The following is a 56620-nucleotide window of genomic DNA, read 5'->3' as shown; positions in this document are numbered from 1 at the left end:
CTGCTGCATCTGGAGATCGTGCGCGAGCGTCTCGAGCGCGAGTTCGACCTCGACCTCATCTCCACCGCGCCCAACGTGGTCTACGAGGTCACCCGGGAGGACCGTGAGGTCGTCACCGTGACCAACCCCTCCGAGTTCCCCGAGGGCAAGATCCTCGAGGTGCGCGAGCCCATGGCCTCGGCCACGATCATCGTGCCGGCGGAGTTCATCGGCGCCGTCATGGAGCTGTGCCAGGCCAAGCGCGGCAACCTCAAGGGCATGGACTACCTCTCCGAGGAACGCGTGGAGATCCGCTACTGGATCCCCCTGGCCGAGATCGTGTTCGACTTCTTCGACCAGCTCAAGTCCCGCACCAAGGGGTACGCCTCGCTGGACTGGAAGGCCGACGGCGACCAGGTCGCCGACCTCGTCAAGGTGGACATCCTGCTCCAGGGCGAACAGGTGGACGCGTTCTCCTCCATCACCCACAGGGACAACGCCTACGCGTACGGCGTGATGATGACGGGCAAGCTCAAGGAGCTGATCCCGCGCCAGCAGTACGAGGTGCCGATCCAGGCCGCCATCGGCTCGCGCATCATCGCCCGCGAGAACATCCGCGCGATCCGCAAGGACGTGCTCTCCAAGTGCTACGGCGGCGACATCTCCCGCAAGCGCAAGCTGCTCGAGAAGCAGAAGGAGGGCAAGAAGCGCATGAAGATGGTCGGCCGGGTCGAGGTCCCGCAGGAGGCCTTCATCGCCGCCCTGTCCTCGGACGGCGCCGTCGCCGACCAGGCCGCGAGGAAGTAAGTGCCCGCCCTGCCCCTCGGCGAGCCCGTCCCCGACGACGGCCGGCTGCCGGCCGACGTCGGGCAGCGGGTGCGCGCGGCCGCCCGCGACGGCGCGGCGCGCACCTTCAGCCTGTACGTCCACGTGCCGTTCTGCACGGTGCGCTGCGGCTACTGCGACTTCAACACGTACACGGCCGTCGACCTCGGCCCCGGCGCGGGTCGCGGCGACTACTGGGAGTCGGCGGTCGCGGAGCTGGACTTCGCCGCGGACGTGCTCGCGTCCTCGGACGTGCCCGCCCGCCCGCTGCACACGGTGTTCTTCGGCGGCGGCACGCCCACGCTCCTGCCGGCCGCGGACCTCGTGCGCATCCTCCAGGCGGCGGTGGACCGGTTCGGGATCGCGCCCGGCGCGGAGGTGACCACCGAGGCCAACCCGGACACGATCACCCCGGAGTACGCCCGCCAGCTCGCGGCCGGCGGCTTCACCCGTCTCTCCCTGGGCATGCAGTCCGCGATGCCGCACGTGCTCGCCACGCTCGAGCGCACCCATCGGCCCGAGTCCGTCCCCGCCGCCGTCGCCGCGGCCCGCGAGGCCGGCCTGGAGGTGTCCCTGGACCTGATCTACGGGACCGCGGGGGAGTCCCCCGCCGACTGGCGGGCCACGCTCGAGGCCGCCGTCGCCCTGGCCCCGGACCACGTGAGCGCGTACTCGCTGATCGTGGAGGAGGGCACCAAGCTCGGGGCCCAGGTGGCCCGCGGCGAGGTGGCGGACGTGGACCCCGACGACCAGGCGGACAAGTACCTGCTCGCCGAGGAGCTGCTCGGCGCCGCCGGCTACCGCTGGTACGAGGTGTCCAACTGGGCGCGCGACCCGCAGGGCTCCGGCGTCCACCGTGCGCGGCACAACGTGGCGTACTGGGAGGACCAGGACTGGTGGGGGATCGGCCCGGGTGCGCACTCGCACCTCGCCGGGGTCCGGTTCTGGAACGCCAAACACCCCGCCGCCTACGCGCAGCGGCTGGCCACGGGGGTCACCCCCGCCGTCGGCCGCGAGCGGCCCGACGCCGACGCGCGGCGCCTCGAGCGCATCATGCTCGCGGTGCGCACGGTGGGCGGGCTCCCGACCGCGGAGCTCGTCTCGGAGACGCCGGGGGAGGCCGCGCGGATCCGTGGGGCGATCGCCGAACTCATCGCCGCGGGCCTGCTGGACGGGCGCGCCGCCGTCGACGGGCGCATCGTCCCCACGCTCGAGGGGCGGCTGCTCAACGACGCGATCGTCCGGGCGCTGGCCGGCTTCTGACCGGCCGGCCCCGGGTCAGCGCAGGATGCGCAGGTTGAACGGGTACCGGAACGGACGGCCCTTGGACACGTGCGAGGCGCCCATCACGCCGTAGGCCGCCATGGCGGCCCACGTGAGCGCGCCGAGGATCGCGAAGATCGGGCCGACCACCGGCAGCAGGGACAGGAAGAAGAACAGGAGCGTGATGAGCGTGGGCGGCCCGGAGAAGTTCAGGGCCTCGCGCGACTCCTGCGAGGTGAACGGGCCGCGGTCGCGGTAGAGCAGCCACACGACCAGCGGGCCGAGCACGCCGAACGCCAGACTGAGGTGGGCCAGCGCCGCGCGGTCACGGTCCTGCTTCGCCGTGAGCGGGGCGCCGCGGCCGCCGGCCGAGACGAGCCAGGCGGGCGGGCCGTGGCCGGTGCGGCCGGCGTCGGGCTGCGCGCGGGTGTTCACGAGGGGCTCCTCCTGGATCGCGGGACCCGCGCGCCGGGGACCGGGCGCAGGGCATGGGCCAGCATAGCGCGGGCGGGCGGGGGCCGCGCCGAGATCAGTGCTCGGGTGCGGCGGTGAGGAAGTCGATGAGCTCCTCCACGCGGCCCAGCAGGGACGGCTCGAGGTCCGCGTACGTGGTGACGTGGGAGAGCAGCCGCTTCCACCCCAGCCCCGTGGCCTCCTTGCTCCCGTGCGGCCAGCCCAGTCCCCGCAGGATCCCCGTCTTCCAGTCCTGCCCCTTCGGCACGACGGGCCACGCGGGGATGCCGAGGACGGAGGGCTTGATGACCTGCCAGACGTCCACGTAGGGGTGACCGAGGATGAGCACGTTGCCCGCGGCCCCCGGCACCCGCATGGCCTCGGCCGCGAGGCGCTCCTCCTTGGACCCGGTGACGAGATGGTCCACGAGGATCCCGAGCCGGCGCCGCGGACCGGGGGCGAACGCACGGATCGCCCCGGCGAGGTCATCCACGCCGTGCAGGGGCTCCACGACGATGCCCTCGAGGCGCAGGTCCTCGCCCCACACCTTCTCCACCAGCTCGGCGTCGTGCACGCCCTCCACCCAGATGCGAGAGGCGCGGGCGGTGCGGGCCCGCGCCCCCTCGACCCGTCGCGAGCCGGAGGCGGTGCGGGCCGGCGCCGCCGGGGCCGCGGCGGTCGGGGGGACCAGGGTCACGGGCTCGCCGTCGATCCAGAAGCCGCCGCCGAGGGGGAAGCCGCGGCGCACGCCGCGGCGGTCCTCCAGGACCACCACGTGCACGCCGCCGGAGCGCTCGATGCCGATCACGGCCCCGGTGAACCCGGAGGCCACGTCCTCGACCACCGTGCCGGGGGTGGCGGGCACATCGGGGACGGTCCGGGCGGGGCGGCGCGTCAGGTCGTCGTGGCCCGCGGGGCCCCAGCTGCTCCAGTCCATGGGAGAGCACGGTAGCAACGGGGGCGGGCGATCACCGTGAGCGAAGCCGTGCGGGCCGGTCGGGTCGTCCCCCGGGTCGGACGGTAGCATTGGCACTTGACCCGCCGGAGTGCCAGCCAGGGGCACCTCCGGGGTCGCCCCGGATCCCGACGGACCAGAGGAGGACCGAGATGTTGGAGCAGCCCCGCCGCCTGCAGGTGCTCCAGGCGATCGTGGAGGACTACGTGGCGCTGCGCGAGCCCGTGGGCTCCAAGGCGCTCGTGGAACGGCACGCCCTGGGCGTGTCCTCCGCGACCGTGCGCAACGACATGGCTGCGCTCGAGGAGGAGGGCCTCATCGTGGCCCCGCACACCTCCGCCGGGCGCGTCCCCACGGACAAGGGCTACCGCGTGTTCGTCGACCGCCTCTCCGAGGTGAAGCCGCTGTCCCCGGCCGAGCGCCGGGCCGTGCGGACCCTGCTGGACCCGGAGACGGACACCGAGCACATGATGGAGTCCACGGTGCGCCTCCTGGCCCAGCTGACCCAGCAGGTCGCCGTCGCGCAGTTCCCCCACGAGGACGGCTCCACGATCCGCCACCTCGAACTGGTCTCCCTCACACCCACGCGCGTGCTCGTGGTCCTCATCCTGTCCACGGGACGGGTGGACCAGCGGCACGCCGTGCTGGACCGTCCGGTCGAGGAGGCGGAGCTGTCCGTGCTCCGCGGCCTCCTGCTGGACGCCCTGCTGGGGCTCGGTCCGGTGCAGGCGGCCACCGTGGTGGACGACGTCGTCACCCGGGTCCGCCCGGAGCACCGGCAGTCCGCCGCCCTCGTGGCCGCGGCCGTCCACGACCTGCTCGAGGCCGGCCGGCAGGACCGCATCGTGCTGGCCGGCACCGCCAACCTGGCCCGCTCCCCGGGGGACTTCGGCGCGTCCATCGGGCCGATCCTGGAGGCGCTCGAGGAGCAGGTGGTGCTGCTGCGCCTGCTCACGGAGATGGAGCAGGACGCCCACGGGGTGTCCGTGCGGATCGGGTCCGAGAACGCCGGATCGCTCGCGGACACCTCGGTGGTCGCGGCCGCCTACGGCCCCGGCGCCGTGGCGAAGGTCGGCGTCATCGGTCCGACCCGGATGGACTACCCGGGCACCATGGCCGCCGTCCGGGCGATCGCCCGCTATCTCTCCCGCATCCTGACCACCTGACGCGCCTCCGCGCGTCCTGGCGGGCCCCGTCCCGCATCGCCCCACGTCCCGCTCTCCCCGAGAGGAATCCCCACCGTGACCGACCACTACGAGACGCTCGGCGTCAGCCGTGACGCCAGCACCGAGGAGATCCGCCGCGCCTACCGCAAGCTCGCGCGCACCCACCACCCGGACGTCAACCCCGACCCGGAGGCGGCCGAGCAGTTCAAGCGCATCTCCCACGCCTACGAGGTGCTCTCGGACGAGGGACGGCGTCGGGCCTACGACACGACGGGCAATGAGAACGGCCAGGCCGGCTTCCCGGGCGGCTTCGGCGGGGCGGGCGGCTTCGGGGGCTTCGCCGACATCTTCGAGACCTTCATGAACGCCGCCGGCCAGGGCGGCCGCGGCGGCCCCGCCAGCCGCGCCCGCCGCGGTCAGGACGCCCTGGTGACCGCGCGGATCGACCTGCGCGACGCCGTCTTCGGCGGCGAGCAGACGATCGAGCTGGACACGGCCGTGCGCTGCGATCGGTGCGAGGGCTCGTGCTGCGAGCCCGGCACCCAGCCGGAGACCTGCCAGACCTGCCACGGCCACGGCATGATCCAGCGCCCCGTGCGGTCGCTGCTGGGCACCGTCATGGCCACCGAGGCCTGCCCCGCCTGCCAGGGGTTCGGCACCGTCATCCCGACGCCCTGCCACGAGTGCGACGGGCAGGGCCGCGTCCGCACCCGGACGCCGCTGACCCTGCGCATCCCCGCGGGCGTGGACGACGGCACCCGCATCCACCTCGCCGGCCGCGGTGAGGCCGGCCCGGGCGGCGGCCCGAACGGGGACCTCTACGTGGAGATCGCGGTCCGCCCGGACGAGACCTTCCGCCGCGAGGGCGACCACCTGGCCACCACCGTGACCGTCCCCATGGCCGCCGCGGCCCTGGGCACCACCGTCACGCTGGACACCCTGGACGGCAAGCAGTCCGTCAGCCTGGACCCGGGCGTGCAGTCCGGCCACGTCGAGGTCCTCCACGGCCTGGGCGTCGGCCGCCTGCGCGGGCAGGGCCGTGGCGACCTCAAGGTGGACGTGGTGGTCACCACGCCCACCGACCTGGACGACGAGCAGCGCCAGCTCCTGGAGCGCCTGGCCGAGGTGCGCGGCGAGGAGGTCGTGCACGGCGCACCCCAGGCCAAGGGCATGTTCGCCCGGCTGCGGGAGAACCTGAGGAACCTGTGACCGCCCCCCTGTTCCACCTCGAACCGGGCACCCTGGCCGGTGCGAGCGCCGGCGCGGAGGTCGTCTTCGGCGGCCCCGAGGCCCGGCACGCCGCCGCGGCCATGCGCCTGGCCCCCGGGGAGGCCGTGCTCCTGGCCGACGGGTCGGGCACGCTCGGCCACGGCACCGTGCTCGCGGCCGCCCCGGACGCGGTGTCCGTGCGGCTGGACGCGGTGGCGGAGGAGCCGGCGCCCACCCCGGCGCTCGTGCTCGTCCAGGCCCTCGCCAAGGGCGACCGGGACCTCATGGCGGTCCAGGCCGCCGTCGAGCTCGGCGTGGACGCCGTGGTGCCCTGGGAGGCGGAGCGCTCGATCGTCCGCTGGAAGGGCCCCAAGGCCGCCAAGGCCCGCCAGAAGTGGGCGGACACGGCCCGCGCGGCCGCCAAGCAGGCGCGTCGCGCCCGGGTGCCCGCGGTCCGAGACCACGTCTCCGGGACGGCGGTCGCCGGGCTGGTCCGGGACGACGACGGCGGCCGGCTCGTCCTCGTGCTGCACGAGGACGCGGAGCACGGGGTGTCCGCGGTGCCCGTGGAGCGACTCTCCGCGGCCGCCGAGATCGCCGTCGTCGTGGGCCCCGAGGGCGGGATCGGCCCGGCCGAGCTCGAGGCCTGCGTGGCCGCGGGGGCCGTGCCGGTGCGGCTCGGCCCGCACGTGCTGCGCGCCTCCACGGCCGGCCCCGCCGCCCTCGCCGTGCTCCAGCACCGGCTCGGCCGCTGGTGAGCCCCGGCAGGACGACGCGCCGACGCCTAGACTGGACGGGACGTCCCGCCCCCACGACCCCGAGGTGATCCGCCCCATCGTGACCGTGCCCCCCACGACCCCGACCCCGCCCGCCACCGCGCACGAGGGGGTCGCGTTCGAGACCGCCGACCTCATGGTCCGCACGCTCGGACCGCAGGACGCCCTGCTGCGGATCCTCGGCGGCGTGTTCCCCACCGTGGACGTCACGGTCCGCGACCAGCGGCTGGACCTGGCCGGGCCGGTGGCCGACGTGGCCTCGGTGCGGCGCGTCGTCGAGGACCTGCGCTCGATCGCCCGCCGCGACCAGGCCGTCACCCCCGAGGTGATGGGCCAGGTCGTCCACCACGTCCGCGACGCCGCCACCGGGCGCGGCGCGGGTCAGCTGCACCTGGACTCGATCCTCTCGGGCCGGGGCCGCCGCATCCGCGCGAAGACCCTGCACCAGCAGGACTACGTGGAGGCGATCGACCGCTCCACCGTCGTCTTCGGCATCGGCCCGGCCGGCACCGGCAAGACCTACCTGGCCATGGCCAAGGCCGTGCAGGCGCTGCAGGCCAAGGAGGTCAACCGCATCATCCTCACCCGCCCGGCCGTCGAGGCCGGCGAGCGGCTCGGCTTCCTGCCCGGCGGGCTCTCCGAGAAGATCGACCCGTACCTGCGCCCTCTGTACGACGCGCTGCACGACATGATCGAGCCCGAGTCGATCCCGCGGCTGATGGAGGCCGGGACCATCGAGGTCGCCCCGCTGGCGTACATGCGCGGCCGCACCCTGAACGACGCGTTCGTGATCCTCGACGAGGCCCAGAACACCACCGGCGAGCAGATGAAGATGTTCCTGACCCGCCTCGGCTTCGGTGCCCGCATGGTCGTCACGGGCGACACCTCGCAGGTGGACCTGCCGCGCGGCACCCAGTCCGGCCTGGCCCAGGCCGTCGAGGTGCTCGAGGGGATCGAGGGCCTGGAGATGGTCCGCTTCGACTCCTCGGACGTGGTCCGGCACTCGCTGGTGAGCGCCATCGTGGACGCCTACGACGCCGCCCGCGGCCCCGCGGAGCGGTCCCAGAAGCGAGGAGGGGCCCGTCGTGGCCGTTGAGATCCTGAACGAGTCGGGGATCGAGGTCCCCGAGGACGCGCTGCTGCGCATGGCCCGGCACGTGTACGCGCGCCTGCACGTCCACGAGCGCGCCGAGACGGCCGTGACCGTCGTGGACGCCGTACGCATGGCCGAGCTGCACGAGGAGTGGATGGACCTGCCCGGGCCCACCGACGTGATGAGCCTGCCCATGGACGAGCTGACCCCCGGCTCGCCCGAGGCGCCGGCCGAGGGCGTGCTGGGCGACGTCGTGCTCTGCCCCGAGGTCGCCGCCGAGCAGGCGGCGCGCGGCGGGCACTCCCGTGACGACGAGCTGCTCCTGCTGCTCACCCACGGCATGCTCCACCTGCTCGGGTACGACCATCTCGAGGACGCCGAGCGCGAGGAGATGTTCACGCTCCAGGATCGGCTCGTCTCCGAGGTCCTCGGCCGGCCCGCCCCGGCCCCCACCGTCGAGGATTGACGGCACCGCCCATGCTGACGCCCGCCGTCCTCTTCGCCCTCTTCCTGGTCTTCCTCGGTCTGACCTGGACGCTGTCCCTGGCCGAGTCCGCGTTCTCCTACCTCTCCCGGCGGGACGCGGAGGACATCGTCCGCGAGCAGCCCGGCTCCAAGGTCCTGGAGATCGCCCGCGAGCGGGAGAGCCACCTCGGGGCCCTGCGGGTCTGGCGCTTCGTGGCCGAGGCCCTGTCGGCCGTCTGCCTGACCGCGGCCGCCGACGCGGTGGTGGACGACACGTGGCTCGCCGTGGCGATCGCCGCGGTCGTGCTCGTGGGCGTGGCCGCCCTGCTGGGCGTCTGGAGCCCGCGGCCGATCGGCTCCCGCAACGAGGCCGCCGTCGCCCGCCGCCTCGGCGGGCTCGTGTGGGTGCTCCGCCGGGCCCTGGGCCCGCTCGCCGCCCGCCTGGACCGGGACCGGCGCCGTCGCGAGGTCGAGCCGGAGGAGGAGGACGACTTCCAGGAGCGCCACCTGCGTGAGTTCGTCGCCCGCGCCCACGACGCGGACGTGCTCGCGGACTCCGAGGCGGAGCTGATCCAGTCGGTGTTCTCCATGAACGACACCATCGTCCGCTCCGTCATGGTGCCGCGCACCGACGTCGTCACGATCGACGCCGACCACACGCTCGGCCAGGCCATGGCCCTGTTCCTGCGCTCCGGCAACTCCCGCATCCCGGTGATCGGCGAGGACGCCGACGACATCCGGGGCATGCTGCACCTCAAGGATGTCACCCGCGCCCTGCACCACGACGGCGCTGCGACCGACACCCCCGTCACCGAGGTCATGCGCGACGTCCGCTTCGTCCCCGAGTCGAAGTCCGTGGCCACCCTCCTGCAGGAGCTGCAGCGCGAGTCCACCCACGTGGCCGTGGTGGTGGACGAGTACGGCGGCACGGCGGGGCTCGTGACCCTCGAGGACCTCATCGAGGAGATCGTCGGGGAGATCTACGACGAGGACGACCACCCGGACCGCCCCGAGGTGGAGTTCGTCGCGCCCGGCGTCTACTCCGTCGACGCGCGCATGGGCATCCACGACTTCCGGGAGGAGTTCGAGCTGCCGGAGGAGGACGAGGACGACGACGTCGACACGGTCGGCGGCCTCCTCGCCAAGGAGCTCGGCCGCGTCCCGATCCAGGGCTCGCGCGTCGTGGTCCAGGGCATCGAGCTCGTCGCGGACACCCTCGAGCCCCGCCGCAACCGGGTCGCGCGCCTGCGCGTCTCCGAGACCCCCGACCGTCCGGTGCGGCTGCGCCGGCGCGAGGAGCGGGCCCACGGCGCCGCACCCGCCGACCCCGTGGCCTGAGCCGGCCGCCCCACCCCACTCCCTGCCTGACAAGGATGACCCCATGACCGATCTCGTCGATCCGGCCCGCGCCGCGGACGGCTTCCGTTCCGGCTTCGTCTCGCTCGTGGGCCGGCCGAACGCCGGCAAGTCCACGCTCACCAACGCGCTGGTGGGGGAGAAGGTGGCGATCACCTCCTCCAAGCCCCAGACCACGCGCCACACCATCCGCGGAATCGTCCACCGCGAGGACTTCCAGCTCGTGCTCGTGGACACCCCGGGCCTGCACCGGCCCCGCACCCTGCTCGGCGAGCGCCTCAACGACCTCGTGGCGGAGACGCTCAACGAGGTCGACGCCGTGGGCATGTGCCTGCCGGCCGACGAGGCGATCGGTCCCGGCGACCGGTTCATCGCCCAGCAGCTCTCCTACCTGCACCGCACCCCGGTGGTCGCCGTGGTGACGAAGACGGACAAGGTGGGCCCGGAGCAGCTCATGGCGCAGCTCGTGGCCGTGACCGCGCTGGGCGACGAGGTCCTCGGGCCGGAGAACGGCGGGGAGGGCTTCGCGGCCGTCGTGCCGGTCTCGGCGGTGGCCGGCCGCCAGGTCGACGACGTCCTGGGCGTCTTCGCGGGCCTGCTGCCGGCCGGGCCGCCCCTGTACCCCGACGGCGAGCTCACGGACGAGCCTGAGGCGGTCATGGTCGCCGAGCTCATCCGGGAGGCGGCCCTGGAGGGCGTGCGCGACGAGCTGCCGCACTCGGTGGCCGTGGTGGTCGAGGAGATGTCCCTGCGCGAGGACCGCCCCGCGGATCGGCCCCTGATGGACGTGTGGGCGAACGTCTTCGTCGAGCGGGACAGCCAGAAGGGCATCATCATCGGCAAGGGCGGCTCCCGGCTGCGTGAGATCGGCGCGCAGGCGCGGGCGGGCATCGAGCGCATGCTCGGCACCAAGGTGCACCTGGACCTGCGGGTCAAGGTCGCCAAGGAGTGGCAGCGCGACCCCAAGCAGCTCGGCCGACTCGGCTTCTGAGCCCGGGGCCCCGGCCCGGTCGCGCATGCGCCGGACCGGGCCGCCGTCGTCGTGCGTCACACGGGGGCGGCCTCCTGTGGCCCGGCCCACCTCGGTGCTAGGGTCGGGGGCATGTCCCTCCGCCTCGCGACGACAGCGCCGGCCACGGCCCGCCTGCTACTTCCCGGCCGCACGGGGTCCCCGTGCCAGGCCGTGATCCACGCCGCCTGAGCGCACGCGGAGGCAGGACGCCTCCCACCGGACCGGACACCCCGTGCGGAGTCCCTGACCTCCCGGTCCGGTCACCGACCATCCACCTTTCGCGCGGCCGCCGCGCGCACGTCGAGGGAGAACACGCATGAGCGCCCACCTGCAGAAGTCGTCGGGGATGAAGTTCCACAAGTACGTCCCGTTCCAGGACCAGATCGAGGTCGCCCTGCCGGACCGCACCTGGCCGGACAAGGTCATCGAGAAGGCGCCGCTGTGGTGCGCCGTGGACCTGCGCGACGGCAACCAGGCCCTGATCGACCCCATGGGCCCCGAGCGCAAGCTGCGCATGTTCCAGCTGCTCGTCGGCATGGGCTTCAAGGAGATCGAGGTCGGCTTCCCGTCCGCCTCGCAGACCGACTACGACTTCGTCCGCCAGCTCATCGAGGGCGACCACATCCCGGACGACGTCACCATCCAAGTCCTCACGCAGTCCCGTGAGCACCTGATCGAGCGCACCTTCGAGGCGCTCGAGGGCGCCGACCGGGCCATCGTGCACCTGTACAATTCGACGTCGGTGCTGCAGCGCCGCGTGGTGTTCCGGCAGGACGAGGACGGGATCGTGGACATCGCGACCTCCGGCGCGCGCCTGGTGAAGAAGTTCGAGGAGCAGCTCAAGGGCACGCAGATCACCTACGAGTACTCGCCCGAGTCCTACACGGGCACCGAGCTCGAGTTCGCCCGGCGCATCTCGGACGAGGTGGCCACGGTCCTGGAGGCCTCCACCGACCGCAAGATGATCCTGAACCTGCCGGCGACGGTGGAGATGTCCACCCCGAACGTGTACGCCGACTCGATCGAGTGGATGCACCGCAACCTGGAGCACCGCGACTCGCTCATCCTCTCCCTGCACCCGCACAACGACCGCGGCACGGGCGTGGCCGCCGCCGAGCTGGGCTGCCTGGCCGGGGCGGACCGCATCGAGGGATGCCTGTTCGGCAACGGCGAGCGCACCGGCAACGTCGACCTGGTGACGCTGGGCATGAACCTGTACTCGCAGGGCGTCGACCCCATGATCGACTTCTCCGACATGGACCACATCAAGCGCACGGTCGAGTACTGCAACCAGCTGGCCGTGCCCGAGCGCTCGCCGTGGGGCGGCGACCTCGTCTTCACGGCCTTCTCCGGCTCCCACCAGGACGCCATCAAGAAGGGCTTCGAGGCCATGGAGGTCGACGCGAAGGCGGCCGGCACGGACGTGGACGGCATCCCGTGGGCCGTGCCGTACCTGCCCATCGACCCGAAGGACATCGGCCGCTCGTACGAAGCCGTCATCCGCGTGAACTCGCAGTCCGGCAAGGGCGGCGTCGCCTACCTGCTCAAGTCCGAGCACAACCTGGACCTGCCGCGCCGCGCGCAGATCGAGTTCTCCCACGTCATCCAGGATCTGGCCGACGCCCAGGGCGGCGAGGTCTCCGGCGCCGACCTGTGGCGCGTGTTCCAGGACGAGTACCTGCCCGCCGACGCGGCGGAGGCGCAGTGGGGCCGCTACCGGCTCCGCTCGGTCTCCTCGGCCTCCGGCGAGGACGGCGCGTTCCGGATGGAGGCCGAGCTCGAGGTCGACGGCGTCACGCAGACCCGCGCGGCGCAGGGCAACGGCCCGATCGACGCGTTCCTGCGCATCCTCGGCGAGGAGGGCGTGGACGTCCGCGTGCTCGACTACTCCGAGCACGCACTGTCCGAGGGCGGCGCGGCCATGGCCGCCGCCTACGTGGAGGCGGCCGTGGGCGACCGTGTCCTCTGGGGCGTCGGCCTGGACCACAACACCACGACCGCCTCGCTGAAGGCCGTGGTGTCCGCGGTGAACCGCGCCCTGCGCGCGTGAGCGGCTCCGGCTCCTCCCGGCGGGGTGCGCGGCACGGCGGCTACGCGGCGAACTCGTTCCGCACCGAGGCCATCGTGCTGCGCACCCACCGTCTGGGGGAGGCCGATCGCATCGTCGAGGCGCTCACCCCCGAGCACGGCCTGGTCCGGGCCGTGGCCAAGGGGGTGCGCAAGACCTCCTCCCGGCTGGGCTCGGTGGTGGAGCCGTTCATGCACTCCACGCTCCAGCTCGCACGCGGCCGGGGGGAGCTGCACACCGTGAGCCAGGCGCAGCTGCTGCACCCGTACGCAACGATGCTGGCCGCTGACTACGACGCCTACACCGTCGCCGGCGCCCTCGCCGAGGCCGTCGAGCGGGTCCCCTCGGTCGACGACGACGGCCGGCGCGCCCAGTACCGCCTGTTCCACGGCGCGCTGGCCGCGCTGGCCCGCGGCGCGCACGACCCGCGCCTGATCCTGCACTCGTTCCTGCTGCGCGCGCTCGCCCAGGCCGGCTGGGCCCCGACCTTCGACCGGTGCGCCCGCTGCGGCGCCCCCGGCCCGCACACGGCGCTGCACGTGGGCCTCGGCGGGGCCGTCTGCCCCGAGTGCAGGCCACCCGGTGCCGCTCACCCGGCCCCGGAGACCTTCGATCTGCTCTCGGCCCTCGCGGCGGGGGACTGGGCCACCGCGGACGCCTCCGGGGCCCCCGCCCGCCGCGAGGCGGCCGGTATCGTGGCGGCGTACCTGCAGTTCCACGCCGAGCGGCGCCTGGTGTCCCTGTCCGTCCTGGACCAGGACCTCGGCCTCCCCGCCCCGCGCGTCGAGAGGAGACCATGAGCGCCGACCGAGCCCCGCAGTCCCCGCCGCCGCACCCCTCGGGCGCGGTCGCCCCGCGGATCGACCCGCGTTTCGTGCCCCGGCACGTGGCGATCGTGATGGACGGCAACGGACGGTGGGCCAACCAGCGCGGCCTGCCGCGCACCGAGGGCCATCGGGCCGGCGAGGCGGCGCTGCTGGACGTCGTCGCCGGGGCGGTGGAGCTGGGGATCGGCCACGTGTCCGCGTATGCGTTCTCCACGGAGAACTGGCGGCGCTCGGCGGAGGAGGTCCGCTTCCTCATGGGCTTCTCCCGGGACGTGCTGCGCCGGCAGCGGGACACCCTGCACTCGTGGAACGTGCGGATCCGGTGGAACGGGCGGGCCCCGCGCCTCTGGACCCCCGTGATCCGGGAGCTGCAGGAGGCCGAGGAGCTCACGCGCCACAACACCGGCACCACCCTGCACATGTGCGTGAACTACGGCAGCCGCGCCGAGATCCTGGACGGCGTCCAGGCCATCGCCGAGGAGGTCCGGGCCGGCCGGATGCGGCCGGGGGAGATCAGCGAGGACGTCATCACCCGCTACCTCGACCGCGGCTTCCGCACGGGTCAGGACGTCGACGTCGTCCCGGACGTGGACCTGTTCCTGCGGACCTCGGGGGAGCAGCGCCTGTCCAACTACCTGCTGTGGCAGTCCGCCTACGCGGAGCTGCTGTTCCTGGACGTGCTGTGGCCGGACGTCGACCGGCGGACCCTGTGGGCCGCCGTCGAGACCTACGCCCGACGGGACCGCCGCTACGGCGGCGCCGTGGACACCCCTCAGCCGGCGCCGTCGTCCGGCGCGCCGGACTCGGCCTCGGACGCCGACGGCGGCGCGTAGGCCCCCAGCCACGTGAGCGTCGCGGCACCGGCCGCCTCGCGCACCGACGCGGGGGAGGCGAACACGTCGTGCAGCGCGTCGGGGAGCCGGTGGACGGTCACCCGGTCGCCGAGCCGCAGGGAGCGGCGGGCCATGGCGTCGGGGTCCAGGACGATGTCCGAGGTCAGCATCGCCTCGGCGTAGGACGTGCCCCGATGCCCGCGCGCGGAGACGAGCACGAGGATCGGCACGGTGACGTCGAGCCGCCCGGCCACGGCCCGGTGCCCCGAGAGGACCGCGCTCAGCCAGGCGGCCGGCACCTCGAACGCGTGCGGGGGACGCCAGAGCGGGTGCAGGTCCCATTCGCCCTCGGCCTGGTCCGAGAGGGTGCGCCAGTAGTGGTCGATGCGCGGCAGCGTGAGCATGGCGTAGGGCTTCATGGCGGAGACGGGCCCCACGATGGACTTCGCCAGCAGGCGCACCCCCGCGCTGCCCTGCATCTCCAGCCACGGGCTGTTGAGCACGAGCGCGGCGAGGCGGCCGGGATTCCGGTCCGCCCACAGCGCGGCGATCAGCCCGCCGGTGGAGTGTCCCATGAGGATGGGCGGCAGCGGGTGGTCCTGGGCGATGGTCTCGAACGCGGCCTCGAGGTCCGCGTCGTAGCGGGCCAGGTCGTCCGTCCAGCCGGGCGTCTGTCCCGTGCGCAGCGAGCGGCCGTAGTGGCGGAGGTCGACGGCGTGGAAGGCGTAGCCGGCGGCCTCGAACGCGCGGGCGAGCGGGGCGTTGTAGAAGTAGTCACTCCAGCCGTGCACCGAGAGGATGGGTCGCCGGGCCGGGTCACGGGCGGCGTCGGTGCGCGGACGCACCACTGTGACAAGGTTCTGTCCTTGTTCATCGGTGTCGAGGCCGAGCGTGCATCGTTCGAAGCCCGGCAGCCCGTCCGGGACCCAGCCCAGGCCCGGCGGATCGTCGAGGAACGGGCGGGTGTCCTCCTCCGTCGGTCCGCCGGCGGGTGCGCCGTGCGGGGCGGAGGGGTCCGGGGGCGGCGGCTGGAGCGGGTCACGGGCCATCCGACCACTCTAGGAGGACCCCGGACGGGCGGGAGGCCCGTGCGAGGATGGGGGCATGCAGCTGCCTGATCCCAAGTCCGCCGTCGACGGCCTCCTGACCTCCCGTGCGCCTCGCCTGTACCCGCCCTTCTTCCGTGCCGTGTTCGGCGGCATGGACGCGGAGCAGGCGCACCATCGGGGCTTCGACGCGATCCGGCTGGTCGAGCGCACCGGGGCGTCCGCCGCCCTGCGCGCCGCCTTCCGCCCGGACCCGATGCTCGCGCGCACGGTCATGGGCCTGCGGTTCCCGACGCCCTTCGGCCTGGCCGCGGGGTTCGACAAGGACGGCCGGGGGACCGCCGCTCTGGCCGACCTCGGGTTCGGCCACATCGAGGTCGGCACGATCACGGCGCAGCCGCAGCCCGGCAACCCGCAGCCGCGACTGTTCCGTCTCGTGGACGACCGGGCGCTGGTCAACCGCATGGGCTTCAACAACGACGGCGCGGCGGCCGTCGCCCCCCGCCTGGCGCGGACCCGGCAGACACTGGAGCGCCGCTTCGGCCCGGCCCGGCCGGTCCTGGGCGTGAACATCGGCAAGACCAAGGTGGTCCCCCTCGAGGACGCGGCGGACGACTACCGGGCCTCGACCCGCCTGCTCGCGCCCCACGCCGACTACCTGACGGTCAACGTGTCCTCGCCGAACACGCCGGGGCTGCGCCAGCTGCAGGAGATCGACGCGCTGGAGCCGATCCTCACGGCGGTGCGCGAGGAGGCCGACCGTGCGGTCCCGGACCGTCGCGTGCCGCTGACCGTGAAGATCGCCCCGGACCTGGCGGACGACGACGTGCGCGCCGTCGGGGCGCTCGCCGAGCGCCTCGGGCTCGACGGCGTCATCGCGACCAACACGACCGTCTCCCGGGAGGGTCTGCGCACCCCGCGTGCCGACGTGGACGCCCTGGGCGCGGGCGGCCTGTCCGGCGCCCCGCTGCAGGAGCGGTCGATGCGGGTGCTGGAGGTCCTGCGGACGGCGCTGCCGACGGGCACCGCCGTCGTCAGCGTGGGCGGGGTGACGGACGCCGACGACGTCCAGGCCCGGCTCGACGCGGGCGCGGACCTCGTCCAGGGCTACACCGCGTTCCTCTACGAGGGCCCGTTCTGGGCCGGCCGGATCACCGCCGGGCTGGCCCGGTCCCTGCGGGGCTGACGGTCTGCTCGCCGGGGACGCGACGGCCCGGACCCACCGGGGTCCGGGCCGTGGCGCGGTGTCGTGTCAGGCGGGGTACTCGCCCCGCTTGACCTGGGGCTTGGGCAGACGCAGGCGGCGGAACTGCAGGGCCCGCATGATGCCGTAGAAGCCGGTCCCGGACTCCGGCGTGCCGAAGCGCTCCGTGAGGCCCTTCTTGATGTGCCGGCTGACCAGGAAGCTCTCGATGAGCACGAGGGCCACGAGGACGTACAGGCTGATCATCAGGATCAGCTGCGCCTCGCGGCCGGGGATGAACATGAGCAGGACGTAGGCGAAGACGACGGGCATGAGCCACTCGCCGATGCCGGTGCGTGCGTCCACGTAGTCACGGACCCAGCGCTTCTGCGGTCCCTTGTCGCGCGCCGGGAGGCCGCGCTCGTCCCCGGTCTCCAGCGCGGCGCGCTGGCGCATCCGCTCCTGGGCCATCGCCTGACGCTCGGCCTTGCGGGCCGCCTTGCGATCCTCGGGGACCAGAGTGCGACGGCGCGCGGCCTCCTGGTCGCGGCGCCGCGGAGTCGGGCCCTTCTTGCCCTGCGAGCGGTCGCGCGGCCCGGCCTCGGCCACGGCGGCGCCCTCGGCGGGAGCGGCCGAGGAGCCGTGAGTCGAGGGGGCGGGCGCGGTCTCGGGGGTCTTGTCTCGCTTGAACACCCCTCCAGTCTAGTGGTGGGGCGCGTCCGGCCCGCCCGGAGGCGCGGCCCTCGGCTCGGCCGCCGTCTACGCTGGCCGTCATGACTGACATCACCTCCCGTGCGCCGCAGGACGCGGCCCTCGTCTCCGCCGTCCGTGAGGCCGTCGAGGCCCGTTTCCCGACGACCCTCCAGACCCTCACCGACCTCGTGGCGATCCCGGGCATCGCCTGGGACTCCGCGGACCGCACCCAGCTCGAGCGGTCCGCCGAGGCCGTCGCGGGCCTGCTGCGCGAGGCGGGCCTGCAGGAGGTGGAGATCGTGACCGAGACCCGCGACGACGACCGGCCCGGTGGGCCGGCGGTGATCGGCGAGAAGCCCGGCGCCTCTGACAAGCCCACCGTCTTGTTGTATGCCCATCACGACGTGCAGCCGATCGGGGACGAGGACCTCTGGGACACCCCGCCGCTCGTGGCCACCGAGCGCGGCGGGCGGCTGTACGGCCGCGGCGCCGCCGACGACAAGGCCGGCATCATGGTCCACCTCGCCGCCCTCGCCGCCCTGCGGGACGTCCTGCCCGACGCCGGCGTCGGCGTCCGCGTCTTCATCGAGGGCGAGGAGGAGGCCGGCTCGCCCACCTTCCGCACCTTCCTGGAGAAGCACCGGGCGCGCCTCGACGCCGACGCGATCGTGGTCGCGGACTCGTCCAACTGGGCCGTGGGGGAGCCAGCGCTGACCACCTCCCTGCGTGGGCTGGTGGACGGCACGGTGACCGTCCGGGTGCTCGACCACGCCGTGCACTCCGGCATGTTCGGCGGGCCGGTCCTGGACGCCGTCGTCCTGCTCTCGCGGCTGATCGCCACGCTCCACGACGCGGACGGCGCGGTCGCCGTGCCCGGCCTCGAGCCGCGGCAGACCGCGGGCCTGGACTACCCCGAGGACGTCTTCCGTGCGGACGCGGGCGTGCTGGACGGGGTGACCCTGGCCGGCCGCGGCCCGGTCGCGGACCGGCTGTGGAACGCTCCCGCGCTGAGCATCATCGGGATCGACGCGCCCTCGGTCGCGGAGTCCTCGAACACGATCCAGCCCGCCGCGCGCGCGAAGTTCTCGCTGCGCCTGGGCCCCGGCATGGACCCCGCGGAGGCCTTCGAGGCGCTGCGCACCCACCTGGAGGCGCAGTCCGCGGCGGTGCTCGGCGCGGAGATCACGGTCACCGCGGGGGAGTTCGGCCAGCCGTTCACGACGGACACCTCGGCCCCCGCCACGGCCGCGATGATGGCCGCCCTGGAGGACGCCTGGGGCGTCGAGCCCCGGGCGATCGGCATGGGCGGCTCCATCCCGTTCACCGCGGACCTCGCCGAGGTCTTCCCGGAGGCCACCCTCCTCATCACGGGCGTGGAGGACCCGGACACGCGGGCGCACTCGGCCAACGAGTCGCTGCACATCGACGACTTCAAGCGGGCCGTCGTGGCCGAGGCGCTCTGGCTCGCGCGGCTGTCCGCGTGAGTGCCGCCCGGCCCGTCGGTGCGGCGGGCCGGGAATGCTCCGTGGGCGGCTAGTGTTGTCCGGGAGACCACACGCGCGTGACGGCCCCGTCCGCGCCCCATGATCTGAGGAGGTCACGATGGCTCTGTCCGCAGAGGAGACCGGCGTCGAGATCGGCGCGACCCAGGACGCCGAGGGCCTGCCCCCGCACGAGGTCGAGCTGACCGACGTGGCGGCCGGCAAGGTGCGCTCGCTGCTCGAGCAGGAGGGCCGCACGGACCTGCGGCTGCGCGTCGCCGTGCAGCCGGGCGGCTGCTCGGGCCTGATCTACCAGCTCTACTTCGACGAGCGCGTCCTCGACGGCGACACCGTCCGTGACTACGACGGGGTCGAGGTGATCGTCGACAAGATGAGCGTGCCCTACCTCATGGGCGCGACCATCGACTTCGAGGACACCATCTCGAAGCAGGGCTTCACGATCGACAACCCCAACGCAGGCGGCTCGTGCGCCTGCGGCGACTCCTTCCACTGATCTGCGGGCGCCCGGAGCGCCACGGACCGCGAACCGGCGGGTCGGCCTCGGCCGGCCCGCCGTCGTCGTGCCCGGGCACCGCGCCCAGGATGCTCGGACCCGACTCCCAGACACGATCGGCACGTGTCACGGTGCGGAGAATCCGCGTGTTTCGGCTTAGACTGGCTCTGAATCATCAGGGCATACCCGTGCTCCCTGCGAGGACGCTGCGAGAAGCCGCCGAATCGCCGGGGGAGCGGGGACGCCCCTCGCACACGAGATGAAGAGGAAGGCCGTCTGTGAGAGCACAGAATGACGCCGGACGTCGGACCCGCCGCCGCTGGACCGCCGGTGCCGTGGGCACCACGGCGCTCCTGGTGCTGACCGGCTGTTCGGCAGAGGTCCAGCGCGGCTGGTACCCCGGCACCCGGGACACCACCAACCACAACGCCCAGCTCACCGACCTGTGGGTGAACTCCTGGATCGCGGCCATGGTCGTCGGTCTGCTGGCCTGGGGCGCCATGATCTGGTGCATGGTGGCGTACCGCCGCCGCAAGAACGACCAGGGCTTCCCGAAGCAGACGGCCTACAATGTGCCGCTCGAGACCATGTTCACGGCCATCCCGATCCTGATGGTCTTCACTTTCTGGGGCTTCACCGACCGCGTCCAGACCGAGGTCGACCGCCCCGTGGACGACTCGCCGCTGACCGTCACCGTGTACGGCAAGCAGTGGTCCTGGGACTTCAACTACTCCTACGAGCAGGAGAACGGCGAGGTCATCGAGGCCTACTACTCCGGCATCCAGGCCCAGCTGGACGGCACCGAGGGCGTGCGTGACACCCTTCCGGTCCTGTACCTGCCGAATGACGTGCCGGTGCACTTCGAGCTGAAGTCCCGTGACGTGGCCCACTCCTTCTGGATCCCGCAGTTCCTCCAGAAGCGTGACATGGTGCCCGGCAAGACCAACCACCTGTACCTGACCCCCCAGGAGCTGGGCAGCTACGACGGCAAGTGCGCCGAGCTGTGCGGCGAGTCCCACTCCGAGATGCTCTTCAACGTGGAGGTCGTCGACGAGGCGGAGTTCGTCCAGCGCCTCGAGGAGATGGAGCCGGGTCAGGTGGGCGACGAGTACAGCCGCAATCCCAACAACAACCCTGACGGCGCCGGGACGATGGAGCGCGATCTCCAGACCCCCCGCGGTGGAGGTAGCCACTGATGACCACTTACGAGTACGCAACGGATGAGGTGCGCTCACAGGCGCAGCCTCGTGTGGTGCCCCGTTCGCTGGGCAAGATCGTCGTCAGCTGGCTGACGACGACCGACCACAAGGTGCTCGGGTACATGTACCTGATCACGTCCTTCGTCTTCTTCTGCATCGGCGGCGTCATGGCCCTCATGATCCGCGCGGAGCTCTTCGAGCCCGGCATGCAGATCCTGCAGACGAAGGAGCAGTACAACCAGCTGTTCACCATGCACGGCACGCTCATGCTGCTCATGTTCGCGACCCCGCTCTTCACGGGCTTCGCCAACGTGCTGGTGCCGCTGCAGATCGGTGCTCCGGACGTGTCCTTCCCGCGTCTGAACGCCTTGGCGTTCTGGTTCTTCCTGTTCGGCTCGCTCATCGCGACCGCCGGCTTCCTCACCCCGCAGGGTGCGGCCTCGTTCGGCTGGTTCGCCTACGCCCCGCTCTCCAACACCACGTACTCGCCGGGCGTCGGCGGTGACCTCTGGGTGTTCGGTCTGGTCCTCCAGGGCTTCGGCACGATCATGGGCGGCGTCAACTTCATCACCACGATCCTGACGATGCGTGCTCCTGGCATGACGATGTGGCGCATGCCGATCTTCACCTGGAACACGCTCATCACCGGCATCCTGATCATGGTGGCGTTCCCGCCGTTCGCCTCCGCGCTCTTCGCGCTGGGCCTGGACCGTCGCTTCGGCGGCCACATCTTCAACCCGGAGAACGGCGGCGCCATCCTGTGGCAGCACCTCTTCTGGTTCTTCGGCCACCCCGAGGTGTACATCATCGCCCTGCCGTTCTTCGGCGTCGTGTCGGAGATCATCCCGGTGTTCTCCCGCAAGCCGATCTTCGGCTACAAGTCCATCGTGTTCGCGACGACGGCGATCGCCGCGCTCTCCGTGACGGTGTGGGCGCACCACATGTACGTGACCGGCGCCGTGCTCCTGCCGTTCTTCTCCGTGATGACCATGCTCATCGCGGTCCCGACCGGCGTGAAGTTCGTGAACTGGATCGGCACCATGTGGCGCGGTTCGATCACCTTCGAGACCCCGATGCTGTGGACGCTCGGCTTCATGGTCACCTTCCTGTTCGGTGGCCTGACCGGCGTCATCCTGGCGTCGCCGCCCCTGGACTTCCAGGTGTCCGACACGTACTTCGTCGTGGCGCACTTCCACTACGTCGTCTTCGGCACCGTGGTGTTCGCGATGTTCGCCGGCTTCTTCTTCTGGTGGCCGAAGTTCACCGGCAAGATGCTGAACGAGCGTCTCGGCAAGATCCAGTTCTGGATGCTGTTCGTGGGCTTCCACGGCACGTTCCTGATCCAGCACTGGCTCGGTGTCATCGGCATGCCCCGTCGCTACGCGGACTACATGGTGGAGGACAGCTTCCAGGCGATGAACGCGTTCTCCTCGGTGTTCTCCTTCGTTCTCGGCGCGTCGCTGATCCCGTTCTTCTGGAACGTCTACATCACCTCGCGCTATGGCAAGAAGGTCACCGTGGACGACCCGTGGGGCTTCGGCGCCTCGCTCGAGTGGACCACTTCGTGCCCGCCGCCGCGGCACAACTTCCACTCCCTGCCGCGCATCCGCTCCGAGCGTCCGGCGCTGGATCTGCACCACCCGGAGCTCTTCCCGCACTCGCCTCAGAACACGTCTGAGGCCTTCGGAGAGAAGGTCGCCCAGTGAAGGTCGCAGCCAACATCTTCTGGATCATCGGCCTGTTCTTCATCGCAGCCGCCACCCTCTACGGGTTCTGGGTCGAGTGGACCGAGTGGGCAGGCATCCCGGCCATCTACGCCGTGGGCGGGATGTCCTGGATGATCGCCTGGTACCTGCGGGCCGCCGAGCACAAATACGGCGTCGGCCCTGCAGATGACGAGGACGGTCAGATCGTCGAGTACGCCGGCACCTACGGCACCTTCGCTCCCTGGAGCTGGTGGCCCCTGGGCCTGGGCGTGGCCTGCGCCATCCTCATCACCGGCCTCGCGGTCGGCTGGTGGGTGTTCATCATCGGCGTCGTCGCGGGCACCTACTTCACCTTCGGGTGGGTCTACGAGTTCTCTCGGGGCAAGTACGCCCACTGACCTCGGGTCGATCACGCAGCGCCACCGGCGCTGACGACGACGGCGGGCCGGTCCTCTTCGGAGGGCCGGCCCGCCGTCGTCGTGCCCCCGGACGCTGAGCCCCGGCGCTTTCGTGCGGGAAACGGGAGCCTTCCCGAACGCTTTCGTCCGGGAAACGGGAGCCTCGCCAGGCCCCTCTGGATGGGAAGCGAGTATCGAGCGGCCCGAATCCGCCGAGGCCGGGGGAGAGCTCCCAGGAGGCCGACGACGACGGCACGGGGGTCTGGACGGTGGCGGGGGCGTGGACCGGGCGCAGATCTCGATCACACCGTCCTCCCGGTGTGGATCGGCCGACGACGTCGCGTGGGCACGAGCGGGTGGCCGGCCCGCGCGGACGCCGCCTCGGCCTGGAACGGGGGATGATCCTCAGCCCGCGAGCCACAGGGCTCGCGTCCTGGCTCCGACATGATCGTGACCCGGGTCGCGGGGCACGTCCCGCAGCCTCTTCACCGTCACCAGTGGGCGGCCCGGCGCCGAGTCTCGTCCAGCGGTCTCCGTTGGTCAGCTCGTGCAGGCCCTCGCCGGCCTCGACCTCACATGGACCCGGCCGAGGAACGACGCGATCACGCGGCCCTGGTCGGCACGGTGGCGGCCGCGAGGTACTGGCAGAGGAGCCCGACGGAGAGGACGTGCTGGCAGCGCACCCGAGCATCCGAGCGGTCCTGGAGACGGAGGCGGAGTACGTGCTGGGCTCAGGGCCGGCCCGCCAGGGGGCTCGTCCGCGGGCAGACTCCCGGTGGGTGATCGACGGCTGGGAGCGAGAAGGCCGGAGTTCGCTGCCCGGGGACTCCCGAGGCGTCCTCGAGGCCGGGGCGCGGGTGGAGCGGCGGGAGGAAGCCCGCGCAGCGGCAGGAATGTAAGCGGCCATGAAAAGCTGCCCATAGGTGGCCAGGGAATGACCCGCTGACGGCCATGAGGACTGCCCAGTGATGGCCATCTGGTTTGCCCGCGTTGCTCGTTGCCCGCCGCGTCGTGAGCCGGCGGGGGCCTCCTCCCCGGGTTGGATATCGGTGTCGAATCGAATCCAGCGAGGAAGAGGCCCTGAATGAAGGATGCCGCAGAAACCATGAAAATACTCAGTGCCTATGACCTGACCAAGTCATTGCGGGGCGCCGCCGAGCTGGCCGGTTGCTCCCATCACACCGTGGCCCGGCTGGTGCGGGCCCGCGACGCCGGCCAGACCCCTGGATCCGGAGCCAGCCGCCCGAAGGTCACCGATGTCTGGCTGCCCAAGATCGAGGAATGGGTCGAGGCCTCCACGGGCAGGATCCGCGCCGATGTCGTGCACGCCAAGCTCACCGCAATGGGCTACACCGGCTCTGAGCGCTCCACCCGGCGGGCGGTGGCCGAGGTGAAGGCCGCCTGGCGGGCCGGGAAGCGCCGGGTGCACCGGCCCTGGATCACCGAGCCGGGCGCATGGCTGCAGTACGACTTCGGCGATGGGCCGGCGATCGACGGGGCCAAGACGGTGCTGTTCGTGGCCTGGCTGGCCTGGTCCCGCTACCGGATCGTCATCGCCCTGCGTGATAGGACGGCTCCGAGTGTGTTCGCCGCCCTGGACCGGTGCTTCCGGCTGATCGGGGGCGCGCCGACCTATGTGCTGACGGATAACGAGAAGACAGTGACGGTCTCTCATGTGGCCGGGGTGCCGGTGCGTAACCAGGCCACCGTGGCGTTCGCTCGGCATTACGGCGTGGAGGTGCTGACCTGCCAGCCAGCGGATCCGGCCGCCAAGGGCGGGGTGGAGAACGCGGTGAAGCTGGCCAAGGCCGACCTGGTCCCGAAGGACACCAACCTGCGGGACCAGTACGCCTCGTTCGCTGAGCTCGAGGCCGCCTGCGCGGGGTTCATGGCCATGGTGAACTCCCGGGAGCACCGGGTGACCCGGCGCCGCCCGGACCACATGCTCGCCGAGGAGACCAGCGCGTTGCATCGGATCCCCGCCACGGCGCACACCGTGGCCTACGGGGTGGGACGGAAGGTGCCGGAGAACACGCCGATGGTCTCCTTCGAAAACGCCCAGTACTCGGTGCCCGCGCACCTGCTCGGGGCCGAGGTGTTCGTGCGCCATCACGGCACCGGACCGGACTCGATGGTGGTGATCATGCACGCCGGTGCGCAGGGGCCGGTGGAGGTCGCCCGGCACCGGGTGGCCCGGCCCGGGTCCCCGGCCATCGACGACGCGCACTTCCCCGGCCACGAGACGGACAAGGTGCCCGGGGACTACACCCCGGTGCCCCGTTCGGCGGCGGAGGCCGAGTTCCTGGCCATCGGGGCCGGAGCGAGGACCTGGCTGGTGGAGGCCGCCGCGGCCGGCACCAGCCGGATCGGTCAGAAGATGGCCGAGGCCGTCACCCTGGCCAAGCTCGCCGGCACCGACCAGGTCGACCGCGCCCTCGGGGTGGCCGCGGTGCACCAGCGCTTCGCCCACGGCGACCTGGCCTCCCTGCTCACCGCCGCCGGCCACCGCACCGGGATGCACACCGCCACCGAGGAACGGTCCCTGACCCAGGGCACCGCCGGCTGGGCCGGCCTCGGTACCTCCAACACCGAGGGGGCAGCCCGGTGAGCATCCACACCCCGAACACCGCCGCACCGGCGCTGCCGGCCGATTTGGAGGCGCTGTTGCGGCAGCTGAAGATGCCCCACGCCCGCGGTATCGCCGCCGAGGTACTGGCCACCGCCCGGGCCCAACGCTGGGAGCCGGCCGAGGTCCTCAAGGCCCTGCTGGTCGAGGAGACCACCGGTCGGGCCCGATCCATGCTCGCCGCCCGGCGCAAGGCCGCCGGGTTCCCCACCGGCAAGACCTTCACGACCTGGGATCCGGGCGCCTCCTCGATCCCGGCCCCGACCCAGCAGTCCCTGCGCACCCTGGAATGGCTCTCGCGCAGAGAGAACCTCGTGGTCTGCGGGCCCTCCGGCACCGGCAAGACCTTCTTCCTCGAGGCCCTGGGCCAGCAGGCCGTGGAGGAGGGCAAGCGGGTGGCCTGGTTCACCCTGGAGGACCTCGGGGCGATGATCCGGGCCCACCGGCCCGATGACACCATCACCAAAGCCGTCGCCCGAATCCTGCGCGCCGACCTGATCGTCATCGACGACATCGGCCTGCTGCCGGTCGCCGACGATGCCGCCGAGGGCCTCTACCGCATCGTGGACGCCGCCTACGAGAAACGCTCCGTAGCGATCAGCTCGAACCTGCACCCGGCCGGCTTCGACGAGCTGATGCCCAAGACCCTGGCCACCGCCACCGTGGACCGGCTCCTGCACCACGCCCACGTGTGCCAGACCACCGGAGACTCCGTACGGATGACCCAGGCAATGGCCGGGAAGGGAGTCATGCCACTGAACTGATCCCATCACGGTGGCCAGCACCACCACCCAAACGGGCAAACCAGCTGGCCACCAGTGGGCAGTTCTGATGGCCACCAGCGGGAAGAAACACTGGCCGCCTATGGGCAGAACTCAATGGCCCTTGACACAGGAATCCCGCAGACCCCACGGCGAACCGGTACGGGATCTGGTGGTCGATCCCGGTGGCCATCGTCGCAAGCGTCTCGCAGGTGCCTGCGGGGTTGGATCTCATCGGAGACGACTCCGGGGCGGGGACGGCCGCCGTGACCCCGTGGAACGATGTCGGACGTACGTACAAGGTGACCAGCCCGGGTGACCGGGCCCGGCTGTGGCGTAGCGTCCCTCTGGACGTGAGCGCCTCCAGGCGGCACGACTGGCACCGGGTGACCGGGGACCGAGTGGCAGGGGACCGGGAGGGCGGGTCGATGGTTGCACCCGGATCGGAAACGTGGAGCCCAGGAGTGGGATGCGCTCCACCTGACGGCACTCGGCTGCCTCGCCTCCGCCGCGCGCTGCCTGCCCGTCGCCTCGGGCGTCGCGACCGTGCTCGCCGGGTGGAACCCGGGCACGACGCTGTGGCTGACCGACGTCGTCCGACCCGCGCATGCACCCGTGCAGGGGTGGCGCCGGGACCCCGACGACGGCGCGTGGGTCTGGCGTCCAGATGCGCCGGACGACGCTTCCAGGGGAGGAGAACGGCCGGTTCGGCGTGGCCCGGTCGCAGGCTGAGAACCCGCAGCCTCCCGTATCCCGAACGAAAGCACCGCCGGAGGCTCCCGTTTCCCGGACGAAAGTGTCCAGACGACAGAGGACGCGAAGGGGCGGGAGTCCGGACAGCGGAAGGCCCCGCACACCGAGCGGTGTGCGGGGCCTTCTGCGTCCGAGAGGATCCGCGGTCAGCCGTCGATCTTCGGGTTGTGCGAGCTCGGGTCGGCGCCCAGCTCGTGGTGGCCGCCGTCCTCGTGGCCGTGCTGGCCGTGGGTGCGGGCCTCCACCAGCTCTTCGCGGGAGACCGGGGCGACGCGATCCTGGTAGAACATGCGGTTCAGGCCGGCACGGGCCTTCTCCAGCGTGCCCACCTTGCCGTTGCGGCCGGGCATGGCCGGCACCGGGCGGCGGTCCTCGAAGGACACCAGGCGGTACAGCTCGTAGTCGGTGAGCTGGCGGTGACGCTCGTGGAAGCCGCCCTCGGGGGACATCTCGATGACGCCGGCCTCGTGGCCGTGGAGCACCAGCTCACGGTCCTTGCGCTGCAGGGACAGGCAGATGCGGCGGGTCACGATGAAGGCGATCACCGGGCCGAGGAAGAACAGCGCGCGCAGCACGTACAGCACGTCGTTCAGGGAGAGGTGGAAGTGGGTGGCGATGAGGTCCGAGGACGCGGCCGCCCACATGACGCAGTACCAGACGACGGCGGCCACGCCGATGCCCGTGCGGGCCGGGGCGTTGCGCGGACGGTCGAGCAGGTGGTGCTCGGTGTCGTCCTTGGTGATCCACCGCTCGATCCAGGGCCAGGTGCACATGCCGACGAGAAGGACGCCGACCGGGATCAGCGGCACGAGCACGCCCATGGGCAGGGACACCGAGGAGCCCCACGGCATCGGGATGTTCCAGAGGAAGGAGTAGTCGCCGATCATGCCCGGCATGAGGCGCAGGGCGCCGTCGAACACGCCGATGTACCAGTCGGGCTGGGTGCCGGCCTGCACCGGGGACGGATCGTACGGGCCGTAGTTCCAGTTGGCGTTGATCGTCACCGTGGAGGCGATGAGCGCGAGCACACCGAACACGATGAAGAAGAAGCCGCCGGCCTTGGCCGCGTACACGGGGCCCACCGGGTAGCCGACCACGTTGTCCTCGGTGCGGCCCGGGCCCGGGTACTGGGTGTGCTTGTGCACGACGACCATGAACAGGTGGATGCCGATCAGCAGCAGGATGGCGGCCGGCACGATCATGATGTGCAGGGCGTACAGGCGGCCGATGACCGAGTGGCCGGGGAACTCGCCGCCGAAGAAGAAGGCGGAGAGGTACGTGCCCACCAGCGGCAGCGACTTCAGGATGCCGTCGATGATGCGCAGGCCGTTGCCGGAGAGCACCTCGTCGGGCAGGGAGTAGCCGGTGAAGCCGGCGGCCCAGCCGGCCATCAGCAGGAAGCAGCCGACCAGCCAGTTCAGCTCACGCGGGCGACGGAACGCGCCGGTGAAGAACACGCGCAGCATGTGGACGGACATGGCCGCCACGAACATCAGCGCCGCCCAGTGGTGCAGCTGGCGCATGAACAGGCCGCCGCGCACGTCGAACGAGATGTCCAGGGTCGAGGCGTAGGCCGCGGACATCTCGATGCCGCGCAGCGGGGCGTAGGCCCCGTCGTAGACGACCTCCGACATGGAGGGGTCGAAGAAGAGGGTGAGGAACGCGCCGGACAGCAGCAGGATGACGAAGCTGTACAGGGCGACCTCGCCGAACATGAACGTCCAGTGGTCCGGGAAGATCTTGCGGCCGAAGAACTTCACGATCGGCGACATGCCCATGCGAGTGTCGACGAAGTTGGCGATGCGGCCGGTCGTGGTCGCCGGCTGGAACTCATTCACGGTGGTGCTCATAGGTGTCAGCCACGCTCCCAGTAGACAGGCCCGACGGGCTCATGGAAATCGCTCTGGGCCACGAGGTAGCCCTCGTCGTCCACGGTGATCGGCAGCTGCGGCAGCGCGTGGCTGGCCGGGCCGAAGATGACCTTGCACTCCTGCGTCAGGTCGAAGGTCGACTGGTGGCAGGGGCAGAGCAGGTGGTGGGTGTGCTGCTCGTACAGGGCGATCGGGCAGCCCACGTGCGTGCAGACCTTGGAGTAGGCGAAGATCCCGTCCACGTTCCAGTCCTCGCGACCCGGGGTGATCTTCACCTTGGCCGGGTCGAGGCGCATGAGCAGGACGACGGCCTTGGCCTTCTGGTTGAGCTTGTCAGGGCCCAGGTCGTTCAGGCCGTCGGGGATGACGTGCACGGCGGAGCCGAGCGTGACGTCCGAGGCCTTGATGGGGGAGCCGGTGGGGTCGCGCACGAGGCGAACGCCCTCGGCCCACATGGTGTGACGCAGACGCTCCGGACCGAAGTTGTAGATCTCCTCATCCGAGAAGTTGTCCGAGTCGTCCAGGTCGCGGAACACGGCGATGAACGGCAGGGGGGCCAGCAGGGCGGCGCCGATCAGGGTGTTGCGCAGCAGGGGGCGGCGCTTGATCTGCGACTCGTCCAGGATCTCGGAGATCATCCCGGTGGCGGCGACACGGTCGGCCTCCGAGCGGATCTCATGACGGTCCTCCACGGTCTCGTGGTCCGGCATCAGGGTCTTGGCCCAGTGCACCACGCCGATGCCGATGCCGAACATGGCGAGGGCGGTGCCCAGGCCGAGCAGCAGGTTCTGCAGGTAGATCTTGCTGAACGCCTCACCGTTGCCGATCTGCCCCACGCCGAAGTAGCCGATGAAGAAGAGCACCGTGCCCACGATGGAGATGAGGAACATGACCGAGACCTGACGCTCGGCGCGCTTCGCGGCCTTCGGATCCTCATCGGCCAGACGCGGACGGTGCGGAGGCAGGCCCGGGTTGTCGATCGCGTAGCGGGGCGCGTCCTCGCCGGCGTGCTCGAGGGAACCCGAGCGGTGCTCGGTCCCTTCAAAGCCTTTCTCGCCCATATGTCCTGTTTCCTTTACTCGAGTGATGAATGTCGATGACGGGTGGTCGGCGCGCCTGCGCCGACGGGATCAGGAGGACCGGCTGGTGAGCCAGACCATGAAGCCGATGATCAGCGCCAGGCCCGCGGTCCAGATGAACAGGCCCTCGGAGACGGGGCCGAGCGAGCCGAGGGCGAGGCCGCCGGGGGAGCCCTGGTTCTCGATGGTCTTGAGGTACGCGATGATGTCGCGCTTGTCCTCGGGCTTGATGTTCGAGTCGGAGAACACCGGCATGTTTTGCGGGCCGGTCTCCATGGCCTCGTAGATGTGCTTCTCCTCCACGCCCTGCAGAGAGGGGGCGTACTTGCCGCGGGTGAGCGCACCGCCGGCCGCAGCCGCGTTGTGGCACATGGCGCAGTTGATGCGGAACAGGTCGCCGCCGCGGGTGATGTCCACGTCCTCGTGGTTCACGTCCAGGTACTCGTCCTCGGGGACGGCCGGGCCGGCGCCGAGCGAGGCGACGTAGGCGGCGAGCTGCGCCGTCTGCTCGTCGTTGAACTGGTTCGGCTTGACCTGGGCCTGCGGGCCGTTCATCTGCATCGGCATGCGGCCGGTGCCCACCTGGAAGTCGACGGAGGCGGCGCCGACACCGATCAGGGACGGACCGGAGGGACCCCCCGCGGCACCCGTGCCGTGGCACGAGGCGCAGTTCGCGTTGAAGAGCTTCTCGCCCTCGGAGATGTCATCAGCCGAGGCGGCCGCGGTGACCTGCGTGGCCGCCTGCGCCTGGTTCACGGTGCTCGCGACGGAGTACAGTCCGCCGGTCACCAGGAGTCCCAGCAGGAGGAGCGCCAGCCCCATCAGGGGATGGCGTCGGTTCTGCGAAAGTGCCTTCACGGGGGTTTCCTATCGTTCTCTTCCCGGGCGGGCCGCTCATGCTGCCGGCCCGGGCCTGAAGTCGGTGCGGTGAGTGGGGGTCGTCTTACTTCAGGAAGTAGACGATGAAGAACAGGGCGATCCAGACGACGTCCACGAAGTGCCAGTAGTAGGACACGACGATCGCCGACGTCGCCTCGTGGTGGCCGAAGCGGCGGGCCATGTAGGCGCGGCCGATGATGAAGAGGAACGCGATCAGGCCGCCGGTCACGTGGATGGCGTGGAAGCCGGTCGTGATGTAGAACGCCGAGCCGTACGCGTTCGCCGCGACGGTCACACCCTCGGAGACGAGAACCGCGTACTCGTAGGACTGCACCGCCACGAAGATCGAGCCCATGATGAAGGTCAGGATGAACCACTCGACCATGCCCCACTTCCCGAACTGCAGGAAGCCGCCGGTGCGGCGGGGCTGAAGGCGCTCGGCGGCGAGGACGCCGAACTGGGCGGTGACGGAGGAGAGCACCAGGATCGTCGTGTTCACCGCGGCGAGCGGGACGTTGAGGATCGCGGTGTGCTCGGCCCAGAGCTCCGGAGACGTGGAGCGCAGGGTGAAGTACATGGCGAAGAGCCCACCGAAGAACATGAGCTCGCTGGCAAGCCACACCATGGTCCCGACCTGCACCATGTTCGGCCGGCTCGGGAGCCCCGTGGTGGGCTGATGGAGAGTGGGGTTAGCTGTGGTCACCCAGCCATTATGGCCCCAAACACCGCCCGGGCGGTAAATCGAACATACCGTGTCGCAGGACAGGTCGTCAGCACCGTCGGGGGGTTTCAGTGACAGTCGGGGGCTGGCGTCCAGTTGACATCCAGGTTCACGGCGGGCGGCGCATGACATGGCGCGGTGCCGGGTGCGGCCGGGCCGCTAGGCTCAGTGCGTGAGCACCCCCGAGAACACCGCAGCAGTCCTTGGGACCTCCTGGCCGGAGGTCTTCCGCGCCCTCACCGTCGGTGAGGACCTCAGCGACCACGTCGCCGCGTGGGCCATGGGGGAGATGATGGCCGGCGACGCCACCGAGGGGCAGGTGGGCGGATTCCTCCTCGCCCTGGCCGCCAAGGGGGTGACGGTGCCGGAGCTGCGTGGCCTGACCGAGGCGATGGTGCATGCGGCGAACCCGGTGCACGTGCCGGGGGAGACCCTCGACGTCGTGGGCACGGGCGGCGACCGCCTGGGCACCGTGAACCTCTCCACGATGTCCTCGCTCGTGGCCGCCGGTGCGGGCGCGCGGATCGTCAAGCACGGGAACCGCGGCGCCTCGTCCACCGCCGGCGCGGCCGACGTCATCGAGGCCCTCGGCGTGGACCTGTCCATGCCGGCCCGGAAGGCCGAGGAGTGCGCCGAGGCCGTGGGCATCACGTTCCTCTTCGCCCAGAACTACCACCCCTCTATGAAGTACGTGGCCCCGGTGCGCAAGCAGCTCGGCGTGCCCACCGTGTTCAACTTCCTCGGCCCGCTCAGCAATCCGGCCCAGGTCACCGCCCAGGCCCTGGGATGCTCGAGCGAGGCCATGGTCCCGCTGCTCGCGCAGGTGCTCGCAGACCGGGGGGTGCGCGGCTTCGTCTTCCGCGGGGCGGACGGCCGGGACAAGATCACGACGTCGGGGCCGTCGACCGTCATGGAGGTCCGGGACGGTGTGCGCACCCACGAGCTCGATCCCCGGGACCTCGGCATCGACCTGGCCCCCGTCCAGGCCCTGGCCGGGCGGGACGGTGCCTACAATGCGACCCTCGTCCGCGCTCTGCTGGCGGGGGAGAAGGGTCCGATCCGCGACGCCGTCCTCCTCAACGCGGCCGTGGGCCTGACGGCCTGGGACCGTGACGCGGACGCGCCGCTGATGGAGCGGCTGGCGGCCAACATGGCGCGGGCTGCCGAGTCGATCGACTCCGGCGCCGCGCGTGACGTCCTGGACCGCTGGGTCGCCTTCTCCCGGTCCTGACGGCCCGACGATGGGCCCTCGCCGGCGAGGTGGGGCCCGGTCGTCGAGAGGACGCTCAGGAGTCGAAGCCGAGCGCCCATCCCTCGCCGAGGTCCTCGGACGAGTAGGTTCGGAAGGCCAGCATGGTCTCGGTGTCCCGGATCCCGTCGACCTTGGAGAGGTGGTCGGCGATCACGTCGGCGAGGTCCTCGTAGCGGCGCACCTTGACCATCGCCACCAGGTCCCACGCGCCGGTCACGGAGTAGACCGACCCGACCCCGTCGAGCGCGGCGAGAGTCTCGGCGGTCTCCGGGATGCTGGATTTGTCGGTCTTGATCAAGACGATGGCGGTGACCACGGGCGGTCCTCATTTCCTCGATGCTGCGGGTCCGGTGTCCGGGATGATCCTAGCTGCGCGCCGGCTCCTCACCTCCGGGTGCGGCGCACCAGCCAGGCGGTCACTGCCCGGCGGCCCAGGAGCAGGACGCCCAGCACCCCGAGCGCCACGAGCACGAAGGACACCGGTGCGCCACCGAGGCCGAAGGCCACGCGCAGGACCATCCCGACGGCGACGGTCCCCAGCCACACGATCACGCCGTGGGGCCACACGCGGGCCCAGGTCCCGTGTCCGGAGGTCAGCCCGGTCATGAGCAGGAGACCCCCGAGGAACGGCGCCGCCGTGACCAGCAGACCCAGCAGCCCGCGATCCGTCGCGTGCTGCCCCTGGCCCAGAGCCACGAAGAGGACGGTGAGCAGGAGGTCGACGGCAAGCGCCGGCAGGGCGCCGCGCGGGGCGCGATGCTCGGCGGGCACGACACGACGGGCGGTGGGGGAGGACGTCATGCATCCAGTCTGGCCCACCGAGACGCCCGGACGGAGCGTACGGCCAGGGGCGGCTCGACGGATGCCCCCTACGACAGGGCGCCACCTTTGTCGGAGGTAGGCTCTCTGCATGGTGTCCGTGCATCTGGTGCCCATCCGATCGACCGCCGCCACGGCCGACGACGCCCAGCGTCTGGCAGCCGCGCTGCTCGACGATCCCCGCCCGGACGCGGCTGTGATCTCGGCGGCGCGGCTTCGCCACGAATCCGACCCGGACACTGATGCGGCGCCGCACGACGGCGAGCTGGCCGTCGTCCTCGACGGCATGGCGGCGGCGGTGGGCCTGGCACTGTGGGCCGTGCGGACCGGGTCCTGGGCGGTGCTGCTGGACCCCGAATGTGGCTCCGACAAGGACTCAGCGTTGTCGTACCTGACGCCAGCCGAGCGGCGGCGCGCCCGGCGGGCACCGGGACGGCTGGTGCTGCCGCACGGACGACGCCCGGGCCGCGCCTCGGAGACCGGCCGAGAGGCTGATCTGCGCTGTGCAGAGGCCACCCTGCAGCTGGTCGCCACGGTGGAACGGCGCCGGTCCGATGACCAGCATGCGGCGGGGCGGCTGGTGGAAGCCGGCGCCAGTCAGCGAGAGGCGGCGGCGGAGCTCGGGATCAGTCAGCAGGCCGTCCATTCCCGGTTGCGGCACGGGCTCTGGCACGAGAGCCGGACGGCCGTGGCGGCCGTCCTGCCGTTGCTGGAGCGGCTGTCCGCAGACCCGGGGGAGTGAACCCCGGCACGCGGTGTCGGTGCCGCCCGGCGCGGCCACCTGGGCCAGTTCACGACGCAGCGCGTGCCGCGCAGGCGGCCTCCGAAGGGGAGGCGAAGAACGGGCTAGTTGACATAATGTACATTATCGGCGCAACGCAGAACGGCGGACAGGGACGCCCGCGCGGCGGGTCTCGCGCGTAGCCTGGACCCATGACGATCATGACCGACCAGCGCGACCGCCCCCTGCACGCGACGATCGCCGTCGTCCTGGCCATCGCCACGGCGGGCTACCTGGCTCCGTGGGCCATTGCCGCCGTCCGCGGCCGTTCCAACGTGTGGGCGGTGTTCTGGGTGAACCTGCTCACGGGGTGGACCGTCCTCGGCTGGTGCATCGCGCTGTACATGTCACTCACCAGCCATCGCCGGCTGCGGCCCTGGGGTCCGCGCGGCCTCTGACCGCGCGGACCGCCCCTCAGGACAGGCGCGCGACGACGGCCCGCACACCGTCTCCCTCGGCGACCAGGCATCGCGGGCCGTCGACGTCCGCCTCGTCCGTCTCGGACAGCTCGACCGGCACCTCGAGCTCCCCCGTCGCATCGGCGCCGATCACGCGAAGGGTGAGATCCGGGGCGCGCGTCTCGAGGTAGGTCCCGGACTCGTCGTGCATCTCGAGCCGGGCCTGCGGGATCTCGCCGCGCACGGCGGCCGCGAGGATACGGCGCGCGTCCGGGTCGGTGGCGGCGTCCACGACCCAGCGGTGTCCCAGGACGGAGTGCTCCACCTCGGCCACGACGTCCCCCTCGGCGGGTGCGTCGCCTCGGTAGGCGAACGCAGTCTGGTAGAGCCGGTCCCCCACGCGCACGAGCATCGACTCGACGCCGATCTCGCCGGTGGGATCGTCGAACCGGTACGAGCCGACCTTCTCGGCGGTCACGTCCTCGGGCAGTCCGTGCGCCACGAGGCGGCGGCGGATCCATTCGGGCTTGTCCGGGTCCAGGCGTGCGGTGTAGATGAGAGCCATGCCCCGACCGTAGCCCCGACGTCGTCCGCCCGGGAGGGCCCGCCGGCCGGCGGCGCGGCTCAGCCCTGCACGGCCCGCACGGCGTGGTCCATGGCCCGGTAGGCGTCGAGCTCGCGGGCTTCGGCCGCGCCACCGATCAGGCGCACCGCCTCCGGCGCGTAGCCCGCAGCCACCAGGTCCTCGACGAGATCCGTCTCGGACTCCTGCCCGGCGCACACGACGACGTCCGTCACATCCAGGGTCAGCGGCACGCGTGTCTCGGGGTCCTCCGGGGACGGCGCGGTCACGCGCAGGCCGTCGGGGCCGAGGCCCTCGTAGGTCACACCGGAGTGCAGGTGGACCCCGTGCCGCCGCAGCTCGGCGCGGTGCACCCAGCCGGTGGTGGGGCGCAGTCGGACGCCGATCGGTCCGGGGCTGCGCTGGAGCAGGTGGACCTCGCGTCCGGGGTGGGCCGCGGCCGGCTTCGCCAGCTGGCCCGGCGTCTCCGCGGTCAGGGCCACGCCCCAGCGGGCCCGCCAGTGCTCCTGCGTCTCGGGCGTCCCGTCCGGCCGTTCGGTGCCGGCCGCCAGGGCCTCGGCGACATCCACGCCCACGCCGCCGGCGCCGATCACCGCGACGCGCGGACCGACGTCGACGTGGCCCAGGACCACGTCGTCGTACGCATGGACGGCGGGCGCACCCGGCTCCCCCGCCCCGGGCAGAGCGACGGGCCGGGGCCGCACGCCGGTGGTGAGGAGCACCTCGTCGTAGCCTGGCCGCCCGTCGTCCGTGAGGAGTGTCTGTGCGGACACCTCCTCCCCGGTCACGAGCGTCACGCCGGACGCCGCCGCGCGGGCCGCCAGGTGCTCCAGCGCGGGACCGAACTCCTCCTTGCCGGGGATGCGTCGGGCGAGCCGGAACTGGCCGCCGGGCTCGGCGTGCCGGTCGAACAGGGTGACCTCGTGCCCGAACCGGGCCGCACGCTCCGCGGCCGTCAGGCCCGCCGGCCCGGCACCGACCACGGCGATCCGGCGACGGCGGGCGAGGGCCACCGGGACGGGCGCGGCGTACTCCGGCTCCGTCTCCCGCCCGGCGCGGGGGTTCATCAGGCACGAGACCTTGGCCCCGGTGAACACGTGGTCGAGGCAGGCCTGGTTGCAGGCGATGCACGGGGTCAGGGTCCGAGCGCGCGGGTCGCTGATCGCGGCCATCCACTCGGGGTCCGCCAGCAGGGGCCGGGCCAGCCCGACGAGCGCGGCGGCCCCGGACGTCAGCGCCTCCTCCGCCTCGGCGGGGGTGGTGAGCCGGTTGGAGGCGATCACGGGGATGTCGACGGCGGCGGTCAGGTCAGCCGAGGCGGCGAGGAACGCGGCGCGCGGCACGGAGGTCACGATGGTCGGCACGCGGGACTCGTGCCACCCGATGCCGGTCATCAGGACGTCCGCTCCGGCGGCCTCGAAGGCCCGGGCGGTGTCCGCGATCTCCGCGCGCGTCTGCCCGTCGGGGACCAGGTCCGCCGCCGAGGTGCGCACCGAGAGCACGCCGCGCTCCCCCAGCGCCTCGCGCACGGCCGCGACCACCGCCGCCGGGAACCGGCGTCGGCGCTCGGCGTCGCCCCCGTACTCGTCCGCGCGTCGGTTCGTCGCCGGGGCGAGGAACTGGTTGAGGAGGTAGCCCTCCGAGGCCATGATCTCCACGCCGTCGTATCCGGCCTCCAGGGCCAACGTGGCCGCGCGTGCGAACGCGTTCACGGTCCGCTCGATGTCCGCGGCCGTCATCTCCCGGGGCGTGTGCCGCGAGATCGGCGCTCGCACCGCGGAGGCCGAGACCAGGTCGGGGCTGGGGGCGTAGCGTCCCGCGTGCAGCAGCTGGGCGAGGATCCTGCCCCCGGCGGCGTGGACGGCGTCCGTGACGACGCGATGGGCGCGCGCGTCCTCCTCGCTGGCGAGCATCCCCCCGCCCAGCGTCACCGTGCCCTCGGGGACGACGCCCAGGCCGCCGGTGACGATGAGTCCGACGCCGCCGCGTGCCCGCTCCGCGTAGAACGCCGCCAGCTGCGGCAGGTCGTCGTGCCGATCCTCCAGTCCCATGTGCATCGAGGCCATGACCACCCGGTTGGGCAGCGTGAGGGGGCCCAGGGTGATCGGCTGGAGCAGGGGCGAGACCGCGACGGGTGAAGATGTCATGCAGCTCACATTACCGGGCGGTAGCTCCCGACTTCCAGGACCGCCTGGGGACACGCTGTGTCCGGCGCCACTGCGTAGGGCAGGATGGGGATCACACGTCGACGCGCGGCAGACCCGTCCGCGCACCCGACACGGAGGGGAGCGCACGCATGGAGTGGATCGAGGCGAACGCGGGCTGGCTGTGGCTGGTGCTGGCCGCCGGCCTGGCCGGCGTCGAGCTGCTGACCCTCGACCTCGTCTTCCTGATGATCGCCGCCGGGGCCGGCGCGGCGGGGGTGGTCGCGCTCGTGGGCGGCCCGCTGGCGCTCCAGCTCGCGGCGTTCGCCGCCGTCGCCCTGCTGATGCTCGCCGCCGTGCGCCCCGTCGCCCTGCGCCACCTGCGCAAGGACACCGGCGCCGGCGCTTCCTACCTGGACACGCTCCCGGGGCGTCGCGTCGCGGCCCAGGGCGCGATCACCGGCGACGCCGGCACGCTCGCCGTCGACGGCGACACCTGGTCCGCCCGCGTCGAGCCCGGGGCGCCCGACGTCGCCCCCGGCGACGAGGTGACCGTCCTGCGCATCGACGGGGCCACCCTGGTGGTCCGCCCGCTCCCCCGCATCGACTGGGAGGCGGACGGCGCCTGAGCCGCCCCACGTCCTCGTTCCGACCGCACCGACCCCAGAAGAAGGGACCCCGATGGAAACCCTCATCGTCCTCGTCGTCCTCGCCGTCCTCGCGGCGGTGATCGTGGCCTCCTCGGTCAAGATCATCCCGCAGGCGCGGACGGCCAACATCGAACGCCTCGGCAAGTACAACCGCACGGCCGGCGCCGGGCTGACCCTGATCATCCCGTTCGTGGACCGCATGCTCCCGATGGTGGACATGCGCGAGCAGGTCGTCTCCTTCCCGCCCCAGCCGGTGATCACCGAGGACAACCTCGTCGTCTCCATCGACACGGTCGTCTACTTCCAGGTCACGGACGCCAAGGCCGCGACCTATGAGATCGCCAACTACATCCACGCGGTGGAGCAGCTCACCACCACCACCCTGCGCAACGTCGTGGGCGGCATGAACCTCGAGGAGGCGCTGACCTCTCGCGACTCCATCAACTCCCAGCTGCGCGGCGTGCTGGACGACGCCACCACGCGCTGGGGCCTGCGGGTCTCGCGGGTGGAGCTCAAGGCCATCGACCCGCCCATGTCCATCCAGGACTCGATGGAGAAGCAGATGCGCGCCGAGCGCGACCGCCGCGCCGCCATCCTCACCGCCGAGGGCACGAAGCAGGCCGCCATCCTCACGGCCGAGGGCGAGCGCCAGTCCCAGATCCTCTCCGCCGAGGGCGAGGCTCAGGCACGCGTGCTGCGCGCCAACGCCGAGGCCGAGGCGATCGAGGTGGTCTTCGACGCCATCCACTCCGGCGGCGCCGACTCCGAGGTCCTGGCCTACCAGTACCTGCAGTCCCTGCCCAAGATCGCCGACGGCCAGGCCACCACCATGTTCGTGGTCCCCGCCGAGCTCACCCGCGCCCTGCAGGGCCTCGGTGAGGCGTTCGCCCCCGGCGACGGCGACCGCCCCACCCCGGAGCGCGCACCCCGGCGTCGGGACTCCGGGGACCGCGCGGGCGAGCCGGGCGCCGAGCACGTCGGCGTCACCCCGGAGCGCGCGCGTCGGCCGCGTGGGTCCCGCCCCACCACCGCGGACGCCCTGCGCGCCAGCGGCGTCATGGACGCGATGACCGCCGGCGCGGTGACGGCGGAGGACATGCCGCAGACCTCGCTCGACGAGGCCCTGGCCACGCCGCAGGAGATTGAGCCCGACCCGTCGGCCGGCCGCACCCCCGGCACCCGCCCGGCCGGCGAGGCCGACGGGAATGCTGTGGGACACTGAATGGTTCCATCAGTGAGAACGACCCGCCGCGCCTCGATCGGCCTGCGCCCCCGCGCGGGCCTCGGCGCGGCCTGACGAGGAGGAAACGTGAGCGATCGCAGCCTGCGGGGCATGCGCCTGGGCGCGCAGTCCCTGGAGTCCGAGGCCGGCGTCGAGCCCGCCGCCCGGCAGCGGGTGGAGTACCGCACGGAGGACGGCGAGCAGGTGTTCGTGACCTTCTCCGTGGAGGCGGACGTGCCGGCCACCTGGACCTCGAAGACCGGCAAGGAGGCGTTCCTCGTCAGCGGCGAGAAGCCGGCTGAGACCGAGGGCAAGCCCGTGCGCACCCACTGGGACATGCTGCGTGAGCGCCGCAGCCTCGAGGAGCTGGAGGAGACCTACAAGATCCAGCTCAACAAGCTGCGCGCCAGCCGCGGCGAGGAGGTCGACGCCTGACCCGCCGCTCCCCCATGCACGACGGGGCCGGATCCGCCATGGATCCGGCCCCGTCGTCGTTCGGGGACTGTGCGCCTCACAGGCCGAGGCGGGCGCGCAGGCCCTCCCAGCGCGCGGCCAGGCCCCACCGGGTCACGTTGACCACGGCCTCGCCGATGATGCCGCCGCTCATCTTGGACTCGCCGAGCTCACGCTCCACGAACGTGATCGGGACCTCGACGATCCGCTTGCCGAGGCGGGCCGTGCGGAAGGTCATGTCCACCTGGAACCCGTAGCCCTTGGACTCGATCGCGTCCAGGTCGATCGCACGGAGCGTGTCGGCCCGGTAGGCGCGGTAGCCCGCCGTGATGTCCGTCAGGTTGAGGCCGAGCATGATCCGCGGGTACAGGGAGCCGGCCCACGAGATCATCTTGCGGGAGGTCGGCCAGTTCACCATCTTGCCGCCCGGCACGCGGCGCGAGCCGATCACCAGGTCCGCGGTGCGGACGGCCTCCAGCAGGCGCGGCAGCTGCTCGGGCTGGTGCGAGCCGTCCGCGTCCATCTCGACCAGGACGTCGTAGCCGCGCTCCAGGCCCCAGCGGAACCCGGCGATGTAGGCGCCGCCCAGGCCGTCCTTGGTGGTGCGGTGCAGCACGTGCACGGAGGGGTCCTCGGCGGCGCGGGCGTCGGCCCAGTCGCCGGTGCCGTCCGGGGAGGCGTCGTCCACCACGAGAACGTCGGACTCCGGGACGGCGTCACGGAGTCGGCCGAGGGTCAGCGGCAGCGACTCGATCTCGTTGTACGTGGGGATGATGGTCAGCACGCGCATGTGCGGTTCTCGCCTTCCGGCCGGGGTCGTGGGGGCGGCCCGCCGGTCGGACGGGCCATCGCATCCGTTCGAGTATAGGAAGCGGAGGTCTCAGGCCGGCGTCGCGCCATCGCGCGCGTCGCGGGCCACGTCCTCCGCGGCGATCCGGCCGTCCACCCAGGTGGCCCGCCAGCGGGGCAGGGCGGTCTCGGCGTCGAGGGCCGGCAGCAGCGGGGTGCCGGCTCGGGTGTCCGTGCTCCACGCCGCCACCCGGCCGTCCGGCGACTGCACAGCCACCGCGTCCGCGTCCCAGACGCCGAACACGGCCGGGGCCGACACGCTCAGGCGCGGGGCGACGGACAGGCCGGCCGCCGGAGCGTCGGGCAGAGCGCGCAGCGGGGTGCGGGTCGCGGCGGCGAAGGCGGAGCGGGCGGAGATGCGCTCGTCCGGGTCGGGGTGGGACAGCGCCGACCGGACGGCGGCCCACGGGTCCCCGGCCGGGCCGGCGCCCAGGCACACGGTGACGGCGTCGGCCAGCAGGCTCGCCACGGGGGCGTGCAGCACGCCGTCCGCGTCGGGGACGACGGTGGCGCTGACCCCGGCGGCGGCCAGGAAGGCGCGGTCCTCGGCGGTGACCGGGTGGGTGACCACGAGCCGATGGCGCACGCGGCCCAGGGCGGCGGTGCCGAGTTCCTCCGCGACCGAGCGCAGGGCGGTCAGGGCCACGTCCTGGGCGGCGGGCCCGGCGTCCGCACCGCCGTCGGGGACGAGGTAGGCCTGCTCCCCCGCCTGGGTCGAGGCCGTCAGGAGGCCGGTGAGCGTGGCGGGGTCGGTGTCGGTCCCGACGGGCAGCCACACCCCGGCCGCCTCGGCGTCCACGCGGTCGGCGTGCCGGTAGACGACGGTCTGGACGTCCTCGTCGGCGGGCGCGGCGCCCGTGTCCTCGGGCCCGGCCAGGACCGTCACGACGGCGGTGCCGCGGCTCAGCGCGTCCCGCGCGTCCGCGGGCCGGGCCAGCGGCTCGACGAACACGGGCACGACGACGGCGCCGTCGAGGTCCCGCCGTTCGTCACCCGGGTCGGCCACGCGGTCCGCGGAGTCGTCCGCGCCGAGCCAGGCGATCATCCCGTCCCGGACCAGCAGCGCCTGTGCGTACGGGTCCGTCGTCGAGTGGATGATGCCGCGGGTCAACAGGTGTGCGCTCACCCGCCCACCCTAGCCCGTGTCAGTCCTCGTCCGCGCGCGGCGCCGAGGCCGCCGGCAGCGAGGTGGCCACGACGCCGCGGGAGACGAGGTCCGCGGCCCGGCGGCAGGCACGGCTGCGACGGGTGTCCCCGGGGACGTTGGCCAGCTGGCCCAGCACGTCGATGACCTGCCGCGCCCAGCGGACGAAGTCGCCCGCGGCGAGGTCCGCGCCGTCAAGGGTGCGGCGCAGGGTGGCGCCCCGCACCCAGCGGTGCATGGGTGCCACCAGCCCGGGGTCCGTCCGGGGCGTCGGCTCGAGCCGGGCCTGGGCCTCGTCCGTGCGCAGGCGCTCCTCGATGCGCTCGGCGGCCTCCGCGACGCGCGCGAGCCGGGGGGTCGGCATCGGGACCAGTCCGGGCTCGGTCTCCCCCTTGCCCTGGTACACGAGCAGCGCGGCGACGGCGGCCCACTCCTCCGGCGTCAGGCCGTCCATGGCCGGATCCTGCAGCACCAGCGAGGTGAACAGGTCCCGCTCGCCGTAGATCCGGCGCAGGGCCTCGCCGCGCTCCGTGAGCGCCGCACGGGGTGAGGGCGCGTCCTCATGCACGTAGCCGTAGGCGCGCAGCAGACCGACCACGCGGTCGAACGTGCGGGCGATGGTGTTGGTGCGGCCCGCGATGCGCTCCCTCAGGACGGAGACCTCCCGCCGCATGGCCCACCAGCGGTCGCCCCAGCGGGCGTGCTCCTCGCGGTCCTGGCAGCCGTGGCACGGGTGGCGGCGCAGCGCCCGGCGCAGCTCCTCGACCCGGGGCGCGGCCGGGTCCTCCCGGAGGCGGAAGCCCGCCGTGCTGCGGCCTCCGGCGGGCGGGCGGCCCGTGCGCACGGCCTCGCGCATGAGCGCGGCGACGTCCTTGCGCTGCGCGGGCGTCTTCACCTGCACCACCTGGGGCAGGGCGGCGCCTGCCACCGGCTCGACCGGCCCGGCGACGTCGTCCACCGTGATGCGGCGCAGCTGCGCCTTGTCCGTGACGACGCCGACGCGCGGATTCTGGGGGTTGCCGGCGGGGAACACGACGACGGCCCGGCCGAGTGAGCGGCCGGCATCGAGCTCGACGACGTCCCCGACCGCGAGGTTCGCGAGCGAGTCCTTCACGGCGGCCAGGTGGGCTCGACGGCGCCCCTGCGAGCCGGACTTCTCCGCGGCCGCGAGCTCCTTGCGCAGGGTGAGGTACTCGGCGAAGTCGCCGAGGTGACACTGCATGGCCTCCTCGTACTTCTCGAGGCTGGCCTGCTTCGAACGGAGCTCGCGGGCCAGGCCCACCACGGAGCGGTCCGCCTGGAACTGGGCGAACGAGGACTCGAGGATGCCCCGCGCCTGCTCCGCGCCGACCTGCGCCAGCAGATTCGCGGACATGTTGTAGGTGGGCCGGAACGAGGAGCGCAGCGGGTAGGTGCGGCGCGAGGCCAGGCCCGCGACGGCGGCCGGGTCCAGCCCGGGACGCCACATCACCACGGCGTGGCCCTCGACGTCGATGCCGCGGCGGCCCGCCCGGCCCGTCAGCTGGGTGTACTCCCCCGGCGTGATGTCGACGTGGTTCTCGCCGTTGAACTTGACCAGCTTCTCGATCACCACGGAGCGGGCCGGCATGTTGATGCCGAGGGCGAGGGTCTCCGTGGCGAACACGGCCTTGAGCGCGCCGGCGGCGAACAGGTCCTCGACGGCCTCCTTGAACGGGGGCAGCATGCCGGCGTGGTGGGCCGCGAAGCCCCGGGACAGGCCGTCGCGCCACGCCCAGAACCCGAGGATCTCCAGGTCCTCGACGGGCAGCAGACGCGCCGCCTCCTCGACCCGCTCGGCCACGAGCGCCTTCTCCCGCGCCGTGGTGAGGTCGAGCCCGGCCCGGAGGCACTGCTCCACGGCGGCGTCGCAACCGGTCCGCGAGAAGATGAAGGTGATGCACGGCAGCAGCCCGTCGCGGTCGAGGGCCCGGATCATCTCTGGGCGCGACGTGGACAGCCGCGGTCCGCGCCGCTGGCCGCCGTCGTGACCGCCCGGCCGACCGGAGACCGGCCGCTCCCGGTCCAGCGCGGAGGAGCCGTTCCGGCCCCGGCCGCCGTCGCGAGTCGTGCGTCGGCCGCCCCTGACCCGGCCCTTCGGGCCGCCCCCGCGCCCGTCGCGGTGCTGCTGCCGCCCGGGCCGTCCCCAGTCCGCGCGCTGGAACCGGCGCTCGGTCTCCTCCCCCAGGCGCTTGAGCTCGGGGTTGAGCAGGGCCTCCCCGTCCCGGTCCGCGGTGTCCTCGAAGGCGATGTCCTCGGCGAACAGGTCGTAGAGCCGGCCCCCGGCCATGACGTGCTGCCACAGCGGCACCGGCCGGTGTTCGGAGACGATCACGGTGGTGGCGCCCCGGACCGTGTCGAGCCAGGCGCCGAACTCCTCGGCGTTGGACACCGTGGCGGACAGGGAGATCAGCTGCACGTGCTCGGGCAGGTGGATGATGACCTCCTCCCACACCGGGCCCCGGAACCGGTCGGCGAGGTAGTGGACCTCGTCCATGACGACGAAGCCGAGGTCGATGAGGGTGTCGGACTGCGCGTACAGCATGTTGCGCAGCACCTCGGTGGTCATCACGACGACGGGCGCATCCGGGTTGACGGAGGTGTCCCCCGTGAGCAGGCCGACGTTCTCCGCACCGTGCACGCGGGCGAGGTCCGCGTGCTTCTGGTTGCTGAGAGCCTTGATGGGGGTGGTGTAGAACGCCTTCGTGCCGCGGGCCAGGGCCAGGTGGACGGCGAACTCGCCGACCACCGTCTTGCCGGCGCCGGTGGGCGCCGCGACGAGGACGCCGTGGCCGTCCTCGACCTCGGCGCACGCGCGGCGCTGGAAGTCGTCGAGGGGGAAGCCCACGCGTGCGGCGAACCGGCCGAGCTCGGAGCCGGCGTGGTGCCGGGCCGCCCGGGCACGGGCGTAGCGCTCCGCCGGGCTCAGCTCGGGCTCGTCGTGCGGGGTCGCGGACGCGGGATGGTGGGCCATGGCCCCACCCTACTGGCGGGTCCGGACACCGTCGTGCTCGTGCGTCCGGGCGGGAGGGCTGCGGCGGGCGCCGCTCAGATCTGATCGAGCGGCTTCGGGCCTGCGGCGAGCTCCGCCTCGACGTCCATCTCACGCTGGCCCTTCCGACGGTCGCGACGCCGGTCGCCCCACAGACACAGGACGATGGCCACGCCGAAGAGGACGACGAGCGGGATCGCCATGTAGAACATGGAGATGGCGTCCGCACCGGGGGCGGCGATCGCGGCGATCAGCATGATCACGAAGACGGTGATGCGCCAGTGGTGGACGATCGTGCGGCCCGGCAGGATGCCGAGCATGTTCAGTCCCACCAGCAGCACCGGCAGGACCATGGCCACGCCGAACGCGAGGTAGAGACGCGTGACGAAGCTGATGTACACCGACGCCGTCGGGAGGTTCGCGCCGCCCTCGGGAGTGAAGCCCACGAAGAACTGGACGGCCTGCGGCATCACGAGCCACCCCAGCGCGATGCCGAAGATGAACAGGGGCACGGCCGCGGCGATGAAGCCCAGGGCGTACTTCTTCTCGGCCTTCTTCAGACCCGGCACGATGAATGCCCAGATCTGGTAGAGCCAGACCGGGCTGGACAGGATGAGCCCGATGAACATGCTGACCTTGAGCATGAGGTCGAACGGCGAGGCCACCGTGTCATAGGCGACGGCCGCCGTGTGTCCCTGGCTGGCGATCTCCTTGACCGGGCGGAACAGCTCCGCCATGACCGGCTGGTAGACGAGGAAGCCGATCACCATGCCGACCGCGACGGCGAGCGCCGACTTCAGCAGTCGGTTGCGCAGCTCCGTGAGGTGCTCGCGCAGCGGCATCTCGCCGGTGGGGTTGTCCCGCCGCTTCCGGCGGCGCCGGGTGCGGCGGGCGACCTCGTCGACCTCGGTCATCGGGTGGGGGTCCTTCCGGCTCAGCGCGGGTCGCGCGGGTCGGTCTCGTCACGCTCGACGACGCGGCCCTCGACCGGCTCGTCCGCGGCGGTGGAGCCGGCGCCGGAGCGCTCGTCCGTGGTGCCCTTGCCCTCCGTGCGCATCTGCTTCACCTCGGAGGAGAAGATGCGCATCGACTGGCCGAGGTTGCGGGCCATCGCGGGCAGCTTCGGCGCCGCGAAGAGCAGGATCGCGAGCAGGATGATGATGACGAGCTGCCAGCCCTGGAGTCCAGCCATGATGAAGGGTCCTTTCGATGGGGTTCCGGGGTCCAGGCTACCGCGCCGGCAGGGCCGCGAGGGCATCGCCCAGCGCGTCCGCCACGGACGTCCGGAGGTCGGCGGGGGCCAGCACCTCGACGGCGCCGCCGTGGCGTCCGACCAGCGCGGCCGCCACGCCGGCGTCGGTCAGATGCACCCGGGTGAGCCGGTCGCCGTCGGGCAGGTCGGCCTGGGCGTCCGGGCGGTAGCCGGCGGCCGCGTCGCGGACGGGATGGGCCCAGCGCAGCAGCACCGGCACCCCCGCAGTGTCGTCGGGATGGACCCGCCAGCGCGCGGGCTGAGCCCGGGGCGCGAACGTCTCCCCCGTGGGTGCGGGCGCGCTGATCCGGTCCACCCGGAACACCCGGTGGTCCTCGGCGCGACGGCACCACGCCTGCAGGTAGAGGCGCGCCCCGTCCTGCACCAGGGCCAGCGGCTCCACGTCCCGCTCGGTGAGGGCATCGGCATGCACGGAGCGGTAGGTCAGGTGCACGACGGCCCGCTCCGCCACGGCGGCCAGCAGGGTGCGCACCGTCGCGGGGTCCACGGCCACGTCCCAGTGGGCGGCGACGGCGACCGGGGGCTCGCCGGCGGTGTGCGCCTCGGCCTCCCGGAGGGCGGCGTCGTCCGCGTCGTCCGCATCCGGGGCCCCCGCGTCCAGGACCGCGGCGCGGATCAGGCGCTGGGCGGAGCGGGCGGCCTCGCGGTCGGCCTCGTCCAGCACCGGCAGGTCCGCGACCGTCTGCAGGGCGGCGACGAGGCTGTGCGCCTCGGGGCGCGTCAGCCGCACGGGACCGGCCAGGTCGGCGGCGCGCTCCACGTGGACGCGGCCACCGACCTCCGCCACCTCGAACTGGAAGCCGGGGAAGTCGCGCTCGGGCATGCCGCAGTAGCGCAGCGTCTCGAGGTCGGCGTCGAGGCGCTCGTCGGTGATGCCGAGGCGGGCGCGCAGCTCCGCCCGGTCCACCCCACCGGCCCGGTTGGCCAGCCCCACGATGTCCAGCAGGCGGCCCACGAGGTCCTCGCTCGAGTCGCGGGCGCGGCGCCGGACGGGCGCGGCGAGCGCCACCTCGAGCAGGGCCGGGTCGGCGGGACCGGCGTGGGTCTCCGCCGCGGCGGCCAGGCCCGCGCGGACGCGGTCGGTCAGGTCCGGGTGCGCGGCCGAGGGCACGGCCCGGCCCAACAGGCCGCCGATCTCTGCGGCGAGGCCGTCCTCGCGCGGCCCGGCGGGGGCCTCCCAGAGCTCCCAGTCGGGTCCCGGTGCGGCGCCGTCCTCGACCCGAGGCTCGGCCGGCTCACCGACCGCGCGGACGCCCTGACCCCGGCCGGGCGCGAGCCACACCCGGACCCGCTCGGCGTCGGCCTGCCCGGCCAGGCGCGCCACGAGGCCGGCGTGGTCGTGGTCCTCGGGACGGCCGGGGGCGTCCGTCGCCCGCTCGACGCGGCGCGGCTCCCCCTCCATCCGGGTGAGCCGGAAGCTGCGCTCGGCGCCGCGGTCGAGGTCCCAGCCGGTGAGGTACCAGCGGCCGCGCACGAGGGTGAGGAACCAGGCCCGCACGGTGCGCCGGGTGGCCCGCCCCCGCGCGTCGCGGTAGGGGAAGCGCAGCACGGCCTCGTCGGCCACGGCCTGGGTGAGGGCCTCGAGCCGGGGGTCGGCCCGGGGCATGAGGGTGTGGTACCCGGCCAGCTCGTCGTCGCCCGTGAGGTCGGTGGCCGGCTGGAACAGCAGGCCCACGGCGCGGACGACGTCGGCGCGCAGCGGCGAGTCACCCCACAGGCGACGCGCCCGCACGAGGGCGCGGCGCTCGTCCACGGTGAGGTCGAGGTCGCGCAGTAGCAGCGCATCGCGGACGACGCGGTGCCGCACCCCCGCCTCGCCCTTGTCGAAGCCCGCGGGTTCGAGGGTCTCCAGCGGGACCCCCACGGCGCGCAGCACGCGGCGGTCCCGCTGGAAGAGCTTCTCGAAGGCGGCGTCCGTGAGCCCCTCGTAGCCGACGACCTGCCGTCGGATCCGGTCACGCTCGAGACCGTGCGGTGCCGAGAGCAGCAGCCACAGCAGCGAGATGATGCGCTCGGCGGCCTCGTCGCCGGCGCGCCGCGGGGCGGGTGGGGTCACGGGGCCCGGGGTCAGTCGACCGAGACGAGGTCGCAGACGAAGATGAGCGTCTCGTTCGGCCCGATCGCGGAGCCGGCGCCGCGGGCGCCGTAGCCCAGGTGCGGCGGGATCTCGAGGCGGCGGCGGCCGCCGACCTTCATGCCGAGCAGGCCCTGGTCCCAGCCGGCGATGACCTGGCCGACGCCGACGGTCAGGGGCAGCGGGGTGCCGCGGTTCCACGAGGCGTCGAACTCCTCGCCGGTGGACCAGGCCACGCCCACGTAGTGGACCTGCACGCGGGAGCCGGCCTCGACGGCCGGGCCGGAGCCCTCGATCAGGTCCTCCACCACGAGCTCGGTGGGCGGGGTCTCGCCCGGGAAGTCGATCTCGGGCTTGGTGCGGTCGTAGTCGCGCTGTCCGAAGGACACGGTGCTCTCCTCTTGGGTTCTCGTGGACGGGGTCAGTTCGCCGACGGGGTGGCGGACGCCTGGGCGTCCAGGATGTCCACGACGAACAGCAGGGGCTCGTTCTCGCCGATGTCCGGCGGGCTGCCCTGCTCACCGTAGGCCTTCTCGGCCGGGATCGACAGGAGGACGCGCGAGCCCACCTTCTGGCCGGCCAGACCCTCCTTCCAGCCCTCGATGACCCGGTTGAGGGAGAACGTGATGGCCTGGCCCGTCTCCCAGGACGAGTCGAAGACCTCGCCGTCGGACCACGTCACGCCCTCGTACTGCACGGTCACGGTGTCGTCCGCGCCGACCTCGCGGCCCTCGCCCTCGATCAGGGGCTGGACCACCAGCTCCTGGGGCGCCTCGCCGTCGGGCTTCGCGATGCTCGGCCGGCCGCTCTCCTCGTCCACGGTGACGTCGGGCAGGCGCTCGTCCCGCTCGGTCACCTCCTCGCCCTCGGCCTGCTTCGGCAGGATGGCGTCGATCTTGTAGACGAACAGCTGGGCGGGCTGCGTCTGGGTGGAGGGGGAGGCGCTCGGCGACGCGCTCTCGGTCTGCGGGACGGAGACGTCGTACTCGGGGCTGTACGCGGCGACGATCGTGCCGGCGCCGTTGCCCACCAGCATCTCGTGGATCTCCGGGTTCATGGACTTGAGCTGGTCGTCCACGGGCACGGCTTCCGGTTCGCCGCTGAAGTTCTCGGCGACCACCTCGCCGCTGGCCGGATCGACGACGGCGATCGACATCTTCAGGACGTCGCCCTCCTGCACCTGCTCCCCCTCGCCGGCGGTCAGCACGCGCGTGGTGGGCTGGCCGGTGTCGATCTCCCCGTCGATCTCGACCGTCGGCGCCCCGCCGTCGCCCTCCGTGAAGGTGACACCCGTCAGGGCGTCCGGCTCCCCCTGGCCCTCGCCGACGGCCGCCCGCTCGGGGGCGGCCGACGTGGAGGCCGACGCGGCGTCGCTGTGGGGCTGGTCCGCGCCGTCGTCGCCGGTAGCGCAGGCGGTGGCCAGCATCAGGCCCGCGGCGCCGAGGGACAGCAGCGGCAGCAGGCGGCGACGGCGGCGGGCCGTCGGGGGCTGGGGGGTCTGGAACGAACTCATGCGGGTCACCCTAACGGCGCGTCCTGGACGCGCGCTGTCAGGCGATCCGCTCGAACAGCCGGTCGACGGCGGCCGACGACGTGTCGAACGGGTCCTTCGTCACGATCGCGTGCAGCGGATGGTCGGTGAGCTTCAGGGTCGTCCAGTCGACGGCGTAGTCCAGGCCGCGCTCCCGGGCGCGGGCCACGAAGTCCGCGCGCACGCGGGCCCGGGTGGTGGGCGGGGCGGCCTCCACGGCGGACCGGGCGGCGTCCTCGGGCAGCAGGCGCGCGACGGCGCCGCGCCGCCGCAGCATGCGGAACAGCCCCCGGTCGGGGTCGATGTCGTGGAAGGCCAGGTCCAGCTGGGCGAGGCGGGGCGCGTCCCAGCCCAGGTCGTGGCGGGCCCGGTAGTCCTCCAGCAGGCGCAGCTTGATCGCCCAGTCGATGCGGTCCTCGATGCGGGACCGGTCACCGGTGCGGACGGCGTCGAGCACCTCGCCCCACAGGGTGAGGACCTCCCCCACCCGGTCGTGGTGGGCACCCTCCGCGGCGACGAAGGCGCGGGCCCGCTCGAGGTAGTGCTCCTGCAGCTCGAGCGCGGAGGCCTCCCCCTCCCGGAGCGCGATGCGGGCCGTGCCGGTGAGGTCGTGGGAGATCTGCCGCACCGCGCGGGTGGGGTGGGCGACGACGCGGTCCCCGAGCGGGAAGCCCGCCTCGATCATCCGCAGCAGCAGGTCGGTGGCGCCGAAGCGCAGCAGGTGGGTGTGCTCGGAGAGGTTCGTGTCCCCCACGATCACGTGGAGGCGCCGGTACTCGGAGGCGTCCGCGTGCGGCTCGTCCCGCGTGTTGATGATCGGCCGGGACCGCGTGGTGGAGGAGGACACGCCGTCCTGCACGAAGTCGGCGCGCTGGGAGAACGCGAAGTGGGCCGGGCCCTCGCCCTCGGGCCACGTGCCGGCGGGCACGACGCGGCCCGCGCCCACGAGGATCTGCCGGGAGACGAGGAACGGGACGAGCGCCTCGGTGAGCCGCCGGTACTCGGTGCGCCGGCGCAGCAGGTAGTTCTCGTGGGAGCCGTAGGAACTTCCCGAGGAGTCGGCGTTGTTGCGGTAGAGGTGGATCCGGCCGCCGACCCCGTCCGCGGCCATGCGCTCCTCGGCCTGGACCACGAGGTCGTGCAGCAGCAGGTCCCCCGCCCCGTCCGAGGCGATGAGCTCGTCGAGCGTCGAGCACTCGGCGGTCGCGTACTCGGGGTGGGACCCGACGTCGAGATAGAGCCGGGAGCCGTTGGACACGAACACGTTCGAGGACCGCCCCCACTCGACCACGGGCCGGAAGAGGTAGCGGACGACCTCTTCGGGGCTGAGCGGGCGCCCCTGCGGGTTCCAATGCTGGACGCCGTACTCCGTCTCCAGCCCGAAGATCCGGCGGGCGCGGTCCGCGTCGGTCACTGGCCGCCCTTCTGGACGAAGCCCTTGACGAACTCCTCGGCGTTGGACTCCAGCACCGAGTCGATCTCGTCCAGCAGGCTGTCCAGGCCCTGGTCCTGGGCCGCGGGCTTCACGTGCGCCTGGCCCGCCGCGGCGCCGGTCTCGTCGTCGCCGCCGGACGGGCGTGGGCGGATCTGCTCCTGGGACATGGTGGCCTCCTCGTGCGTCGACGCGGGTCGGTGTGCTCCGTCCGCGTCCACCCATCCTGCCCCACGCGCGGGCCACGTTTCAGCCCCACGTCCCCGGGTTGCCCCGCGCTGGCAGGATGGGGGCATGCGTCTGTGGACCCTTCACCCCCGCCACCTCGACCGTCAGGGCCTGACGGGCGCCTGGCGCGAGGCCCTGCTCGCGCAGGCCGTCCTGGCCGGCCGCACGCGCGGGTATCGGGACCACCCGCAGCTGCTGAGGTTCCGGGAGCACCCGGACCCGTCCGGCGCGATCGGCGCGTTCCTCTCCGGCCTCGAGGCCGAGGCCACGGCGCGCGGCTATCGCTTCGACCACTCCCGGATCGACCGGCCGTGCCCCGCCCCCGACGGCGCGGTGCGCATCCCGCCCGCCGGTCTCGCACCGATCCCGGCCACCACGGGCCAGCGCGACCTGGAGTGGCGTCACCTGTGCGCCAAGCTGGCCGCGCGCAGCCCCGCCTGGCTCGAACGGTGGTCGGACACGCCCGTCCCCGACGTGCACCCGCTGTTCACGATCGTCCCGGGGCCGGTCGCCTCCTGGGAGCGCGCCTGAGGGCGGGCCGCGGTCGGGCCCGGTCTGGCACCGTGGGGGCATGATCCGCGACGAGAGCATCGAGAGCTATCTGGGGCGCCTCGCCTCCGGCGAGCCCACCCCCGGCGGCGGCGCGACGGGCGCGCTCGCGGTCGCCGAGGGCGCCGGACTGCTGGCCATGGCGGCCCGGTTCAGCGCGGCCGAGGAGGACGCCCGGGCATCGGAGGGCCTGATCGCGGCGTGCCTCGGCCTCGCCGACGGCGACGAGCGGGGCTTCGGCGCCGTGGCCGAGGCGTTCGGGCTGCCCCGCGACACCCCGGAGGACCGGGCCCGGCGCTCGGCCGCGATCCAGGCCGCCCTGGCCGAGGCCGTCCGGCCACCCCGCGGGATCGTCGACGCCGCCGAGCGTGCACTGGGCCTGGCCGAGCGTGTGCTGGACGCGGCGAACCCGAACGTGCTCTCCGACGTCGGCGCGGCGCTCGGCTGCATCCGGGGCGGCCTCACCGCCGCCGCGGTCACCCTCGAGACCAACCTGGGCCCCCTCCGCGACGAGGGCCTGGAGGGCATCCTGCGCACCGACGTCGACCGGGCGGACCGTCTCGTCGCGCGGGCGGACGCCCTGCTGGGCCGCGTGCGCGCGGCCGTCACGGGCTGAGCGCCCGCCCTCGCCTCAGGCCCGCGCGCCGAACAGCGGCGCCAGCGTGGCCACGAGCGCCTCGTCGTCGGGCCGGGGCGCGGCGGCGTCCTCCCACCAGCCGGGCAGGTCCACGGCGGCGCCGACCAGCGGCTCGGCCAGGTGCAGCCGGTGCACCCGCTCCCCCGCCCCGCGCAGCAGCAGCGTCTCCCACGCGGCGCCGGCCACGCGGTCACCGTGGCGGCCCACGAGGTTGCCGCGGGTCCACGCGCGGGTGGCCCGCGGCGGCGTGGCGACGGCGGCGCGGATCTCCCCCTCGTCGGCGAGCGTCCGGAGGGCGCCGGCGGCCACGAGGCGGCGGTGCAGGGAGCGGGCCGGGCGCAGGTCGGCGTACTGCAGGTCCACCATCGCGAGGCGGGGGTCGGTCCAGTCCGCGCCCGTGCGGGCCCGCAGGCCCTCGAGGACGCGCAGCTTGGCCGCCCAGTCGGCGCGGTCGCTCAGGGACAGCGGATCCGCGGTGGCGTCGTCGAGGTCGACGGCCCAGGCGTCCAGCACCTCGCGCGTCTGCGGATCCGTCACCCCGAAGGCGGCGCAGTGGGCGCGGGCCGCGTCCAGGTAGGACCGCAGGATCCGCAGCCCGGTCCAGTGCCGGCGCACGGGGCCGTCCGCGGTGCGTTCGAGCAGCGGCACCGTGGCCCGCAGACCCGGGTCGTGGCTGATCGTCTGCAACGCGGCCACCGGGTCGTCCAGGGTGAGCCGGGGCGCCGTCCCGGCCTCGGCCATCGCGAGGACGAGCGCGGTCATGCCCATCCGCAGCCACGTGGCGTGCTGGCTCAGAGTCGCGTCGCCGATGATCACGTGGAGTCGGCGGTAGGCCTCGGGGCGGGCGTGCGGCTCGTCCCGCGTGTTGACGATCGGCCTGTGGATCGTGGTCTCCAGGCCCACGGGCTCCTCGAAGTAGTCGGCCCGCTGGGACAGCTGGAAGCCCGGCCGCTCCCCCGCCGGGCCGAGTCCCACGCGGCCCGCGCCCACGAGCACCTGCCGCGCCGCGAAGAACGGCAGCAGGACGGCCGTCAGCTCCTCGAAGTCGAGGGACCGGGCCACGAGGTAGTTCTCGTGCGCGCCGTAGGACTGGCCCTTGCCGTCCACGTTGTTCTTGTAGACCAGCACCTCCGGGGCGCCCTCGGCGTGGCCGATGTGCTCGGCCGCCGCCTGGGCGACCAGGTCCCCGGCGGCGTCCCACACCATGGCGTCCCGCGGGGTGGTCGTCTCCGGCGACGAGTACTCCGGGTGGGCGTGGTCCACGTACCAGCGCGCGCCGTTGGCCAGCACGGTGGACAGCAGCAGGTGCACGGGCTCCCCGTCCGGGCCCACGAGCGCCTCGTCGGTCAGCTGCGAGGGGTGCGCCGCCGAACGCGGCAGCCGCCAGCCGCGGGCGTCCACGAGCGGCGACTCCCCCGCGTAGTCCCACTCCGTGCCGGCCACCGCCGAGCCGGAGCGGGTGACCAGGTCCGCGTACGCGTTCACGAGCTCGACCGAGAGCACGCTGTGGTGCGCCCCCGGGTTGGCCGGCGCGTGGATGCCGAACTCGGTCTCCGTGCCCATCACCCGGTGCACGCCCCAGCCGGCGGCGTCCCGCCCGTTCGGGGGCACGGCCGCGCCGTGGAACAGCCGACGCTGGCCCTCGAAGGCGGGGGTCGGGCCGACGTCGACGGCGACGGCCCGGGCGAAGCCGTCCGCGGTCCCGCGGCCGAACGCGCTCATGCCTCGACCCCCCGGACCATGCGCAGCGAGCGCAGCCGAGGACCGCGCCAGCCGGAGGTGCGCGCCCACTCGGCGGGCGCGACCGTGGCCAGCAGGTCCGTCTGGTCCTCCAGCACCGCGGCCACGGCCTCGCGCAGGTGGCCCTCGCGGACGCCGAGCGCGGCCGGGGCCTGGCCGGCGGCGAGGTAGTCACGCACCGCGTGCCGCTTGGCGCGGTCCACGACGTCGGCCACCACAGCGCCCGAGACGAGGTCGGCCAGGTGCAGGGCGTGGGTCGTGCCGGACACGTCCGTCAGCTCCGCCAGCGCGGTGTCTCCGCCGCGGTCGTAGAGGGCGGCGACCGTCCGGGCGATGAGCGTCGCGCGGGCCGCGTCCGCGGAGCCGGCCGCCGCGACGTCGTCGGCGTGCAGGGGCACGTCCGCGGTGAGGTGCTTGGCCATGATCTCCGCGGCGCCGGCGGCGTCGGGACGGTCCACGCGGATCTTCACGTCCAGTCGGCCGGGGCGGAGCACGGCCGGGTCGATCATGTCCTCTCGGTTGGAGGCGCCGATGACGATCACGTTCTCGAGGGCCTCGACGCCGTCGATCTCGGTGAGCAGCTGCGGGACGATCGTGGTCTCCACGTCCGAGGAGACGCCGGAGCCGCGCGTGCGGAACAGCGACTCCATCTCGTCGAAGAAGATGACCACGGGGAAGCCGGCGTGGGCCTTCTCGCGGGCCCGGTCGAAGATGACGCGGATCTGCCGCTCGGTCTCGCCCACGTACTTGTTCAGCAGCTCGGGTCCCTTGACGTTGAGGAAGAACGAGCGCTCGCCGTCCGCGCTGCGGGCCGAGAGGGCGTTGGCCACGGCCTTGGCGAGCATGGTCTTGCCGGTGCCGGGCGGGCCGTACAGCATGATCCCCTTGGGGGCGCGCAGACCGTGCTCGCGGTAGACCTCCGGGTGCAGGAACGGGATCTCGACGGCCTCGCGGATCCGGTCGATCTGCGGGCCGAGGCCGCCGATGTCCTCGAACGTGACGTCCGGGACCTCTTCCAGCAGCACCTCGTCCACCTCGGACAGCTCGACCCGCCGCAGCGCCCATTCGACGCGGGCGTCCACGGTGACGGCGTCCCCGTGGCGCAGGTCGACGCCCTCCAGCGCGGGCGCGCGCCGCACCACGCGCTCCTCGTCCGCCGTGCCGGCCAGGACGAGGCCGCCGTCGGGCAGCGCCTCCTTGACGCGCAGCAGCTGACCCGACCCCGTGCCCGGGGCGACGCCGACGATCGAGCTGGACTCGTCCAGCAGCACCTGGGCGCCGGGGGTGAGGCGGGCGGCGTCGAGCAGTGGGGAGACCGTCACGCGCAGCCGCCGGCCGTTCTGCACGACGTCCGCTCCCCCGCGCACCACGGCGCCGGTCTCCACGCCCTCCTCGGGCTCGCGCGGGGCGTGGACGGCCTCGAGGGTGGCGAAGGTGAACGGCGGATGCGTGACGGCGTCCAGGTTCTCCTTGAGCGTCGTGATCTCGGCGCGCGTGGCCTCGAGCAGCTCGACCATGCGCCGGTTGTTGCGGGCGGCCGTCTGCGTCTGGGCCTCGGCGGCCCGACGGCGTTCGCTCAGGCCGGCGGCGTGCCGCTGGGCGGACTGCAGCTGGTGCCGCAGCCGTTCGGCCTCGGCCTGGGATTGCCGCAGCAGCTCCCGCGCCTCGGCGAGGCGCTGCTCGGCGTGCTCCGTGCCTGATTGCGCGTGGTGGTCCACCGGTGCTCCGTCCACTCAGTCCTGCTCCCCGGTCTGGGTCCTCCCACCGTACGCGTCCACGCCCTGCTCGGCGGCGCGTGACCGCGCGGCCATGAGGCGGGCCTCCTTCGCCGCCTTGCGCGCCTTCTTGTCCGTGATCGGCCGTTCGCCGAGGGCCTCGGGCGTCCACCGGGCCGCGTCGGCCGGCTGCCAGGCCTCGACGTCCTCGGCCTTGAACTCGGAGACCTTGGAGCGCTTCTTCAGGCGCAGCGCCTCCTCGCCCGAGGCCAGGCGGCGGGCCGTGAGGAGGAAGCCGGTGTGCGCGACCATGCGGTGGTCGGGGCGCACGGCGAGCCCGTCCAGGTGCCAGCCGCGCACGAGGGTCTCGTTGGCCTCGACCTGCGTGAAGCGGCCCGAGTCCCGGATGGCCTCGGCCACGCGGGAGAGCTGGGTGGCGGTGGCCACGTAGTTCAGCCACACACCGCCGGGGGCCAGGACCTCGGCGACGGCGTCGAGGCATTCCCAGGGGGCCAGCATGTCCAGGACCACCCGGTCCACGGAGCCCGGCTCGTGGACCTTGGGCATCTCCTCCTGCGCGTCGCCGAGGTGCACCGACCAGGCGGGGTGCTCGGCGCCGAAGAAGGCCTCCACATTGGCCCGGGCGACGTCCGCGAACTCCGGGCGGCGCTCGTAGGAGTGCAGGCGCCCGTGGTCGCCCACGGCGCGCAGCAGGGACATGGACAGGGCGCCGGAGCCCACGCCGGCCTCGACCACGACGGCGCCCGGGAAGATGTCCGCCTGCTGCACGATCTGCGCCGCGTCCTTCGGGTAGACCACCGTGGCGCCGCGGGGCATGGACAGGACGAAGTCGTTCAGCAGGGGGCGCAGCACCTGGTACGGCTGGCCGGCCGAGTTCTCGACCACGACGCCCTCGAAGCCGCCGATCAGGTCGTCGTGCCGCAGC

The 56620-nt window shown here is 72.9% G+C and carries 53 protein-coding genes (2 of these 53 running past the window's edge); 28 read left to right on the top strand and 25 right to left on the bottom strand.

Translation table 11 applies throughout. From position 1 onward, the window contains the following. Both lepA and hemW read left to right on the top strand, forming a co-directional pair. On the top strand, positions 1-786 hold the end of the coding sequence (gene lepA / locus AC0VX2_RS06060; RefSeq protein ID WP_129866782.1) for a translation elongation factor 4. It extends 1074 nt beyond the left edge of the window; 786 of the gene's 1860 nt are visible here — the last part of the coding sequence; its start codon lies off the left edge, out of view; it ends in the stop codon at positions 784-786. Beyond that, positions 787-2067 (top strand): radical SAM family heme chaperone HemW, encoded by a 1281-nt coding sequence (hemW, locus tag AC0VX2_RS06055; protein ID WP_336638676.1) that lies wholly within the window; start codon positions 787-789, stop codon positions 2065-2067. Positions 2068-2082: 15 nt separating this feature from the next. On the opposite strand, the gene AC0VX2_RS06050 is transcribed toward hemW, so the two are convergent. Both AC0VX2_RS06050 and AC0VX2_RS06045 read right to left on the bottom strand, forming a co-directional pair. After that, positions 2083-2502, bottom strand: a complete 420-nt coding sequence (locus AC0VX2_RS06050; protein WP_049146774.1) for a DUF4870 domain-containing protein — start codon at positions 2500-2502, stop codon at positions 2083-2085. Positions 2503-2596: 94 nt separating this feature from the next. Next, positions 2597-3457 carry a DUF3097 family protein gene (locus AC0VX2_RS06045; RefSeq protein WP_010078617.1) on the bottom strand — a complete coding sequence of 287 codons (861 nt, stop codon included), beginning with the start codon at positions 3455-3457 and terminating at the stop codon, positions 2597-2599. 173 nt (positions 3458-3630) lie between these two features. Between AC0VX2_RS06045 and hrcA the strand changes: the two genes are divergently transcribed. The 10 genes from hrcA to AC0VX2_RS05995 all read left to right on the top strand — a co-directional run bounded on the left by hrcA (position 3631) and on the right by AC0VX2_RS05995 (position 14280). Continuing rightward, a complete protein-coding gene (hrcA, locus tag AC0VX2_RS06040; RefSeq protein WP_475432820.1) occupies positions 3631-4641 on the top strand; it encodes a heat-inducible transcriptional repressor HrcA in 1011 nt (336 codons plus the stop codon). A 75-nt stretch (positions 4642-4716) separates the two neighbouring features. Next, the gene (dnaJ, locus tag AC0VX2_RS06035; RefSeq protein WP_036380884.1) at positions 4717-5850 is read left to right on the top strand and encodes a molecular chaperone DnaJ; all 1134 of its coding nucleotides are present in this window, start codon (positions 4717-4719) and stop codon (positions 5848-5850) included. Beyond that, entirely contained in the window at positions 5847-6608 is a 762-nt protein-coding gene (locus tag AC0VX2_RS06030) for a 16S rRNA (uracil(1498)-N(3))-methyltransferase (RefSeq protein ID WP_357012321.1), read from the top strand. Before dnaJ ends, AC0VX2_RS06030 begins: the two co-directional genes overlap by 4 nt. 76 nt (positions 6609-6684) lie before the next feature. Further along, positions 6685-7722, top strand: coding sequence for a PhoH family protein (locus AC0VX2_RS06025; protein ID WP_230278170.1), 1038 nt, complete (start codon positions 6685-6687; stop codon positions 7720-7722). Further along, positions 7712-8185, top strand: coding sequence for an rRNA maturation RNase YbeY (gene ybeY, locus AC0VX2_RS06020; protein WP_163721335.1), 474 nt, complete (start codon positions 7712-7714; stop codon positions 8183-8185). Before AC0VX2_RS06025 ends, ybeY begins: the two co-directional genes overlap by 11 nt. Positions 8186-8196: 11 nt before the next feature. After that, positions 8197-9522, top strand: a complete 1326-nt coding sequence (locus AC0VX2_RS06015) for a hemolysin family protein (RefSeq protein WP_357012317.1) — start codon at positions 8197-8199, stop codon at positions 9520-9522. Between the two features lie 43 nt (positions 9523-9565). Then, the gene (gene era / locus AC0VX2_RS06010; protein WP_002854662.1) at positions 9566-10531 is read left to right on the top strand and encodes a GTPase Era; all 966 of its coding nucleotides are present in this window, start codon (positions 9566-9568) and stop codon (positions 10529-10531) included. 337 nt (positions 10532-10868) lie between these two features. Next, entirely contained in the window at positions 10869-12602 is a 1734-nt protein-coding gene (leuA, locus tag AC0VX2_RS06005; protein ID WP_036336553.1) for a 2-isopropylmalate synthase, read from the top strand. After that, positions 12599-13420 carry a DNA repair protein RecO gene (recO, locus tag AC0VX2_RS06000; RefSeq protein WP_101966035.1) on the top strand — a complete coding sequence of 274 codons (822 nt, stop codon included), beginning with the start codon at positions 12599-12601 and terminating at the stop codon, positions 13418-13420. The genes leuA and recO overlap by 4 nt, the downstream gene beginning before the upstream one ends. Beyond that, entirely contained in the window at positions 13417-14280 is an 864-nt protein-coding gene (locus tag AC0VX2_RS05995) for an isoprenyl transferase (RefSeq protein WP_036336549.1), read from the top strand. Before recO ends, AC0VX2_RS05995 begins: the two co-directional genes overlap by 4 nt. On the opposite strand, the gene AC0VX2_RS05990 is transcribed toward AC0VX2_RS05995, so the two are convergent. Next, the gene (locus AC0VX2_RS05990) at positions 14220-15329 is read right to left on the bottom strand and encodes an alpha/beta hydrolase (RefSeq protein ID WP_069941923.1); all 1110 of its coding nucleotides are present in this window, start codon (positions 15327-15329) and stop codon (positions 14220-14222) included. The two genes, AC0VX2_RS05995 and AC0VX2_RS05990, sit on opposite strands and share 61 nt — an antisense overlap. Positions 15330-15384: 55 nt before the next feature. Between AC0VX2_RS05990 and AC0VX2_RS05985 the strand changes: the two genes are divergently transcribed. Beyond that, entirely contained in the window at positions 15385-16512 is a 1128-nt protein-coding gene (locus AC0VX2_RS05985; RefSeq protein WP_073116432.1) for a quinone-dependent dihydroorotate dehydrogenase, read from the top strand. Between the two features lie 66 nt (positions 16513-16578). Here the strand turns inward: AC0VX2_RS05985 and AC0VX2_RS05980 are convergent, their stop codons facing one another. Then, complete coding sequence (locus AC0VX2_RS05980) at positions 16579-17202, bottom strand: DUF3043 domain-containing protein (protein WP_036336545.1); 624 nt, start codon at positions 17200-17202, stop codon at positions 16579-16581. Positions 17203-17282: 80 nt separating this feature from the next. On the opposite strand from AC0VX2_RS05980, the gene AC0VX2_RS05975 reads away from it, so the two are divergent. From AC0VX2_RS05975 to istB, 7 genes are all read left to right on the top strand, one after another. Next, positions 17283-18686, top strand: a complete 1404-nt coding sequence (locus tag AC0VX2_RS05975; protein ID WP_044659796.1) for a dipeptidase — start codon at positions 17283-17285, stop codon at positions 18684-18686. A gap of 118 nt (positions 18687-18804) precedes the next feature. Beyond that, positions 18805-19197, top strand: coding sequence for an iron-sulfur cluster insertion protein ErpA (gene erpA, locus AC0VX2_RS05970; protein ID WP_002854644.1), 393 nt, complete (start codon positions 18805-18807; stop codon positions 19195-19197). Positions 19198-19475: 278 nt separating this feature from the next. Next, entirely contained in the window at positions 19476-20393 is a 918-nt protein-coding gene (ctaC, locus tag AC0VX2_RS05965; RefSeq protein WP_036336539.1) for an aa3-type cytochrome oxidase subunit II, read from the top strand. After that, a complete protein-coding gene (gene ctaD / locus AC0VX2_RS05960) occupies positions 20393-22102 on the top strand; it encodes an aa3-type cytochrome oxidase subunit I (RefSeq protein WP_044659794.1) in 1710 nt (569 codons plus the stop codon). Before ctaC ends, ctaD begins: the two co-directional genes overlap by 1 nt. After that, positions 22099-22500: a cytochrome c oxidase subunit 4 gene (locus tag AC0VX2_RS05955; protein ID WP_144820144.1), complete on the top strand. Its 402-nt coding sequence runs from the start codon at positions 22099-22101 to the stop codon at positions 22498-22500. Before ctaD ends, AC0VX2_RS05955 begins: the two co-directional genes overlap by 4 nt. Positions 22501-23584: 1084 nt before the next feature. Continuing rightward, positions 23585-25108, top strand: a complete 1524-nt coding sequence (locus AC0VX2_RS05950) for an IS21-like element ISMlu14 family transposase (RefSeq protein WP_031943827.1) — start codon at positions 23585-23587, stop codon at positions 25106-25108. Next, positions 25105-25890 carry an IS21-like element helper ATPase IstB gene (gene istB / locus AC0VX2_RS05945; RefSeq protein ID WP_010078636.1) on the top strand — a complete coding sequence of 262 codons (786 nt, stop codon included), beginning with the start codon at positions 25105-25107 and terminating at the stop codon, positions 25888-25890. The genes AC0VX2_RS05950 and istB overlap by 4 nt, the downstream gene beginning before the upstream one ends. Positions 25891-26786: 896 nt before the next feature. Here the strand turns inward: istB and qcrB are convergent. The 4 genes from qcrB to ctaE form a co-directional block, all read right to left on the bottom strand. Then, positions 26787-28490, bottom strand: a complete 1704-nt coding sequence (qcrB, locus tag AC0VX2_RS05940; RefSeq protein ID WP_221844716.1) for a cytochrome bc1 complex cytochrome b subunit — start codon at positions 28488-28490, stop codon at positions 26787-26789. A gap of 5 nt (positions 28491-28495) precedes the next feature. Beyond that, positions 28496-29572 carry a cytochrome bc1 complex Rieske iron-sulfur subunit gene (qcrA, locus tag AC0VX2_RS05935; protein ID WP_070708652.1) on the bottom strand — a complete coding sequence of 359 codons (1077 nt, stop codon included), beginning with the start codon at positions 29570-29572 and terminating at the stop codon, positions 28496-28498. 69 nt (positions 29573-29641) lie between these two features. Then, a complete protein-coding gene (gene qcrC, locus AC0VX2_RS05930; RefSeq protein ID WP_036315101.1) occupies positions 29642-30448 on the bottom strand; it encodes a cytochrome bc1 complex diheme cytochrome c subunit in 807 nt (268 codons plus the stop codon). An 85-nt stretch (positions 30449-30533) separates the two neighbouring features. Beyond that, the gene (ctaE, locus tag AC0VX2_RS05925) at positions 30534-31172 is read right to left on the bottom strand and encodes an aa3-type cytochrome oxidase subunit III (RefSeq protein ID WP_428842618.1); all 639 of its coding nucleotides are present in this window, start codon (positions 31170-31172) and stop codon (positions 30534-30536) included. A gap of 190 nt (positions 31173-31362) precedes the next feature. Between ctaE and trpD the strand changes: the two genes are divergently transcribed. Beyond that, positions 31363-32421: an anthranilate phosphoribosyltransferase gene (gene trpD, locus AC0VX2_RS05920; RefSeq protein ID WP_100057215.1), complete on the top strand. Its 1059-nt coding sequence runs from the start codon at positions 31363-31365 to the stop codon at positions 32419-32421. 55 nt (positions 32422-32476) lie between these two features. On the opposite strand, the gene AC0VX2_RS05915 is transcribed toward trpD, so the two are convergent. Continuing rightward, positions 32477-32758 carry an Lrp/AsnC family transcriptional regulator gene (locus tag AC0VX2_RS05915; protein ID WP_101965450.1) on the bottom strand — a complete coding sequence of 94 codons (282 nt, stop codon included), beginning with the start codon at positions 32756-32758 and terminating at the stop codon, positions 32477-32479. Positions 32759-32826: 68 nt separating this feature from the next. Then, complete coding sequence (locus tag AC0VX2_RS05910) at positions 32827-33243, bottom strand: DUF3054 domain-containing protein (protein ID WP_100057213.1); 417 nt, start codon at positions 33241-33243, stop codon at positions 32827-32829. A 109-nt stretch (positions 33244-33352) separates the two neighbouring features. Here AC0VX2_RS05910 and AC0VX2_RS05905 point away from each other — a divergent pair, with 109 nt between their 5' ends. Further along, positions 33353-34003, top strand: a complete 651-nt coding sequence (locus tag AC0VX2_RS05905; RefSeq protein ID WP_101965451.1) for a hypothetical protein — start codon at positions 33353-33355, stop codon at positions 34001-34003. 191 nt (positions 34004-34194) lie between these two features. Beyond that, positions 34195-34440 (top strand): superinfection immunity protein, encoded by a 246-nt coding sequence (locus AC0VX2_RS05900; RefSeq protein ID WP_020624801.1) that lies wholly within the window; start codon positions 34195-34197, stop codon positions 34438-34440. A gap of 16 nt (positions 34441-34456) precedes the next feature. Here the strand turns inward: AC0VX2_RS05900 and AC0VX2_RS05895 are convergent, their stop codons facing one another. Together AC0VX2_RS05895 and AC0VX2_RS05890 are read right to left on the bottom strand one after the other, a co-directional pair. Further along, positions 34457-35005 carry a maltokinase N-terminal cap-like domain-containing protein gene (locus AC0VX2_RS05895; RefSeq protein WP_100057212.1) on the bottom strand — a complete coding sequence of 183 codons (549 nt, stop codon included), beginning with the start codon at positions 35003-35005 and terminating at the stop codon, positions 34457-34459. A 59-nt stretch (positions 35006-35064) separates the two neighbouring features. Continuing rightward, a complete protein-coding gene (locus tag AC0VX2_RS05890) occupies positions 35065-37170 on the bottom strand; it encodes an NADPH-dependent 2,4-dienoyl-CoA reductase (RefSeq protein ID WP_119217273.1) in 2106 nt (701 codons plus the stop codon). A gap of 149 nt (positions 37171-37319) precedes the next feature. Between AC0VX2_RS05890 and AC0VX2_RS05885 the strand changes: the two genes are divergently transcribed. From AC0VX2_RS05885 to AC0VX2_RS05875, 3 genes are all read left to right on the top strand, one after another. Beyond that, positions 37320-37796, top strand: a complete 477-nt coding sequence (locus AC0VX2_RS05885) for an NfeD family protein (RefSeq protein WP_061867282.1) — start codon at positions 37320-37322, stop codon at positions 37794-37796. Between the two features lie 52 nt (positions 37797-37848). Next, positions 37849-39039: an SPFH domain-containing protein gene (locus AC0VX2_RS05880; RefSeq protein ID WP_036315078.1), complete on the top strand. Its 1191-nt coding sequence runs from the start codon at positions 37849-37851 to the stop codon at positions 39037-39039. Positions 39040-39126: 87 nt separating this feature from the next. Beyond that, positions 39127-39474 carry an RNA polymerase-binding protein RbpA gene (locus AC0VX2_RS05875; RefSeq protein ID WP_060774975.1) on the top strand — a complete coding sequence of 116 codons (348 nt, stop codon included), beginning with the start codon at positions 39127-39129 and terminating at the stop codon, positions 39472-39474. Between the two features lie 76 nt (positions 39475-39550). Here AC0VX2_RS05875 and AC0VX2_RS05870 read toward each other — a convergent pair whose 3' ends face one another. The 10 genes from AC0VX2_RS05870 to AC0VX2_RS05825 form a co-directional block, all read right to left on the bottom strand. After that, on the bottom strand, positions 39551-40282 hold the full coding sequence (locus AC0VX2_RS05870) for a polyprenol monophosphomannose synthase (RefSeq protein ID WP_036315073.1): 732 nt from the start codon (positions 40280-40282) through the stop codon (positions 39551-39553). Positions 40283-40372: 90 nt separating this feature from the next. Further along, on the bottom strand, positions 40373-41467 hold the full coding sequence (locus AC0VX2_RS05865; protein WP_161787780.1) for a hypothetical protein: 1095 nt from the start codon (positions 41465-41467) through the stop codon (positions 40373-40375). A 19-nt stretch (positions 41468-41486) separates the two neighbouring features. Then, positions 41487-44477 (bottom strand): DEAD/DEAH box helicase, encoded by a 2991-nt coding sequence (locus tag AC0VX2_RS05860; RefSeq protein WP_161787781.1) that lies wholly within the window; start codon positions 44475-44477, stop codon positions 41487-41489. Positions 44478-44551: 74 nt separating this feature from the next. Continuing rightward, a complete protein-coding gene (gene tatC, locus AC0VX2_RS05855; protein WP_070708942.1) occupies positions 44552-45409 on the bottom strand; it encodes a twin-arginine translocase subunit TatC in 858 nt (285 codons plus the stop codon). A 20-nt stretch (positions 45410-45429) separates the two neighbouring features. Beyond that, complete coding sequence (locus AC0VX2_RS05850; protein WP_002855080.1) at positions 45430-45687, bottom strand: twin-arginine translocase TatA/TatE family subunit; 258 nt, start codon at positions 45685-45687, stop codon at positions 45430-45432. Between the two features lie 37 nt (positions 45688-45724). Beyond that, positions 45725-47824, bottom strand: coding sequence for a helix-turn-helix transcriptional regulator (locus AC0VX2_RS05845; protein WP_101965454.1), 2100 nt, complete (start codon positions 47822-47824; stop codon positions 45725-45727). A gap of 11 nt (positions 47825-47835) precedes the next feature. Continuing rightward, on the bottom strand, positions 47836-48231 hold the full coding sequence (locus AC0VX2_RS05840; RefSeq protein WP_010078659.1) for an FKBP-type peptidyl-prolyl cis-trans isomerase: 396 nt from the start codon (positions 48229-48231) through the stop codon (positions 47836-47838). A 32-nt stretch (positions 48232-48263) separates the two neighbouring features. Beyond that, entirely contained in the window at positions 48264-49355 is a 1092-nt protein-coding gene (locus tag AC0VX2_RS05835; RefSeq protein ID WP_070709212.1) for an FKBP-type peptidyl-prolyl cis-trans isomerase, read from the bottom strand. Positions 49356-49392: 37 nt separating this feature from the next. Then, positions 49393-50787, bottom strand: a complete 1395-nt coding sequence (gene pafA / locus AC0VX2_RS05830; RefSeq protein WP_070709210.1) for a Pup--protein ligase — start codon at positions 50785-50787, stop codon at positions 49393-49395. Next, positions 50784-50975 (bottom strand): ubiquitin-like protein Pup, encoded by a 192-nt coding sequence (locus tag AC0VX2_RS05825; RefSeq protein WP_017488237.1) that lies wholly within the window; start codon positions 50973-50975, stop codon positions 50784-50786. The genes pafA and AC0VX2_RS05825 overlap by 4 nt, the downstream gene beginning before the upstream one ends. Positions 50976-51099: 124 nt before the next feature. On the opposite strand from AC0VX2_RS05825, the gene AC0VX2_RS05820 reads away from it, so the two are divergent. Together AC0VX2_RS05820 and AC0VX2_RS05815 are read left to right on the top strand one after the other, a co-directional pair. Further along, a complete protein-coding gene (locus AC0VX2_RS05820) occupies positions 51100-51564 on the top strand; it encodes a pyrimidine dimer DNA glycosylase/endonuclease V (RefSeq protein WP_036336875.1) in 465 nt (154 codons plus the stop codon). 40 nt (positions 51565-51604) lie between these two features. Further along, positions 51605-52198 carry a cyclodeaminase/cyclohydrolase family protein gene (locus AC0VX2_RS05815; RefSeq protein WP_144919220.1) on the top strand — a complete coding sequence of 198 codons (594 nt, stop codon included), beginning with the start codon at positions 51605-51607 and terminating at the stop codon, positions 52196-52198. A gap of 15 nt (positions 52199-52213) precedes the next feature. Here AC0VX2_RS05815 and dop read toward each other — a convergent pair whose 3' ends face one another. The 3 genes in view from dop to AC0VX2_RS05800 are tightly spaced (each overlapping or abutting the next) and all read right to left on the bottom strand, a layout consistent with a single transcriptional unit that may run on beyond the window. Then, entirely contained in the window at positions 52214-53941 is a 1728-nt protein-coding gene (gene dop / locus AC0VX2_RS05810; RefSeq protein WP_221846208.1) for a depupylase/deamidase Dop, read from the bottom strand. Continuing rightward, positions 53938-55692, bottom strand: coding sequence for a proteasome ATPase (gene arc / locus AC0VX2_RS05805; RefSeq protein ID WP_144820075.1), 1755 nt, complete (start codon positions 55690-55692; stop codon positions 53938-53940). Before arc ends, dop begins: the two co-directional genes overlap by 4 nt. Continuing rightward, positions 55693-56620: the 3' portion of a tRNA (adenine-N1)-methyltransferase gene (locus tag AC0VX2_RS05800; protein WP_070709752.1), read on the bottom strand. The gene runs 137 nt beyond the window's last position; 928 of the gene's 1065 nt are visible here — the last part of the coding sequence; the start codon falls outside the window, past its right edge — the gene reads right to left on this strand; the stop codon is at positions 55693-55695.

Source organism: Micrococcus sp. iso_239, from assembly GCF_056173395.1.
Note: the sequence above shows the minus strand (reverse complement) of the source record. Positions and strands in the feature narration are given on the sequence as shown.

Bases quoted from the DNA above. Each gene is read 5' to 3' on its own strand.
- AC0VX2_RS05975 (WP_044659796.1), top strand. From the start codon at position 17,283: ATGACTGACATCACCTCCCGTGCGCCGCAGGACGCGGCCCTCGTCTCC.
- AC0VX2_RS05880 (WP_036315078.1), top strand. From the start codon at position 37,849: ATGGAAACCCTCATCGTCCTCGTCGTCCTCGCCGTCCTCGCGGCGGTG.
- AC0VX2_RS05950 (WP_031943827.1), top strand. From the start codon at position 23,585: ATGAAGGATGCCGCAGAAACCATGAAAATACTCAGTGCCTATGACCTG.
- AC0VX2_RS05985 (WP_073116432.1), top strand. From the start codon at position 15,385: ATGCAGCTGCCTGATCCCAAGTCCGCCGTCGACGGCCTCCTGACCTCC.
- AC0VX2_RS05990 (WP_069941923.1), bottom strand. From the start codon at position 15,329: ATGGCCCGTGACCCGCTCCAGCCGCCGCCCCCGGACCCCTCCGCCCCG.
- AC0VX2_RS05820 (WP_036336875.1), top strand. From the start codon at position 51,100: ATGCGTCTGTGGACCCTTCACCCCCGCCACCTCGACCGTCAGGGCCTG.
- qcrB (WP_221844716.1), bottom strand. From the start codon at position 28,490: ATGAGCACCACCGTGAATGAGTTCCAGCCGGCGACCACGACCGGCCGC.
- AC0VX2_RS06045 (WP_010078617.1), bottom strand. From the start codon at position 3,457: ATGGACTGGAGCAGCTGGGGCCCCGCGGGCCACGACGACCTGACGCGC.
- ctaD (WP_044659794.1), top strand. From the start codon at position 20,393: ATGACCACTTACGAGTACGCAACGGATGAGGTGCGCTCACAGGCGCAG.
- AC0VX2_RS05860 (WP_161787781.1), bottom strand. From the start codon at position 44,477: ATGGCCCACCATCCCGCGTCCGCGACCCCGCACGACGAGCCCGAGCTG.
- AC0VX2_RS05905 (WP_101965451.1), top strand. From the start codon at position 33,353: ATGGTGTCCGTGCATCTGGTGCCCATCCGATCGACCGCCGCCACGGCC.
- AC0VX2_RS05885 (WP_061867282.1), top strand. From the start codon at position 37,320: ATGGAGTGGATCGAGGCGAACGCGGGCTGGCTGTGGCTGGTGCTGGCC.
- dop (WP_221846208.1), bottom strand. From the start codon at position 53,941: ATGAGCGCGTTCGGCCGCGGGACCGCGGACGGCTTCGCCCGGGCCGTC.
- AC0VX2_RS05900 (WP_020624801.1), top strand. From the start codon at position 34,195: ATGACGATCATGACCGACCAGCGCGACCGCCCCCTGCACGCGACGATC.
- AC0VX2_RS05850 (WP_002855080.1), bottom strand. From the start codon at position 45,687: ATGGCTGGACTCCAGGGCTGGCAGCTCGTCATCATCATCCTGCTCGCG.
- erpA (WP_002854644.1), top strand. From the start codon at position 18,805: ATGGCTCTGTCCGCAGAGGAGACCGGCGTCGAGATCGGCGCGACCCAG.
- AC0VX2_RS05825 (WP_017488237.1), bottom strand. From the start codon at position 50,975: ATGTCCCAGGAGCAGATCCGCCCACGCCCGTCCGGCGGCGACGACGAG.
- AC0VX2_RS05835 (WP_070709212.1), bottom strand. From the start codon at position 49,355: ATGAGTTCGTTCCAGACCCCCCAGCCCCCGACGGCCCGCCGCCGTCGC.
- era (WP_002854662.1), top strand. From the start codon at position 9,566: ATGACCGATCTCGTCGATCCGGCCCGCGCCGCGGACGGCTTCCGTTCC.
- AC0VX2_RS05995 (WP_036336549.1), top strand. From the start codon at position 13,417: ATGAGCGCCGACCGAGCCCCGCAGTCCCCGCCGCCGCACCCCTCGGGC.
- AC0VX2_RS05910 (WP_100057213.1), bottom strand. From the start codon at position 33,243: ATGACGTCCTCCCCCACCGCCCGTCGTGTCGTGCCCGCCGAGCATCGC.
- AC0VX2_RS06015 (WP_357012317.1), top strand. From the start codon at position 8,197: ATGCTGACGCCCGCCGTCCTCTTCGCCCTCTTCCTGGTCTTCCTCGGT.
- AC0VX2_RS05815 (WP_144919220.1), top strand. From the start codon at position 51,605: ATGATCCGCGACGAGAGCATCGAGAGCTATCTGGGGCGCCTCGCCTCC.
- AC0VX2_RS05895 (WP_100057212.1), bottom strand. From the start codon at position 35,005: ATGGCTCTCATCTACACCGCACGCCTGGACCCGGACAAGCCCGAATGG.
- leuA (WP_036336553.1), top strand. From the start codon at position 10,869: ATGAGCGCCCACCTGCAGAAGTCGTCGGGGATGAAGTTCCACAAGTAC.
- tatC (WP_070708942.1), bottom strand. From the start codon at position 45,409: ATGACCGAGGTCGACGAGGTCGCCCGCCGCACCCGGCGCCGCCGGAAG.
- AC0VX2_RS05890 (WP_119217273.1), bottom strand. From the start codon at position 37,170: ATGACATCTTCACCCGTCGCGGTCTCGCCCCTGCTCCAGCCGATCACC.
- AC0VX2_RS05870 (WP_036315073.1), bottom strand. From the start codon at position 40,282: ATGCGCGTGCTGACCATCATCCCCACGTACAACGAGATCGAGTCGCTG.
- qcrA (WP_070708652.1), bottom strand. From the start codon at position 29,572: ATGGGCGAGAAAGGCTTTGAAGGGACCGAGCACCGCTCGGGTTCCCTC.